The following is a 54,750-nucleotide window of genomic DNA, read 5'->3' as shown; positions in this document are numbered from 1 at the left end:
TATGACGCGCGAGCGAGCCTCAGCGATCTGACTGCCACGGCGGACCGCGTACGCCGGTCGGTGGAGAACGTGATCGAGGGCAAGCCCGAGGTCGTACGGACTGCGCTGACGGTGTTGCTGGCCGAGGGGCATCTGCTGATCGAGGATGTGCCCGGCGTCGGCAAGACCATGCTTTCCAAAGCGCTCGCACGGTCGATCGACTGCTCGGTGCGGCGCATCCAGTTCACGCCGGACCTGCTGCCGTCGGACATCACCGGGGTCAGCGTCTTCGACCAGCAGCGGCGGGACTTCGAGTTCAAGCCGGGCGCGATCTTCGCGCAGATCGTCGTGGGCGACGAGATCAACCGCGCGTCGCCCAAGACGCAGTCGGCGCTGCTGGAGTCGATGGAGGAGCGGCAGGTCACCATCGACGGCAGCACGTATCCGCTGCCGAGCCCCTTCATGGTCATCGCCACCCAGAACCCGGTGGAGATGGAGGGGACGTACCCGCTGCCCGAGGCGCAGCGGGACCGCTTCATGGCCAGGGTCTCCATCGGCTACCCCAGCATGGAGGCCGAGCTGGAGATGCTGGACGTGCACGCGGGCGTCAGCCCGTTGGACGACCTGCAGCCGGTCGCCCACGCGCACGAGATCGTCAAACTGGTCGACGCGGTACGGACGGTGCATGTGTCCGCGGCCGTACGGCACTACGCGGTGAGCCTGGTCTCGGCCACCCGGGACCACGCGGACCTGAGGCTCGGCGCCTCCCCGCGCGCCACGCTGCACCTGGTGCGCGCGGCCCGTGCGGCGGCGGCCCTGGACGGACGGGACTACGTCCTGCCCGACGACGTCCAGTCGCTGGCCTCGGCCGTACTGGCGCACCGTCTGCTGCCCACCGCGCAGGCCCAGTTGAACCGGCGCACACCGGAGCAGGTCGTCGCGGAGATCGTGCAGCGCACGCCGGTCCCCGACCCGTACGGCAGCCGGTGACCCGGACGACGGGCGGGGGCGCTGGAGGTGCCGCGTGACCGAGCGTGAAAGCGGCTTCCGGGCCGCCCTGGGGGGCCTCACCACGCGGGGCCGCTCCTTCCTGGCCGCGGGGATCGCGGCGGCCGTCTGCGCCTACGTCCTGGGGCAGCCGGACCTGCTGCGGGTCGGCCTGCTGCTGGCCGTGCTGCCGCTGGCCTGCGTGGCGGTCCTGTACCGCACGCGGTACCGCGTCGCCGGCAGCCGCCGGCTGTCGCCCTCACGGGTGCCGGCGATGTCCGAGGCGCGGGTGCACCTGAGGGTGGACAACGTGTCGCGGCTGCCCACCGGGCTGCTGATGCTCCAGGACCGCGTGCCCTACGTGCTGGGTCCCCGGCCCCGCTTCATCCTGGACCGGGTGGAGCCCGGCGGGCACCGCGAGGTGTCCTACCGGGTCCGCTCCGACCTGCGCGGGCGCTATCCGCTGGGGCCGCTGCAGCTGCGGCTGACCGACCCCTTCGGCATGTGCGAGCTCACCCGCTCCTTCAGCGCGTACGACACCCTGACCGTGGTGCCCCGCGTGGAGCCGCTGCCGCCGGTCAAGCTCAAGGGCGACTCCTCCGGCTACGGGGAGAGCCGCACCAGGGCGCTGGCGCTGGCGGGCGAGGACGACGTGATCCCGCGCGGCTACCGCCACGGCGACGACCTGCGCCGGGTGCACTGGCGCTCGACCGCCAAGTACGGCGAGCTCATGGTGCGGCGCGAGGAGCAGCCGCACCGCGCGCGCTGCACGGTGCTGCTGGACACCCGGGCCGTGGCGTACTTCGGCGCCGGGCCCGACTCGGCCTTCGAGTGGGCGGTGTCCGGGGCGGCGTCGGTGGCGATGCACATGCTGGAGCGCGGCTACTCCGTACGGCTGCTCACCGACACCGGCAGCACCGTGCCCGGGTCCGAGGGCTTCGGCAGCACCGAGTCCTCGGACGCGGCGGGCGCCATGCTGGACACCCTGGCGGTGGTCGACCACTCGGACGGCGCCGGGCTCTCCCGTGCGCTCGACGTGCTGCGTACGGGCAGTGAGGGCCTGCTGGTGGCCTTCTTCGGGGACCTCGACGAGGAGCAGGCCGCGATGGCGGGGCGGATGCGGCAGCGGGCGGGGGCGGCCGTCGCCTTCGTCCTGGACAGCGCGGCCTGGGGGGCCCTCGACGAGGACGGGACGCCCCGGCCCCAGGCCGAGCGGCCGAGCGCCGGCGCGGACGCGGACGCGTCCGAGGGGGCCTCGGCACGGACCGTGCGGATGCTGCGCGAGACGGGCTGGACGGTGCTCCCGGCCGCCGCCGGCGACGGGCTGCCCGACCTGTGGCAGCGCGCCGACCGGCACCGGTCGCGCGAGGAGGCGGGGACGCGATGATGAGCGGACGGGGACGGCTCGCGGTCTGCGCGGCGGCGGCGACACTGATGACCGCCTGCTCGCTGCTGCCGCTGGCGACGCCGAACTCGTGGATCCTGCAGGCCGCCTTCCTGGTGGCGCTGCAGACCGGGGTGGGCGCGGCGACCCGGCGGGTGCCGCTGGCACGGCCGCTGACCGTGCTGGCGCAGGCGGTGGTCTCGCTGCTGGTGCTGACCCTGATGTTCGCGAGCGACCAGGCCCTGCTCGGGGTCCTGCCCGGGCCCGCGGCGTACACCCAGTTCGGGAACCTGCTGACGGCCGCGATGCAGGACGTGACCCAGTTCGCCATCCCGGCGCCGGTCACCCCGGGCATCCGGCTGCTGCTGCTCGGCGGGGTGCTGCTGATCGGGCTGGCCGTGGACGCGCTGGCGGTGACGTACGGCAGCGCGGCCCCCGCCGGGCTGCCCCTGCTGGCCCTGTACTCGATCGCGGCGGGGCTGGCCGGGGGCGACGGCACCCGCTGGCCGTACTTCCTGCTGGCCGCCGTCGGCTACCTGCTGCTCCTGCTGGCCGAGGGCCGGGACCGGATCTCCCGCTGGGGCCGGGTCTTCGGCGGCGTCGGATCCGGCGCGCGGGCCGGGTACGGGGGGCCGACCGGGGCGGTGGCCCCGGTGCGCACCGGGCGCCGCATCGGGGTGATGTCGCTCGGCGTCGCCCTGGTGGCGTCGTGGGCGCTGCCCTCGACGGGCGTGGGGCTGCTGCCGACCGGGGGCTCCGGTACGGGCAACGGGCGCGGCGGCGGCACGATCTCCGCGGTCAATCCCGTGGTCGCACTCCAGGACAACCTGAACCAGTCCGACGACCGGGTGGTGCTCCGCTACCGGACGAACGCCGTCTCCAACGCGGACATGTACCTGCGGATCGTGGCGCTCGACCGCTTCACCGGCGACAAGTGGGAGCCCGCCCAGCGCTCCCTCACCGGCGTGCCCAAGGTGCTGCCCGGCCCTCAGGGGCTGGGATCCGGCGTGAAGGCCACGGAGGTCGCCACGTCGATCGCGGCGGACAAGAGCTACGTCCAGATGTGGCTGCCGCTGCCGTACCCGGCCACCCAGGTCCAGGTCGGCGGGCGCTGGCGCTTCGAGCAGACCGGCCGCACCATCATCGGCGACCGGGGCCAGACCACCTCCGGCACCCAGTACCAGGTCAGCAGCCTGGAGCTGGAGCCGACCGCCGAGCAGCTGGCGAGCGCGCCGCCGGCGGACGCCCGGCTGCGGGCCGAGTACACGAAGGTGCCGGGCTCGCTGCCCGAGGTGGTGGCGCAGACGGCCCGGGACGTCACCAAGGACGCCGGGAACGACTACGAGCGGGCGCTGGCCCTGCAGCGCTGGTTCACCTCGGGCGCCTTCTCGTACGACACGTCGGTGCGCTCCGGCACCGGCGTCCAGGCGATCACCCGCTTCCTGAGCAACAAGGAAGGGTTCTGCATCCACTTCGCCTTCACCATGGCGGCGATGGCGCGGACCCTGGGCATCCCGGCCCGGGTGGCGGTCGGTTTCACGCCCGGCACCGCGGAGTCGGACGGCGCGTACGCGGTGGGGCTGAAGGACGCGCACGCCTGGCCCGAGCTGTACTTCGAGGGTGTCGGCTGGACGCGCTTCGAGCCCACGCCCACCCGGGGCACCCTGCCGGGCTACACCCAGGAGACGGCCACCTCCGACACCGGCCCGTCGGCGCCGGACACCCCGGAGGAGTCCGCGGGCGCCGGGGCGAGCACCGGCCCGACCGTCGCGCCGGCCTGCGTGGGCAAGGAAGCCCAGCTCGGCAACTGCGACCCCCTGGGGCAGGCTTCCGGCTCCGGCGCCGAGGACGAGCGGCTGTGGCCGAAGATCCTCGCCTGGGCCGTGCTCGTCCTCCTCTGGGCCGCGGTGCCGCTGCTGGTGCTCGTCCTGCTGCTGCCGTTGCTCTGGCGGCGCAGGCAGCGTTCCCTGCGCCTGGGCGGCGGCCAGGACCCCGCCGCCCTGGCGGCCTGGCTGGAGCTGACCGGGCGCGCCCGGGGCGCGTCGGCCGAGGACGGCGACGGGCGCGGCGCCGCGGCGAATCCGACGCCCGGCGAGCTGGACGCCATGGGCGCCCGGGACGGCGCCCGCACCCTGGCGGCGTGGCTGGAGCTGATCGACACCGCCTGGGACTTCGGGCTGCGGCCCGACGAGTCCGAGACCCCGCGCCGGGTGGCGGGCCGCCTGATCAGTGACGGCGGACTCGAGGGGCATGCGGCGGAGGCCGCACGGCGTCTGGCGACCGCCGTCGAGCAGGCCCTGTTCTCGCCGCGGCCGCCGATCGCCTCGGGCTCGGCGAAGGACGTCCGGCTGGTACGGGAGGGGCTGCGCGAGAACGCGGACACCGTGACGCGGATCCGCGCGCTGCTGCTGCCCCGTTCGACGGTCCGGGTCGTGTGGCGGTCCGCGGAGCGCTGGTCGACGGGGTCGGCCCGCGTGTCGGCCCGGCTGCGCGGTGCGGGCGACGCCGTGATGCGGCCGCTGCGGCAGCGCCGGACCTCCTGAGGGCCTCGGGAGGGAGGACGGCCGGGTGGCCGCCCTCCCTCCCCCGGCGCGACGACGACATGGCGAAGGGGCGGGGTTCCCACCGGAACCCCGCCCCTTCGTTCTCAAGCCTGTGTCATTGGCCCTGTTCGTCGCGGCGCCGCTGCCAGCGCTCCTCGATGCGGTCCATCATCTTGCGCCGCGGCTGGTTGCGACGGCCACGGCCCGCGGCGCCCTGCTGGGGCTGCCCCGCGGGAGCGGCGGCCGCACCCGGTTTGGCGGCACGACGCCAGCCGGTGACGGCGAGAACGGCACAACCGAGCATCACGAGGAAGCCGACGACGCTGATCCAGGGCTGCTGGGCGATCATGCCGCCCATCAGCAGCCCGATGCCCACCAGGAAGCCCGCCACAGCCAGGTAGACGCGCCGCCTGGTGTAGGTGCGCAGCCCGCTTCCCTCAAGCGCCGACGCGAACTTGGGATCTTCGGCGTACAGCGCTCGCTCCATTTGCTCGAGCATGCGCTGCTCGTGCTCCGAGAGCGGCACGGAGTCCTCCTCCTCGTCGGTCGCGGGGGAGCGACCAGTACGACCCTTCCAGGATAGGCAGGGAATCGCCCCCGTGAAACCCGCCCCACTACGCCAATCCGACGGGGGGTGTTTTCCCCGTCGAACGCCACGTCATGCCAGCATACGGCCCTGAACCGGGAATCGGGGGTCGTGTGACGGACTCCTCCCGCTGGGTGACCGGAAGAGGCAACGGGAACGACCCCCGCGCGGGCTCAGCCGCGCTCGGCCAGCACGTGCAACTGGGTCGCCACGGCGTGGAAGGCCGGCTGCTCGGCGGCGGCCAGTTCCAGCCTCAGCAGGGCGTCCATCGCGCCGGGTTCGGTGTCCACCAGGACACCGGGGACCAGGTCGGCGAAGATGCGGACGCCGTGCACCGAACCGATCCGCAGCCCGGCGTCGGTGACCAGGGCGGTCAGCTCGTCGGCGGTGAAGCGGCGGGGCGTCGGATCGCCCTCGCCCCAACGGCCGTCGGGGTCGTCCAGGGTGTGCCGGGCCTCGCCGAAGTGGCCGGCGAGCGCCCGGGCGAGCACCGCTCCGTGGCGGCTGGCGGCGAGCAGGCTGAGGGCGCCGGAGGCACGCAGGGTGCCCGCGGCGTTGCGCACGCCCTCGGCCGGGTCGTCCACGTACTCCAGGACGCCGTGGCAGAGGACCACGTCGTGGCTGCCGGGCGGCACGACGTCGAGCAGCCCGTGGGCGTCGCCCTGCACCCCGCGGACACGGTCGGTGACTCCCGCTTCCGCCGCGCGGCGTTCGAGGGCGAAGAGCGCGTCGGGGCTGGGGTCGACCACGGTCACCCGGTGGCCCAGACTGGCCACGGGCACCGCGAAGTTGCCGGTGCCGCCACCGGTGTCGAGCACGTCGAGGACGTCCCGGCCGGCGGCCTTGGCCTGCCGGTCCAGCGCGTCGCGCAGGACCTCCCAGACCACGGCGGTACGCAGGGCTGCGCGGGGCCGCAGCGGTTCGGCCCCTCCAGGACGGGACATGCGGACGGCTCCTCGCGGACGGACGGGGCTGGGGACCGGTCGGCCCAGCCTGGAACCCACTCTAGTGGGCCGCCGCCCGGCGGCCGATCAAGCGGGACGTCCGGTCTGCGGGCGTTCCAGCACGGGTTGCAGCGCCAGCATGCGCTCGACGAGCCGCAGGAACATCTCCGTGGCGCGGATCAGGTCGTCGGCCTCGCGGGCGCCGACCGCGTTCTGGATGCCGGCCTCGGCGCGGGCCCGCTGAGCGGCGCCCGCCTCGAACAGGGCGCTCCACTCGGCCAGTTCGGGCGCGACCTCGGGCAGCACCTCCCAGGCGCTGCGTATCCGCTGCCGGCGCCGCTTGGTGGGTTCGGGACGGCCGCGCACGGCGAGGACGGCGGCCGCGGTGCGCAGGGCGGCCAAGTGGGCGGTGGCGAAGCGGTCGTTGGGGATCTCCAGGGCGGCGGCCTCGTCGAGCCCCCGCCGGGCCTGGACGAGCAGGTCGAGGGCGGCCGCGGGGGCGTTGGCCCGGCGCAGCACGGGGTGGACGTCGGCGGCGCCGCCGCCACCGACGGCACCGCTGCGGACTGACGCGGTCATCACATACCTCCTGTCTTCGCATGACGTGTCCGACACTTCCCTGCCTTCACCACTCATCGTGAAGCACACCTCTGACAATCACGTTGACCTGCACAGATGACTGCCGCGGCCGGACAACGCCGCCGAGTTCGCGGGCCGATGACCCCATGGGGTAGAGTTTTTGTACTGACTGGTCAGTGCAAAGAAAGGGGCGGCCGCGTGATCACCGCGGAGGGGTTCGGGCTCAAGGGCCCCCGGGGCTGGGTGTTCCGGGACGTCGCCTTCACCGCGCCGGCGGGCGGTCTGATCGCCGTCGAGGGGGCCTCGGGCTCGGGCCGCACCTGCCTGCTGCTGTCGCTGACCGGGCGGATGCGCGCCACCGAGGGACGGGCCGAGGTGGCCGGGTTCCGGCTGCCCCAGCAGCTCGCCGCGGTCCGCCGCGTGACCGCGCTCGGCCCCGTCGCCGGGGTGTCGGAACTCGACCCCGCCCTCACCGCGGGCGAGCACCTGCGGGAACGCGTGCTGCTGCGGCGGCGGTTCGGCGGCTCGCTGCGCGAACTGCTGCAGCGGCCCGGCACAAGCGACGGGGCACGGATCGACGAGGCGCTGGCGGCGGCCGGGCTGGACCTGTCGACGCTGCCCAAGGGCGAACGCACCGCCGCCCGGGACCTGGAGCGGCTCGAGGCGCTGCGCCTGGGCACCGCCCTCGCGCTGCTGGCCCGTCCGAAGGTGCTGGCGGTGGACGACGCCGACCACAAGCTGGCCCCGGCCGAACGCGAACAGGCCTGGCGGATGCTGCGCGGCATCGCCGCGAACGGCATGACCGTCCTGGCGGTCTGCACCGAGGCGCCGCCGGACGCCGTGGTGGTCCGCACCCGGGCGTGCGCCGCAGACGGCGGCGCGACCGAGGACGCCGTCGCGGAGACCGCCGCCGGACACGACGCCGGACACGAGGACACCATCGACGAGGAGGGGGCGGCCGATGCGCACGCCGCGACTGGCAGCGCTTGAGCTGAGGAAGTTCGGCAGGGGGCGGCTGCCCCGCGCGGCCATGGTGTCGCTGCTGCTCCTGCCGCTGCTCTACGGCGCCCTGTACCTGTGGTCGTTCTGGGACCCCTACGGGCGGCTGGACAAGATCCCCGTCGCCCTGGTGAACGCCGACGAGGGCACCACCGTGGGCGGGCGGCGGCTCGCGGCGGGCGACTCCATCGTGGACGGACTGCGCGAGAGCGATACCTTCGACTGGCACGAGACGGGCGCCGCCGAGGCCGCCGAGGGGGTCGAGGACGGCACCTACTACCTGTCGCTCACCATCCCGCGCGACTTCAGCGCACGCGTGGCGTCGAGCTCCGGCGACCACCCGCGCACCGGTGCGCTCCAGGTGCGCACCAACGACGCCAACAACTACATCGTGGGACAGATCTCCCGCACGGTCTTCTCCGAGGTGCGCTCCGCCGCCTCCACCAAGGCGTCGCGGGACTTCTACGACCGGATCTTCGTCGCCTTCTCGGGCCTCCACGACAAGACCGTCGAGGCCGCGGACGGCGCCGATGACGTCACCAAGGGCGCGGGCACGGCCCGTAGCGGCTCCCGGGAACTCGGCGACGGCATCTCCACCGCCGAGGACGGCGCACGGAGACTGGCCGCCGGCCTGCGCACGGCGAAGAAGGGCAGCGGTTCGCTGGCCGGGGGGCTGGGTGCCCTCGACACCGGCGCGGTGCAGGTCGCCGCGGGGACCCAGACCCTGGCCGACGAGGTCAACGGCGCGTCGGACGAACTGACCTTCGTCAAGCGGCACGTCAAGGAGATCAACGCGGTCGCGCGGGTCGTCGCCCGCTCCTCGCGGACGGCCCGCGACGGCATCGGTGACCTGCCACGGCAGTCGGCACAGGCGGCCGCCGACGCCCGGACGGCCGCCGCGCAGATCCACGGCTCCTATGACGAGCAGTGCCCCTTGGGCGCGGTCACCCCGCAGTGCGGGACGCTGAAGAAGGGCGTCGACGCCGCCGACGACGTCGCGGACGTCGCCCGCCGTCTCGACACCTATGTCCACGCGCACTCCGCGGCCCTCGACGGGCTCCGGGACGACCTGGACACCCTGCACACGGTGGCCGTGGAACTGTCGGACCCCGCGCTCGCCACGAAGCTGCAGAACGCCGTCGACGGCGTCAACCGTCTCAACGACGGCGCGCACAAGGTGTCCAAGGGCCTGCGGACCGCCTCGGCCGGCGCGGGCGCCCTGGACGCCGGGCTCCGGGAGCTGTCCTCGGGGGCCGACACCCTGGCGGGCGGGATGTACCGGCTGTCGGACGGCAGCAGCCGCCTGACGACCGGCCTGACCCGGCTCACCGACGGCAGCGGGCAGCTCGCCGACGGCCTGCACGACGGAGCGTCCCGGATCCCCGACTACGACGGTTCGGAGCGCGCCGGCCGCACCAAGGTGATGGCCGACCCGGTGCGGCTCGCCGCGCGGTCGCTGCACAAGGCGCCCAACTACGGGACGGGCTTCGCCCCCTACTTCATCCCGCTGTCCCTGTGGGTCGGCGCGATGGTGGCCTACATGCTGCTGCAGCCGCTCAGCAGGCGCGCCATGGCCGCCGGCGCCGCAGCCTGGCGGATCGCGGTGGCCGGCTGGCTGCCGGTGCTCGCCATAGGCGTGCTGCAGACCCTGGCCCTGATGGCGGTGCTGCACTGGGCGATCGGCCTGCAGATGGTGCGGGCCGCCGGGACGATCGGCTTCCTCGTGCTGGTGACCGCCTGCTTCGCCGCGATCGTGCAGTGGCTCAACGCCCGCTTCGGGCCGGCCGGACGCGTCCTGGTGCTGGCGCTGCTCATGCTGCAGCTGACCTCGGCGGGCGGCACCTACCCGGTGCAGACCAGCCCGGACTTCTTCAACGCGATCCACCCCTTCCTGCCGATGACCTACGTCGTCGAGGGGCTGCGCCACCTCATCACGGGCGGCGGGCTCGGGCCGGTGTGGCGGGCGGTCCTGGTGCTGCTCGCCTTCACCGCGGGCGCGCTGGCGCTCACCGCGGTGTCGGCCCGTCGCAAGCAGGTGTGGACGGTGGACCGGCTGCATCCGGAGCTGTCCCTGTGAGGCCGCGCCGAAAGCGCCTGCCGGACCGTAGAGAATCGTCGTCATGAACAGTGCACGACGGCAGGCCACGCGGCAGAGGCTCTTCCAGGCCGCGGTCACGCTCATCGCCGAGCAGGGTTTCTCCGCCACCACGGTCGACGAGATCGCCGAGCGCGCCGGCGTGGCCAAGGGCACCGTCTACTACAACTTCGCCAGCAAGAACGAGCTCTTCGAGGAGCTGCTGCGGCACGGGGTCGGCCTGCTGACGGCCTCCCTGCGGGACGCGGGCGCCGGCGTCACCGCGCGCGGCGGCAGCCACGTGGACGCCATCGACGCGATGATCCGGGCGGGGCTCGCCTTCATCGCCGAGTACCCGTCCTTCACGCAGCTGTACGTGGCCGAGCTGTGGCGGACCAACCGCGCCTGGCAGGACACGCTCATGGTGCTGCGCAAGGAGGCGGTCGCGGTCGTGGAGCAGACGCTGCGCGACGCGGTCGCGGCGGGCGAGCTCTCCGAGGAGATCGACGTGCCGCTCACGGCGGCCGCGCTCTTCGGGATGGTGCTCGTCGCGGCGCTGGACTGGCTGTCCTTCCAGCCCGAGCGGTCGATCGACGACGTGCACGCGGCCCTTTCACGGCTCCTGCAGGGACGGGTCGCCGGGCACGCCCGCGCCTGACCCCTTACGACGGCGCGCCGCCCCGGCGCGGCCCGATCCCCCGTCGGGCCGTTCCGGGACGGCGCTCCCCGTGCACCCCCGTGCACCCCCGTACGGCCGGGCATGGCGCCGTTCCGCCGCCCCGTGTCGGCGGTTCCGGTGCCGTGCCCTTCCGTCACCTCCACCTTGGCGTCCGGGCCGGGCCGCGCTCATCCGTGCGGATACTCAAGTGGGGATCTGAGTACGGGTACTCACCACCGGGTCGTACCGCTCAGAGGCGGCGGGCGCCTTCCCGGGGGTTCGGTAGCATCACGGCCCATGTCGGTACTTCCGCTCGTGTTCACCAGCGGCTGGGCGAGCGGGATCAACGCCTACGCCGTGGTCTTCCTGCTGGGCCTGATGGGCGTCACCGGCGTCAGCGACGAGGTGCCGCCGGCGCTGGAGCGCACCGACGTGCTGGTCGCCGCCGGGATCCTGTTCCTCTGCGAGGCGGTCGCGGACAAGATCCCGTACGTGGACACCACGTGGGACGCCGTGCACACGGCGATCCGGCCGGTCGCCGGAGCCGTGGTGGCGGCCCTGCTGGCCGGTCAGGACGGCTCGCTGCCGCAACTGGCGGCGGGCGCTGTCGGCGGGACGACGGCGCTGGTGAGCCATCTGGTGAAGGCCGGGCTGCGGTTGGGCGTCAACACCTCGCCGGAACCCGCGAGCAACATCGTGATCAGCCTGGCGGAGGACGTCGGCGTCGCCTCGATCATCGTCTTCGCGCTCTTCCACCCGGTGGCCGCGGCCTGCGTCGCGGCGGTGCTGCTGGTGCTGGGCATCGTCCTGGTGTTCTTCATACTGTCCCGGATCCGCCGTGCCTGGCAGCGCTGGAAGGCCCGCAGGGAGCGCCGCAAGGCCGGTCGCGGCGTTGTCGGTGGCTGGGGTTAGAGTCCCCTCCATGGCACGGATTGCGGTGATCGGCGCGGGGATGGGCGCCATGGCTGCCGCCGCCCGGCTCGCGACCGGCGGGCACCGGGTGGCGGTGTACGAGCGCGCCGCCACCCACGGGGGCGCGGTGCGGCGCCTGGAGCGCGCGGGCTTCGGTTTCGACACCGGCCCCGGCCTCCTGCACCTGCCGGCGGTCTACCGCGACCTGTTCCTCAAGACCGGCAGGGAGAGCCTGGAGGAGAGCGTCGCCCTCAGCCAGGTCGACCCGGCGAGCCGCCACGTCTTCCCCGACGGCACCGTGCTGTCGCTGCCCAACGCGTCTCGCGGCGGGGTCCTCGCCGCCCTCGACGCGGCGCTCGGCAACGGCGCGGGCGAGCGCTGGAGCGAACTGCTGGTGCGGGCCCGGGAGGTCTGGGACGCCACGCGCCGCCCCCTGCTGGAGGACGCGCTCGCCGCCGACCTGTCCGCGCTCGACCGCGATCCGTATCCGGCGCCCCCCGTGCGCCGGGGGCTGTTCCGGCGCGGCGCGCCGACCCTGGCCGACGTCGCCCGGCGCGAACTGGACGATCCGCGGCTCGCCGCGCTGCTCGGCTCCTACGCCCTGGCGTACGGCTTCGACCCGCGCACCGCGCCCGCCAGCGCCGCCGTCCTGCCGTACATGGAACAGACCTTCGGCAGTTGGTACGTACGCGGTGGCATGCGGGCACTGGCCGACGCCGTGCACGCGCGGTGCGTGGCACGGAGGGTGGAGTTCCACTTCGGTACGGGGGTGGCGGGGATCGTGGAGAAGGACGGCCGCGCGGCCGGCCTCGAACTCGCCGACGGCACAAGGGTGGAGGCCGACACCGTGGTCGCCGGTGTCGCCCCGTGGCTGCTGCCCCCGCTGCTCTCGCACGGCGCCGGGGACGTCCGGCCCGCGGACCGGGTGCGGGAGGGCGCCGGACCCGGTCCCCGCTGCGAGGGCCCCGGGCGCCTGACGGTCTGCCTGGCGCTGCGCGGCGCCCGGCCCTCGGACGCGACGCACCGCACGGTCGTCCACACCCCGGACCCGGAGGCCGAGGCGGCAGCCCTGGCGCGCGGCGAGTTGTACGACCGCCCGACGGTCACGGTGCTGCGCCCCGACGACGACACCCTGCGGCCCGACGACACCTCGGAGTCGGTCACGCTCGGCGTCACGGTGCCGCCCCACGGACCATCGGGGGTGGACTGGCGGGCGCCGGGCCTGGCCGAGCGCGTCGCGGACGCCGTGCAGACGGCCGCCGCGGCGGCCCTGCCCGACCTGGCCGAACGCCTGCTGTGGCGCGCCGTGCACACCCCCGCCGACACCGAGGTGGAGACCGGCTCCCCAGGCGGCCGGCTCCCCCGCCCCGCCCTCGCCGGCGCGGAAGGGGCGCACCTGCACCCGGGCAACCGGCTGCCCGTCCCCGGTCTGTACCTGGTGGGCGGCTGGTCCCACCCCGGTGGCGGCCTCGCCCACACCGGGATGTCCGGTGCCATCACCGCCGACCTCATAGCGGGCGGTCCGGGCGGCAGCCGCTGAGCGGTGCGTCCGGATCCGCGGACGGCTGACGCGGACCGAGCGCACCCGTGCCGAAGATGCGGTGCGCGGCCGGGCCCGGGCCCCCTGCCCGATGGGGAGTTCCGCGACCTTCACCACTCACCGAGGGTGCCGTCCGCGACGCCGGTCCCGGACACCACGGCGGCCTTGTACGCGCGGCCGGTTCGCGTACGAGACGGTGCTCCACCGCCGTGACGCCTTCCAGGCGCCCTCTACCCCGCTGCGCGGCCCGCCGCCGCGGACGCGGAGGTCTCCGGCAACGGGCCTCGCGCCGGGCGCTAGTTGTAGCGGTAGGGGTCGTACTGGTCGTACTGGCCCTGCTGCTGGCCCTGCTGGTCGTAGCCGTTCTGCTGCTGCGGGACGTACGGCTGCTGCTCCCCGCCCTGCTGCGGCACCCAGACGCCGCCGGCCGGGGTGTCGTAGCCGTACTGCTGCTGCGGGGCGCCCTGGCCCTGTGCCTGACCCTGGTACGGATCCTGGTAGCCGCCCGCGTACGTGCCGTAGCCCGCCTGCTGCTGCTCCCAGCCACCGGTCTGCTGCTGCTGTCCGTACGCGTCGTACGAGGCGGCGGCGGGCTGCTGCTGCTGTTGCTGTTGCTGCTGGCCGCCGTTCCAGTCGCCGTAGCCGGTGGTGGCCTCGTAGTTCTGGTAACCGGTGCCCGCACCGGCGCCGGCGTAGGGGTCCTGGGCGTAGTTCGGCTGCCCGTTGTACATCGGGTACTCGCCGCTGTCCTCGTGCAGGGGCATCGGCTGGTAGACCTGCGTGGAGTCCATCCCGGGGGGCGCCGCGGCGGCCGGGCCGGCGGCGGCGTAGCTGTCGTAGGACTGCCCCACGCCCGCGGCCGCGGGGGCCTCTTCGGGAACGGGCTCCTCGTACGGCGACGACAGGCCTTCGGCCGGCGCCTCGTCGCGCTGCGCGCCCCGGCCGCGGCGGCCGCCGGCACGGCGCGGCAGCGGCGGCGCCTCCTCGTCGTCCTCGCCGTCGGCGCCCTCCTTGGGCGACCGCAGCGCCCATCCCTCCACGAAGCCGCGGCGGTAGGAGAGCGTGACGAAGGTCTGGCCGGCCCCGAAGGCGAGCGCGCCCACCACGATGACGAGGACCGAGGGCAGGTAGACGCCCAGGACGACCCCGAGGAACCCCGTGAAGGCCAGCAGCCGCCACCTCAGCCGCGCCTTGTACTGCAGGAGTACTTCACCGAGCAGCCACAGCGCGACCACCCCGAAGGCGATGTAGAGCACTGTGTAGGCCATGAGCGCACTTCCTCACCGTTCACCGTCGTCGGCCCACAGGGGCGGCTGGTCCGCCCTCACGACCTCTGGTGCAGTCCCAGATTCTCGTAGATTTCCAACGACGCCGTGGAGTGATTAAGGGTAATGAAGTGCAGCCCCGGGATGTCCTCGGCCATCAGCCGCCGGCACATCTCCGTCGCGTACTCGACCCCGATCGCCCGCACCGCGGCCGGATCGTCCTTGACCGCGAGGATACGGTCCGCGAGCTCCTGCGGGAAAGGCGCGTTGCCGAGCTGGGCGAAGCGCTCGATCTGCCGCACGTTCGTGACCGGCATGATCTCGGGGATGATCGGGGTCTCGCAGCCCGCCTTCCCGACCCGGTCACGCAGGCGCAGGTAGTCCTCGGCGTTGAAGAACATCTGGGTGATGGCGTAGTCGGCGCCCGCCCGGCACTTCTCGACGAAGTGACGCGTATCACTTTCCCAGTCGGTCGAGCGCGGGTGCATCTCCGTGAAGGCGGCGACACCCACGCAGAAGTCGCCCGACTCCTTGATGAGCCGCACCAGTTCGTAGGCGTGGTCGACGCCCTCCGGGTGCCGGAGCCACTCCCCCATGGGGTCGCCGGGCGGGTCGCCGCGCAGCGCGAGCATGTTGCGGATGCCCGCGTCCGCGTACTGGCCGATGACGTTGCGCAGCTCGGCGATGGAGTGGTTGACCGCGGTCAGGTGGGCCACCGGCGTCAGCGTGGTGTCGGACGCGATGCGCTCGGTCGCCCGGACCGTGCCCTCGCGGGACTGACCGCCCGCCCCGTAGGTGACGGAGACGAACGTCGGCCCCACCGCCTCGATGCGGCGGATGGCGTTCCACAGGGTCCGCTCGCCCTTCTCGGTCCTCGGCGCCATGAACTCGAAGGAGTACGAGCGCTCGCCGGAGGCCAGCAGCTCACGAATGGTGACCGCGTGATCGGTCCTGGTGGAGGCGGTTCCGAGGGCCATGCGCCTCAGGCTAACGGCGCGGGCAGGACCGTCCCAACAGGCGACGCCCAAATGTTCACCCCTTGGACATCGGGCGCTCGGGGCACGAGACGGCCCCGTGGCCCCCGGTCCCGGCCGAACGGCCTGAGCCGCAGGTCAGTCCTGGTACGAGCGCACCCGCTTGGCCAGCTCGGCCGCCGCGGCGCCCGGGTCGGCCGCCTCGGTCACGGCCCGTACGACCACGATCCGGCGGGCCCCGGCGTCGAGCACCTGCTCCACGTTGGACAGGTCGATCCCGCCGATCGCGAACCACGGCCGGTCCGTGCCCAGGCCCGCCGCGTAGCGGACCAGGCCGAGGCCGGGGGCGGGCCGGCCGGGCTTGGTCGGGGTGGGCCACACCGGCCCGGTGCAGAAGTAGTCCGCACCGGGCTCCACGGCGGCCGCGGCCGCCTCGGCCTCGGAGTGGCAGGACCGCCCCACGACCACGTCGTCGCCGAGGATCGCGCGGGCGGCCGGCACGGGCAGGTCGCCCTGGCCCAGGTGCAGGACGTCCGCCCCGGCGGCGTGCGCCACGTCGGCCCGGTCGTTCACCGCGAGCAGCCTGCCGTGCCGTCCGCACTCCTCCGAGAGGACCGCGAGGTACTCCAGCTCCTCGCGGGCCTCCAGGCCCTTGTCGCGCAGCTGGATGACGTCCACGCCGGAGGCCAGCACGGCGTCCGCGAACTCCGCGAACTCCGCCAGGCCTCCGTGGCGCTTGCGCGCGTCGGTGCAGAGGTAGACCCGGGCGTCGGCGAGCTGCGCCCTGGCGCCGGCGCCCGTGCTGGTGCTCGTGCTCCTGCTCGTACGCGTGCTCATGCGGACGGGTCCCCCTCGGATGGCTGCGGCAGTGGCTGTGGGTGTGGCGGTGGCGGTGGCGGGTCGTGCGGTCAGACGGCGAGCGCCTGGGCGCGGCGCTTCACTTCGGTGCCGCGGTTCTCGCGCAGCGCCTGGACGGGAGTGCCGGGCAGGCTATCGTCCGGGGTGAACAGCCACTCCAGGGCCTCCGCGTCGCTGAACCCGTCGTCCTTGAGGACGGTGAGGGTGCCTGCGAGGCCCTTGACGATCTTCTCGTCGCCGATGAAGTCGGCGGGGATCATCAGCACCCGGTTGTCCCCGCGGCGCACGGCGATGAGCTGGCCTTCCTTGATGAACTGGCGGACCCGGGTCACCTCGACGCCGAGGCGTTCGGCGACGTCGGGGACGTACAGCCAGGAGGGGACGAGGGAGTCAATCTTTGCGTCGATCTCGGTCACAGGACAAGCGTGCCATCCCGGACCGACACCATGGAACCGCTCACGCCACTCGTTGCTCCGTCCTGACGGGTCCGCTACGCCCCGCCGACGCCGTCGGCCGCAGCCGGCGGCCCCCCGGGGTCAGACCACCGCGGCCCGGAGCTGGACCGCCGGGTCGGCCGCCAGGGCCTCGTCGAGGTGCGCGCCGCGGGCGATGAGCTTGCGGGCCTGCGCCAGGTCGCGGGGCCGCCCGACGGCGAACAGCGCGACCAGCTGTCCCTCGCGCAGCCACAGCACCGACCAGGCGGGGCCGTCCGGGTCGCCGCGCAGCAGTACGGGGTCGGAGTCGACGTGGTGCCCGGCGTACTGCACGAAGCGCCCGAACTGCTCCGACCAGAAATAGGGGACGGGGTCGTACGGCTCGTCACCGCCCAGGATGTTCGCGGCGGCCGTGCGGGGCCCCTGCACCGCGTTGTCCCAGTGGTGGATCAGCAGCCGCTCCCCGTACCGCGCCGACGGGAAGGAGGCGCAGTCACCGACGGCGTACACGTCCGGCACCGAGGTGCGCAGCCGGTCGTCGGCGAGGACCGAGCGGTCCGGCCCCAGGTCGACGCCGGAGCCGGCCAGCCAGCCGGTCGCGGGCCGGGCGCCGATCCCGACGACGACGGCCTCGGCGGCGAGCACGCTGCCGTCGGCGAGCCGTACGCTTCCGGGCTCGACGGCCGAGACGACCGCGCCGGTGCGCAGCTCGACGCCCTCCTCCGCGTACCAGCCGCGCATCCGCTCGGCGATGTCGGCGGGCAGCACCCCGGCGAGCGGCCGGTCGGCGGCCTCGACGACGGTCACCTCGCACCCGGCGTGGCGTGCGGCGGTGGCGAACTCGGCGCCGATCCAGCCCGCACCGACCACCACGACCCGGTGCCGGTTCTCCAGCACCGGGCGCAGCGCAGTGGCGTCGTCCAGGGTGCGCAGCATGTACACGCCCGGCGTGCCCTCGCTGCCGGGGAGCATGACGGGCTCGGCGCCGCTGGCGAGGACGAGCTTGTCGTACGCGACCGGGCCCGCGTCGGTGAGGACCTGCCGCTCGTCGGGACGCAGGCCGCTCGCGTGCCGCCCGAGCAGCAGTTCGACGCCGATGCCGGCGAAGTCGACGTCCAGGGCCGGGCCCTCCTCGGCGCCGAAGAGCACGCCCTTGGACAGCGGCGGCCGGTCGTAGGGGGCGTGCGGCTCCGCGCCGATCAGCGTGATGGTCCCGCCCCACCCCTGTTCGCGCAGGGACACGGCGGTCTGCACTCCGGCCATCCCGGCCCCGACGACGACGGCGCGCTGCTCGCTGCTGCTGGTCACGCGATCACCGTAACGCCGCGAGGGCGCCGCCCGCCGGTACCGGCGCCCTACTCGCCGCCGACGGCGCGTACTAAGGTGGGCCGGGAGAACTCGCGGGAGCCCGGCGCACCGGGCTGAGAGGGCGGCTGGAGCGGCCGCCGACCGTAAGAACCTGATCCGGGTCATGCCGGCGAAGGGAGGAGCGGGACATCATGCACCGTCATGACGTCGTCGTGGTCGGCGGCGGGATCATCGGACTGGTCACCGCGTGGCGGGCCCGTCAGCGCGGCCTGCGCACGGCGGTCGCGGACCCCGAACCGGGCGGCGGGGCCGCCCAGGTGGCCGCGGGGATGCTGGCCCCGGTCACCGAGGTGCAGTACGGGGAGCAGACGCTGCTGGAGCTCAACCTCGCCGCGGCGCGCCGCTATCCGTCCTTCGTGGCCGAGCTGGAGGAGACCACGGGGCTCGACCTCGGGTACCGCACGTGCGGCACCCTCGCCGTCGCCCTCGACGCCGACGACCGCGCGCAGCTGCGCGAACTCCACGCCTTCCAGCAGTCCTTGGGCCTCACCTCGGAGTGGCTGGGCGGTCGTGAGTGCCGCCGCCTGGAGCCCATGCTCGCCCCCGCCGTGCACGGCGGGCTGCGGGTCGACGGCGACCACCAGGTCGACCCGCGGCGGCTGGCCGCGGCGCTGGTGCGCGCCTGCGAGCTGTCCGGGGTGGAGTTCCACCGGTCGCGGGTGGCGCGGGTGGAGGTCACCGGCGACCGTGCGCACGGGGTCGTCCTGGAGGACGGCACACGGGTCGCCGCGGGGCAGGTGGTGCTGGCCGCCGGGAGCCTCAGCGGCCGCGTCGAGGGGCTGCCCGCGCGGGTGCTGCCGCCCGTACGGCCGGTGAAGGGGCAGGTCCTGCGGCTGCGCGTACCGCCGGCGTACGCGCCGTTCCTGTCGCGGACGGTACGGGCCGTGGTGCGCGGCGGCCACGTCTACCTGGTGCCGCGCGAGAACGGCGAGCTGGTCGTCGGCGCCACCAGCGAGGAGATGGGCTGGGACACCACGGTCACCGCCGGCGGGGTGTACGAACTGCTCCGCGACGCGCACGAGTTGCTGCCCGGCATCACCGAACTCCCGCTGACCGGGACGCAGGCGGGGCTGCGCCCCGGCACGCCCGACAACGCCCCGCTGCTCGGCCGCGGCGCGCTGGACGGGCTGGTGCTCGCCACCGGCCACCACCGCAACGGCGTGCTGCTGACCCCGCTGACCGGCGACGTGATGGCCGAGGTCCTCACCGGCTCGGAGGTCCCCGCGCAGGCCCGGCCCTTCTCCCCCGACCGTTTCGCCCTCCAGGAGCAGCACGCATGACCGCGCCCGTCCTTCTGTCCGTCTCCGTCAACGGCGAGGCGCGCGAGGTCGCCGAGGGCGTCACCCTCGGCGGCCTCGTCGCGACCCTGACCGCGGCCCCGTCCGGGGTGGCGGCCGCGCTCAACGAGACCGTCGTCCCCCGCGCGCAGTGGCCGGCGACCCCGCTCCGCGACGGTGACCGCGTCGAGGTCCTCACCGCAGTCCAGGGAGGCTGAACCCATGGCCGACGACCCGCTGACCATCGGCGGCACCACCTTCGACTCCCGGCTGATCATGGGCACGGGCGGTGCGCCCAGCCTGGAGGTCATGGAGCAGGCGCTGCTCGCCTCCGGCACCGAGCTGACCACCGTCGCCATGCGGCGGCTCGACCCCACGGTCAAGGGCTCCGTGCTGTCCGTGCTCGCCCGGCACGGCATCCGCGTGCTGCCGAACACCGCCGGGTGCTACACGGCGGGCGAGGCGGTGCTCACCGCCCGCCTGGCACGGGAGGCACTGGGCACGGACTGGGTGAAGCTGGAGGTGATCGCCGACGAGCGCACCCTGCTGCCGGACCCGGTGGAGCTGCTGGACGCGGCGGAGACCCTCGTGGACGACGGCTTCACCGTGCTGCCCTACACCAACGACGACCCGGTGCTCGCCCGGAGGCTGGAGGACGTGGGCTGCGCGGCGATCATGCCGCTGGGCTCGCCCATCGGGTCGGGTCTCGGCATCCGCAACCCGCACAACTTCGAGTTGATCGTCGAGCGGGCGACCGTGCCGGTCGTCCTGGACGCGGGGGCCGGGACGGCCTCGGACGCGGCCCTGGCGATGGAGCTCGGGTGCGCGGCCGTCATGCTGGCCTCCGCCGTCACCCGGGCGAGGGAACCGGTGCTCATGGCGGAGGCCATGCGGCACGCCGTCGAGGCGGGACGGCTGGCGTACCGGGCGGGGCGCATCCCCCGCCGTCACCACGCGACCGCGTCCTCCCCGGGTGTGGGACTCGCCACGTTCGACCCGGAACGTCCCGCCTTCGGCGCCTCCTGACCGGCGGCCCCGCACACGGCCGCGACCTGCGCGGAACCCGCGCCGGGCCCCGCGGAAGGGGCGCCGCGGCCGGCTTCGGCCCCGGCGCCGACCCGGGTCACGGGGCGGTTGCGGTACCGCACGGGTGGGGTACAACCTGGGCGCGTTAGCCCAGAAGGGTCATGTCGGCACCGTAAACTCCACCTTCGTGGACAGGACGCTTCATGACCCGCTGATCGGGCAGACGCTCGACGGCCGCTACCGGGTGGAGTCCCGGATCGCGGTCGGCGGCATGGCGACGGTGTACCGGGCGCTGGACACGCGCCTGGACCGGCTGCTGGCCCTGAAGGTCATGCACCCCGCCCTCTCCGCCGAGCCCGGCTTCGTGGAGCGCTTCATCCGCGAGGCCAAGACCGTCGCCCGCCTCGACCACCCCAACGTGGTGCAGGTCTACGACCAGGGTGCCGACGGCACCTACGTCTACCTGGCGATGGAGTACATCGCCGGCTGCACCCTGCGCGACGTGCTGCGCGACCGCGGCGCGCTGCCGCCGCGGGCCGCCCTCGACATCCTGGAGCCCGTACTGGCCGCGCTCGGCGCTGCGCACCGGGCGGGGCTGGTGCACCGCGACATGAAGCCGGAGAACGTCCTCATCGGGGACGACGGACGCGTCAAGGTGGCGGACTTCGGCCTGGTCAGGATCGCGGGCACGCACACCAACACCTCCACCAGCGGTGTCCTGGGCACGGTCTCCTACATGGCGCCGGAGCAGGTCGAGAGCTTCACGACCGACGAGCGCACCGATGTGTACGCCTGCGGGGTGCTGCTCTACGAGATGCTCACCGGCGGCAAGCCGCACCGCGGCGAGACACCGGTGCAGGTGATCTACCAGCTCGTCAACGAGGACGTGCCCGCCCCGTCGGCCCTCTCCCCGGGGCTGCCCCCGCAGCTGGACGCGCTGGTGGCCGAGGCGACCGCGCGCGTCGCCGCCCGCCGCCCGGCCGACGCCGCGGAGCTGCTGCGGCGGCTGCACGCGGTACGCCAGGCCATGACGCCCGAGCAACTGGACCTGGTGCCGCCCGCCGCACGCACCCCCGCGCCGGTGCCCGGCGCCGTGCCCGCAGGTTCCGAGGAGCCGACGGCGATGGTGCACCGCACCGCGCGCCTGGAGCTGTCCCCCGAGCCGACCCGGCGGCAGCCCCGGGCGGCCGTACGGTCCCGTAGGCGTCCCGGGGTGATCGCGGTCGTGGCGACCCTGCTGCTGATCCTGGGGGTCGGGGCGGGCGTCTGGTACATCAACGACGGCCAGTTCACCAGGACCCCGGCCGTCCTCGGGCTGCCGCAGGCGCAGGCGGAGCGCCAGTTGCGCGACGCCGGGCTGCGGGTCGAGGTCGTCGAGGCGTTCGACCCGACGATGACCAAGGGCAAGGTGGCGGCCACCGACCCGGGCACCGGCGAGCGCATCCGTGACAACGGCACGGTGACGATCACCGTGTCCAAGGGTCCGGAGCGGGTGAAGGTGCCCGGCGTCGTCGGCGAGGAACTGGCCGAGGCCAAGCGGCGGCTGAAGGCGGCGGGCCTGAGCCCGGGGACCGTGTCCCGGGAGTTCAGCGACGAGGTGCCGCAGGGCCGGGTGATCTCGACCGACCCCGGCTCGGGCGCCAGCCGGCGGCCGGACTCGGCCGTGTCGCTGGTGGTGAGCAAGGGTGCGCCGGTCGACGCCCCCGACCTGGTCGGACAGCCGCTGGAGGACGCCCGCCGGCAGCTGGAGGACGCCGGGCTGCGGGTGAAGGTGGACCCCCGGCAGGTCTTCTCCGACCAGGCGGACGAGGGCGCGGTCGCCGGGCAGTCGCCCGGCGCGAACACCCGCCTGGCGGCCGGGGACACGGTCACCCTCACGGTCTCCAAGGGCCAGGAGATGGTCGAGGTGCCGGACGTGGAAGGCTTGGCCGTCGACGAGGCGAAGGAGAAACTGGAGGCCGCGGGCTTCGACGTCCGCGTGATCCAGTTCTTCTTCACCGGTCAGGTCAACAACCAGTCGCCGGCCGGCGGCACCGACGCTCCGAAGGGCAGCACGATCACACTGTGGGTGCGATAGCCACGTCCGAGGGCGCCGCCGCGCGCCGCAACCCCGTCGGCGGTCATGTGGCGGTGGCCGGCGGCCTGGCCCGCACCGGGCTGGCGGAGGCCGCACGGATGGGCGCCGAGACCGTGCAGGTCTTCGTCGCCAACCCCCGTGGGTGGGCGACCCCGCCCGGCAGTCCGCGGCAGGACGAGGAGTTCCGCGAGCGCTGCGCGGCGCAGGGCGTCCCCGCCTACGTCCACGCGCCGTACCTGATCAACTTCGGCTCCCACACCGGGGCGACGGTCGACCACTCGGTCGACTCCCTGCGCCACTCGCTGCGCCGCGGGCGGGAGATCGGCGCGCTGGGCACGGTCGTCCACACCGGGTCGGCGACCGGTGGACGCTCCCGCGCCGTGGCGCTGGCGCAGGTACGGGAACGGATGCTGCCCCTGCTGGAGGAGCTGACGCACGAGGACGACCCGTGGCTGCTGCTGGAGCCGACCGCGGGGCAGGGCTCCTCGCTCTGCTCGCTGGTGGAGGACCTCGGTCCGTACTTCGACGCGCTGGACCGCCACCCGCGGCTGGGCGTCTGCCTGGACACCTGCCACGTGTTCGCGGCCGGGCACGACCTCGCGGCCGCCGGCGGGGTCAAGGCCACGCTGGACGAACTCGTGGCGACGGTCGGCGAGGGGCGGCTGCGGCTGATCCACGCCAACGACTCCAAGGACGTCACCGGCGCCCACAAGGACCGCCACGAGAACATCGGCGCGGGTCACATCGGCGCGGCGGCCTTCGGGGAGCTGTTCCGGCACCCCGCCACGGAGGGCGTGCCGCTGATCGTGGAGACGCCGAACGGCGGCCCCGGGGGCACCGGGATGGCCACGGACGTGGCCGTCCTGAAGTCACTGCGCCCGGCCTGAGCGCACGCCCGGGAATACCCCGGGGGGGTATAGCGTTGGAAGGCGACGCACCGCACGACGACACCGCACTCACCCCTGGGGGACGCAGGATGCAGCACGTCGAGCACTCGCACCACGAACACCATGAACACCACGAACAAACCGGCGCCGCCCACCCCACCGGCGCCCACCCCACCGGCGCCCACCCCACCGGCCCGGCCTCCTGGGGCACCGCCGTCCAGGCCACACTGCACTGCCTCACCGGCTGTGCGATCGGCGAGGTCCTCGGCATGGCGATCGGCACGGCCCTCGGCTGGCACAACGTCCCGACGATGGTCCTGGCGATCGTGCTGGCCTTCGTCTTCGGCTACGCGCTCACCATGCGCGGCGTGCTGCGCGCCGGCCTGGACCTGCGCGGCGCGGTACGGGTGGCGCTCGCCGCCGACACCGTCTCGATCGTCTTCATGGAGATCGCGGACAACGGCACGATCCTTCTGTTCCCGGGCGCCATGGACGCCACGCTGTCGGACGCGCTGTTCTGGCTCAGCCTCGCGCCGGCCTTCGTGGTCGCCTTCCTGGTGACCACGCCCGTCAACAAGTGGATGATCGGCCGCGGCAAGGGCCACGCGGTCGTCCACGGGTACCACTGATCCGGCGGCGGGGGCCCGGCGGCTACAACTCCGGCCCGTCGCCGGGCTCCTCCTGGTACGAGTAGCGCTGCTCGCTCCAGGGGTCGCCGAGATTGTGGTAGCCGCGCTCCTCCCAGAACCCGCGGCGGTCCGACGTCATGTACTCCACGCCGCGGACCCACTTGGGTCCCTTCCAGGCGTAGAGGTGGGGCACGACCAGCCGGACCGGGAAGCCGTGCTCCGCGGTCAGCGGCTCACCGCCGCGGTGGGTCGCGAACATCGTCTTGGGGTCGGCGAAGTCCGCCAGCCGCAGGTTGGAGCTGAAGCCGTACTCGGCCCACACCATGACGTGTGTGACGTCCGGTGCGGGCGGCGCGAGCCGCAGGATCTCGGCGGCGGAGACGCCGCCCCACTCGACCCCGAGCATGCTGAACTTGGTCACGCAGTGAAAGTCGCCGACGACCGTCGAGTACGGCAGCGCGGCGAACTCCTCGTGGCCCCAGGCGCGCTTGCCGCCGTCCGCGGTGGCGCCGAAGACCTGGAACTCCCACCGGTCGGGCTTGAACCTGGGCACCGGACCGTAGTGGGTGACCGGCCAGCCCCGCTGGAGCCGCTGCCCGGGAGGGAGCTCCCCTTCGCGGCGTTCGGACTGACCCATGCGTCCATGGTGACAGACCGGATGTAGTGCTACCGACCAGCACCCGGGCAAAGTATGACAAGCCGGGTCAGTGGAGTAAGTGTGAACTTACTGGATCGCTTCCACCCTCGGTGCGAAGATGCGCCCATCGTGTGGATTCCTCCGGAAAGGACGGGCTTGCCATGCAGGGCGACCCCGAGGTCATCGAGTTCCTGAACGAGCAGCTGACGGGCGAGCTGACGGCGATCAACCAGTACTTCCTGCACGCCAAGATGCAGGAGAACCTCGGCTGGACGAAGCTCGCCAAGTACACGCGGCACGAGTCCTTCGACGAGATGAAGCACGCCGAGGTGCTGACCGACCGCATCCTCTTCCTCGAGGGACTGCCGAACTACCAGCGGCTCTTCCACGTCCGGGTGGGGCAGACCCTCACCGAGATGTTCCAGGCCGACCGCCAGGTCGAGGTCGAGGCGATCGACCGCCTCCGGCGCGGCATCGAGGTCATGCGGGCGAAGGGCGACATCACCTCGGCCAACATCTTCGAGGACATCCTCGCCGACGAGGAGCACCACATCGACTACCTCGACACCCAGCTCGAGCTCGTCGAGAAGCTCGGGGAACCGCTGTACATCGCGCAGCTCATCGAGCAGCCCGACAGCTGAGGGGCCCGGGAGCGACGACCGAGGGCCCGCGTCCGGGCAGGGGTCCGTCAGGCGGCGCTGGCGGCCGCGGGCAGCGGAGCCGTGACCGGCACCGGCAGCGCGGGCGGGACCGGCAGCGAGGCCGGGGGCGCGGGGTCGGCGGGGGGCACGGCGGGCGTCCCGGACGTCGCCGTGTCGAGCTTCGTACGGGTGGTACAGCCCTCGCCGCGGCCGAGAAGCGCCTGTATCCGGCGCACGCAGGAACCACAGTCGGTGCCCGCCTTGCAGGCGGAGGCGATCTGGCGAGGGGTGCAGCGACCTGCGTCCGCATGCTGCTTGACCTGCTCTTCGGTGATGCCGAAGCATGAGCAGACGTACACGCGGTTCACCCCTCTCTCGCATCCCGGCCTGAGGTTAACCTAACCTTACCCGCCGGGCGAGTGGCTGGAAACCGACGAGGGGCGCGGATCGATGTGATCCGCGCCCCTCTCAGGGTCCGCGCCGGGGCGGCCGCCCCGCCGTCGCCGGCTACTGGCCGCGGTACATCTCGGCCACCAGGAAGGCCAGGTCCAGGGACTGGCTGCGGTTGAGCCGGGGGTCGCAGGCCGTCTCGTAGCGCTGGTGCAGGTCGTCGACGAAGATCTCGTCGCCGCCGCCCACGCACTCGGTGACGTCGTCACCGGTGAGCTCCACGTGGATGCCGCCGGGGTGGGTGCCGAGGCCGTGGTGCACCTCGAAGAAGCCCTTGACCTCGTCGAGCACGTCGTCGAAGCGGCGGGTCTTGTGGCCCGAGGCCGCCTCGAAGGTGTTGCCGTGCATCGGGTCGCAGACCCAGGCGACCTGCGCGCCCGAGGCCGTGACCTTCTCCACCAGGTTCGGCAGCAGCTCGCGCACCTTGCCCGCGCCCATGCGCGTGATGAAGGTCAGCCGGCCGGGCTCGCGGTCCGGGTCCAGCCGGTCGATCAGCGCCAGCGCCTCCTCGGGCGTGGTCGTCGGGCCGAGCTTGACGCCGAGCGGGTTGCGGATCTTCGAGGCGAACTCGATGTGCGCGTGGTCGAGCTGACGGGTGCGCTCACCGATCCAGACCATGTGGCCGGACACGTCGTAGAGCCGGCCGGTGCGCGAGTCCACGCGGGTCAGCGCCGACTCGTAGTCGAGCAGCAGCGCCTCGTGGGAGGCGTAGAACTCGACGGTCTTGAACTCCTCCGGGTCCGCGCCGCAGGCGTGCATGAAGTTCAGCGCGCCGTCGATCTCCCGGGCGAGGGCCTCGTAGCGCTGCCCGGACGGCGAGGAACGCACGAAGTCCTGGTTCCAGGCGTGCACCTGCCGCAGGTCGGCGTAGCCGCCGGTGGTGAAGGCCCGTACGAGGTTCAGCGTCGCGGCGGACGCGTGGTACATCCGCTTCAGCCGCTCCGGGTCCGGCACGCGGGCCGTCTCGGTGAAGTCGAAGCCGTTCACCGAGTCGCCGCGGTAGGTGGGGAGGGTGACCCCGCCCCGGGTCTCGGTCGGCTTCGAACGCGGCTTGCTGTACTGGCCGGCGATCCGGCCCACCTTCACGACCGGCACGGACGCGGCGTAGGTGAGGACGGCGCCCATCTGCAGCAGCGTCTTCAGCTTGCTGCGGATCTGGTCGGCGCCGATCTGGTCGAAGGCCTCGGCGCAGTCCCCGCCCTGCAGCAGGAACGCCTCACCACGGGCCACGGCCCCCAGGCGGTCGCGCAGCTGGTCGCACTCGCCTGCGAAGACGAGCGGCGGATACGACTCGAGGTCCGCGATCACTTCGCGCAGAGCCTCGGGGTCGGGGTACTCAGGCTGCTGCGCCGCGGGCAGTGAGCGCCAGGTCTGGCGCCCGGCGTGGGTTTCAGCGTTCACGGTCACGCAGCCCACATTACGTGGTCGTGTCCCTTCCTTTGCGCACCGGACCAGAGGATGAGACGACCGGGTGACCCCCTGGAAGCCCCCTCCGGGCGGCCGCGAGCGGGCTTCCGGAGGGCGGACGGCGCGCCCTTCCGTCGCCCCGCCAGGACCCGCGCGCCCGGCGCCTCACGGCGCGCGGCGGCGGCGCGTCCGGCTCGTCCGCCCGCCGTGGGGTCCACCCAGTGAGACGGCGCCCGGTCGGGGACGCGTACGCTCGGCCCCGACTCCGCAGCCGGTGCCGAAGGAGGCCGCCGCCGCCATGCCGACACCGCCCGAGGCGTTCACCTACGTGGGACCGGACGACATCCGCGCCGCCGTGGTCCGGCCGGGCGCGGCGGGCCGGGCGGTGCGGTCGCCGCAGGACGTCCGGAAGTGGCTGGAGGGCGCCGGCCCGGCCGAGCGCGAGGAGCCCTTCACCTACGTCGTCGACCCCGGTGGCACGCTCCTGCTGGCACCGCGCCGCAGCGAGCACGTGGCGTGTGCCGGGGGCGGGCCCGTGCTGGCCGCCGGGGAGATCGCGTTCGCCGCACGGCGGGAGGGCGGCTGGGAGGTGACCGAGGTCAGCAACCAGTCGACCGGCTACTGCCCGGACCCCGACGCCTCCTGGCCGGCCCTGGCGGCCGCCCTCGACCGCGCCGGCCTCGCCCGTCCGGCGTGGTTCACGCAGGCCGTCGTCTTCCGGCACTGCCCCCGGTGCGGCGAACGCAACCTCGTCAAGGACGGCGACTTCACCTGTGCCCTGTGCGAGGCGCCGCTCACGCGCCGGCCCGGCCGCTGAGGACGAGCGCCGGGCCCAGGCAGCCCAGCGCGCCCGTGCACAGCAGGGTGCGCACCAGGTTCCAGCGGACCCAGGCCGCCTCGAACCGCTCGCGCACGGCGGCGACGTCGGCGAGGTGCGCAGGGTCGCCCGCCGCGTCCAGCCGGTCGTTCAGCGGGATGCTGACCCCGAAGGTGACGACGAGTACCGCCAGGTAGAGCACGGTCGCGGCGATCACCCACGGGAGCGGGCCGCGCTCGCCGTCGCGCAGACAGAGCGCCACCGCGGCGGCGCACAGCACCAGCGAACCGGCGAACACCAGCAGGAACCAGCCGTTCTGGATGGCGACGTTGATGCGCTGCATCGCGTCGACCAGCGTGCGGTCAGCCGACCTGGCCAGACCCGGCATGACGGCGACGGAGAAGGCGAAGAACAGCCCGGCCACGAGGCCGACGGCGACGGTGGCCGCGACGAGGACGGCGTCTCGGGAAGTCATGCGCCCAGTGAAGCCGCGCCCGGCTGAGACGGAACATGGCCCGGACGCTCCGCCCCATGCGCGAGCGTCCACGCGGTCCCCCCGGAAAACCAGGTGCGGCGCCGCAGGGGGGCGGGATAGCGTGCCGCACATGGGTTGCACCTACTGCATCAGGCTGCGCCGGGCATAGCCGCGGCGCTCTTCGCCGCGGCATCGGGTCCATCGTCGGAACCTCTTATGTCGCGGAGTGCACACCCATGCCTCACCACCGGTCCATGGTGGGTGGCCGACACGAGCTCGGCCAGAACTTCCTCACCGACCGCACCGTCATCGCCTCCATCGAGGCCCTCGTCGCCGCCACCAGCGGGCCCATCGTCGAGATCGGCCCCGGTGACGGGGCGCTGACCCTCCCCCTCAGCCGCACCGGCCGTCCCCTCACGGCCGTCGAGATCGACCCCCGGCGCGCACAGCGCCTGCAGCGGCGGCTCCCGCGCGGCGCGCACGTCGTCAACACCGACGTCCTGCGCTACCGCTTCCCGCAGGAGCCGCACGTCATCGTCGGCAACCTGCCCTTCCACCTGACGACCACCATCATGCGGCGCGTCCTGGCCGCCGACCGGTGGGAGTCCGCGGTGCTGCTCGTCCAGTGGGAGGTCGCCCGCCGCCGGGCGGGCGTCGGCGGCGCCACCATGCTCACCGCCTCCTGGTGGCCCTGGTACGACTTCGCCCTCCACTCCCGCGTCCCCGCGCGCGCCTTCCGCCCGGCGCCCTCGGTCGACGGCGGCTTGCTCACCATGGGCCGGCGGCCGGAGCCCCTCGTCCCGGGCGACCGGCGGGCCTACCAGGCCTTCGTCCAGCGGGTGTTCACCGGCCCTGGCCGCGGCCTGCGCGAAGTCCTCACCCGTACCGGGCACTTCGACCGCACGGCACTGCGCGACTGGCTCCGTGCCGAGGGCGTGCCCCCGTACGCCCTCCCCAAGGACCTCACTGCCGAGCAGTGGGCGTCCTTGTGGCGGCTGGTCCGGTGAGGTGAGCCGGCCGGGGTGCGGCCATGCTGTGCCCATGCTGCTTCCCGTCGCCGCCGCGCCGATCGAGTTCGTCGAGGCCGTGCGCGTCACCGCCGATCTGTTCCCCCGGCCGCGCACCGTGCCGGGGGACACGATCGACGTCTGGGTCGAGGACGAGGCGCGGCACGTCCTCGGCCTGCTCGGCGAAGTGCCGGAGGGCGAGCGTGCCCGGTGCTTCGTGCCGGGCTACGCGGTCCGCGCCCACAGCGCCCACGAGGTCCTCTTCGAGGTCGCCCTCTGCTTCAGCTGCGACGGCGCGCTGCTGCTCGGCCCGCTCGTGCCCGCGCAGTTGCGCGGCATCCAGGGCTTCGACGCCGGCAGCGCACCCGGCCGGGAACTCCTGCGGCGCTTCCAGGAAGCGGCGGCTACAGCCGGTCGATCCCGCTGAGGTCGATGTCCACGGCGAACGGCACGGACACCTTGAGGCGTTCGTGGTGGATGCCGGTGGCGACGTAGGTGCCGGTGGCCGGCTCCAGTTCGAAGACGTAGACGACGGGGAGCCGGCCCTCGCCCTTCTCGACGCGCCAGAAGTGCGGGATGCCCGCCTCGGCGTACAACTGCGGCTTGCGCTTGCGGTCCCGCTCCTCGGAGTCGGGCGAGACGACCTCGACGACGAGCACGGCGTCCGCCGCCTGGTACCCGGTCTCGTCGGCCGCGTCGCTCGCGGCCTCCGCGCGCACCAGGACGAGGTCCGGCTCGGGCCGGTTGCGCGTGTTCAGCTCGACGCTCATCTCCCGCCGCACCCGCAGGGTCTCCGGGGCTGTCGCTCGCAGAGCCAGTACCAGCAGATCGATTACCAGCGAATGAAAGCTCTTCTGCGGGCTCACGAACACCAGGCTCCCGTCGATCAACTCCGTGTGCGGCGGGAGGTCGGGAATGCGGTCCAGGTCGTCCGAGGTGAAGCCGCCACGCGGCGGAATCGCCCAGGCCGGCAGCGGCTCTGCGGTCATGGTTCCTCCCATGGACGGGATTCTGGACGCATCCCCGAGCGTACCGGGGACGTATGCCCCTGCGGTGCCCCGAAAGCGTGAGACGCGACCGCCGCGTCGTGAGCGCATGCGTTAAGGTGCGGAACATGTACGCGCAGCAGACGCACCTGCAGTGGTGGTGGACCGCGGATCCGGCGGCCCACTAGCAGCGCGTACGCACAGGCAGACGCTCAGGCCGCCCGAAGGGCGGCCTTCGGTGTTCCTGCGGCCGTCCCTTCCCTCGCCGAAGACCGGAAGGAACCGCCGTGGAGAACCACGACCCCAGCACCACGCCCTCCGCCGCCGCGCTCGTCGAACGGCTGCTGGACCCCGCGTGCCCACCGTTCGCGCTGCTGCGGCGCAGAGCGCCGGGATGCGCCGCGGACAGCGTCGAGGTGCTGCTCGGCCCGGTCGGGACGGCCGAGCGGCTGACCGACATCGCGCTGCCCACCGGCGCCCCCGAGGGGGCCCGGCCCGCGGTGGACGCGCTGGCGCTGGTGCCGTACCGGCAGATCAGGGAGCGCGGCTTCGACGTGCGCGACGACGGGACGCCGCTGGTCGTGCTCCGCCCCCTGGAGACGTACGAGCTGCCGCTGTCCGAGCTCACGGCGGCCCTGCCCGCGCACGCGGTGCGCGTCGAGGGCGGGGCCTTCGACGTCGACGACGACACCTACGCCGGGATCGTGGAGCGCGTCATCGAGGACGAGATCGGCCGCGGCGAGGGCGCGAACTTCGTCATCCGGCGCACCTTCCGCGGCGAGATCCCGGGGTTCGCGGCAGCGGACGCGCTCGCGCTGTTCCGCAGGCTGCTCGACGGCGAGCGCGGCGCCTACTGGACGTTCGTGGTGCGCACGCCCGAGCGCACCCTGGTCGGCGCGAGCCCCGAGGTGCACGTCCGGATGACCGGCGGCACGGTCGTCATGAACCCCATCAGCGGCACCTACCGCTACCCCGCGCAGGGGCCGGACGCGGAGGGGCTGCTCGCCTTCCTCGGCGACGCCAAGGAGGTGGAGGAGCTGACGATGGTGGTCGACGAGGAGCTGAAGATGATGTGCACCGTCGGCGACCTCGGCGGGGTGGTCGTCGGCCCGCGCCTGAAGGAGATGGCGCACCTGGCGCACACCGAGTACGAGTTGCGCGGCCGCAGTTCGATGGACGTGCGGGACGTCCTGCGCGAGACGATGTTCGCCGCGACGGTCACCGGCTCGCCGGTGCAGAACGCGTGCCGGGTGATCGAGCGCCACGAACCGGGCGGCCGCGGCTACTACGCGGGCGCCCTCGCGCTGATCGGGCGGGACGCGGGCGGCGCGCAGACCCTGGACTCCCCCATCCTGATCCGCACGGCGGACGTCGACGCCGCGGGCGGGCTGAAGGTGCCGGTGGGCGCGACGCTGGTGCGGCGCTCCGACCCGTACGGGGAGGTCGCCGAGACGCACGCCAAGGCGGCGGCCGTGCTGGCCGCGCTGGGGGTGCGGCCCGGACCGTCCCGGGGCCCGGCGGCGGACCGGCCGCGGCTCGGCGACGACATCCGGGTCCGGGCCGCGCTGGACGGACGCCGCAGGAACCTGGCGCCGTTCTGGCTGCGGATGCAGACCGCCGAGCAGCCCCGCACATCGTCCGGGCACGCCCTCGTGGTGGACGGCGAGGACACCTTCACCGCGATGCTCGCGCACGTACTGCGGTCGTCCGGGCTGGAGGTCACCGTGCGCCGCTTCGACGAGCCGGGACTGCGCGGGGCCGCCCTCGCCCACCGCGGCCCGGTCGTCCTCGGCCCGGGCCCGGGCGACCCGTCCGACACCGGCGATCCCAAGATGGCGCTGCTGCGCGGCCTCGCCGCCGAACTCGTCCGCGGCCACCGGCACGGCCTGCTCGGGGTCTGCCTCGGCCACGAGCTGATCGCCGCCGAGCTCGGTCTCGACATCGTCCGCAAGGACGTCCCCTACCAGGGCGCGCAGACACCGATCGACCTGTTCGGGCGGGCGGAGACCGTGGGGTTCTACAACTCCTTCACCGCCCGCTGCGACGACGCGACGGCGGAGGAGCTGGCCATGCACCGCGTCGACCTGAGCCGCGACCGGACCACCGGCGACGTCCACGCCCTGCGCGGCCCGGGCTTCGCGGGCGTCCAGTTCCACCCGGAGTCCGTGCTCAGCCTGAACGGCACGGCGATCGTGGCGGAGCTCTTGGCGGGGGTGACGGTGGCGGGGTAGCGGAGGACGCGCGGGGCCGGCGGCAGCGGCCGGCCCCGCGACCCCGCTGCCGCTGCTCGTGCGCGGCCTGCTGCACGTCCGCTCAGGGGGCGGGCCTTCTTCGCCCACCAGACGGGAGCGGCGGGGGCGGAGTGGTGGTTCGGCTGTTCCGTCGTCTCGCGCCCTTCGGGCGCGACACGGGGGGAAAGCCGACGTCACCCCACCGCCCCCGCCACCGCTCGCGGAAGCCGTCGGCCGTCAGACCGCCGCCGCGGGGAAGGGGTGCGTACGGGGGGTGACCGCGCGGGCACGACGGGGGCGGGCGGCGGGGAGCTGATCGGGCAGGGGCTCGGGGACGGCCGACAGGAGCGGGCCGACGAGGCCCAGCACCGCGGCCAGCATCTCGGGGCCCTCGTGCGTGCCGTCCACCACCAGGTCGGCCGCCGCCCGGGAGGGCGCGACGTGGGCGACGTGCCGGTCCCGGCCGCTCTGCAGGTAGTTCAGCAGGGACAGCCGCGGGTCCTGCCGCTGGACCTCGATCTTGCGCAGGATCTTGCGGGCCAGCCGGACGTCGTCGGGGGCGTCCACGTACACCCGCCAGTCGGCGCGTTCCCGCACCGACGGCAGGGTCAGGGCGAAGAGTCCCTCGACCACCACCAGGCGGACGCCGGGCCGGGTCAGCGCCATGTCGATCGCGGCGCTGACGGCGGCCTCGTCGATGGAGCCGGGATGGTTCCAGTCGAGGATGGCGTGCCCGCCGGCGCTGACCGTCCACACGCCCCGCAGGGGGTCGTGCGCGGGCACGTAGTAGTCGTCCAGATGGACCAGTGCGATGCTCTCGGGACACTGCAGCGACAGGGCCTCGGCAAGGGTGGACTTGCCGGATGCGGTGCCGCCTGCGACCGCCAGTACACCCGTCATGCCGGGCGCTCCTCATGTGCTCAAGGGGGATAGACGAAGCGGCCGGACAAGCCGGGTGGAGGGAATGTACGGCCGCGTGATCGCCCATGGCAAGCGGGAGAAGCGCAGAGGTCGCCGAGGTGGCGCAGGGGCTACCCGAAGAAGACGCCGGCCTCGGTGTAGAGCCGCGGATCGACCGTCTTGAGCTGGGTCGTCGCGTCGCGGAGCGGGACGCGGACGATGTCCGTGCCGCGCAGGGCGACCATCTTGCCCCAGTCCTGGTCGCGGACCGCGTCGATGGCGTGCAGGCCGAAGCGGGTGGCGAGCCAGCGGTCGAAGGCACTGGGGGTGCCGCCGCGCTGGACGTGGCCGAGCACGGTGGTGCGGGCCTCCTTGCCCGTGCGCCGTTCGATCTCCTTGGCGAGCCATTCGCCGACGCCGGAGAGCCGCACGTGGCCGAAGGAGTCGAGCGTCTGGTCCTTGAGCACCACGTCGCCGTCCTTCGGCATGGCGCCCTCGGCGACCACGACGATGGGTGCGTAGCGGATCTTGAAGCGGCTCTCCACCCAGGCGCAGACCTGGTCGAGGTCGAAGCGCTGTTCCGGGATGAGGATGACGTTGGCGCCGCCGGCGAGGCCGGAGTGGAGGGCGATCCAGCCGGCGTGGCGGCCCATCACCTCGACGACGAGGACGCGCATGTGCGACTCGGCGGTGGTGTGGAGGCGGTCGATGGCCTCGGTGGCGATGTTGACGGCGGTGTCGAAGCCGAAGGTGTAGTCGGTGGCCGCCAGGTCGTTGTCGATGGTCTTGGGGACGCCGACGCAGGGGACGCCGTACTCGTCCGACAGGGCGGTGGCGACGCCGAGCGTGTCCTCGCCGCCGATCGCGACGAGCGCGTCGACCTCGTACTTGGCGAGGTTGTCCTTGACGCGGCGCACGCCGTTCTCCGCCTTGAGCGGGTTCGTGCGCGACGAGCCGAGGATCGTGCCGCCGCGCGGGAGGATGCCGCGCACGGCGGTGATGTCGAGGGGCACGGTGTCGCCCTCGAGGGGGCCGTGCCAGCCGTCCCTGAAACCGGTGAACTCGTATCCGTACTCCTGGACACCCTTGCGCACGATGGCACGGATGACCGCGTTGAGCCCGGGGCAGTCTCCGCCGCCGGTCAGCACGCCAACTCGCATGATCCATCCCTTCCCGTTCGCACCTTTTGCCTGCGCCCACGACGCTAGCGTGACCGGCGTCACAGGTGGGATGGGCCGTTCGGTGAAATCCCGTGATCCGCGGGGATGTTGGCCCGCCGATTTCACCCTTCCGGACGGCGCGCGGCACGACCACGGGCGCGCCCCCGGCGGTACGGGCGGGGGCTACTCCTCGTCCAGTCCGCGTTCGATGGCGTAGCGGACGAGTTCGACGCGGTTGTGGAGCTGGAGCTTGCCGAGGGTGTTCTGGACGTGGTTCTGGACGGTGCGGTGGGAGATGACCAGCCGCTCGGCGATCTGCTTGTAGCTGAGTCCCTTGGCGACGAGCCGCAGGACCTCGGTCTCGCGGTCGGTGAGGCGGGGTGCCTCGGGGGTGTCGGCCGCGGCGGGGGCGGGGTCGGAGGCGAGGCGGCGGTACTCGCCGAGGACGAGGCCGGCGAGGCCGGGGGTGAAGACGGGGTCGCCGACGGCGGTGCGGCGGACGGCGTCGAGGAGTTCCTCGCGGCCGGCGGACTTCAGCAGGTAGCCGGTGGCGCCGGACTTCACGGCCTCCAGGACGTCCGCGTGCTCGCCGCTCGCGGAGAGCACCAGCACCCGCAGGGCGGGGTTGTCGGCGATCACGTCCTTGCAGACCTGGACGCCGGACAGTCCGGGCAGGTTGAGGTCGAGGACGAGCACCTCGGGCATGGCCGCCTTGGCGCGCCGCACCGCCTCCGGACCGTCGCCGGCGGTGGCGACCACCACGTACCCGGCCTCGGTGAGGTCGCGGGCGACCGCGTCCCGCCACATGGGGTGGTCGTCGACCACCATCACCTTCACGGCCATGACCCCAATCTCCTCCCTCACTTCGCGAGCCTCAACTCGACTTCTGTCCCCTGCCCGGGCACCGACACCAGTTCCGCCGTGCCGCCGAGGTCCCGGAGCCTGCCGCGGATGGACTGGGCGACCCCGAGCCTGCCCTCGGACTCGGCGGCGGCGAGCCGGCCCTCGGGGATGCCGGGGCCGTCGTCGCGGACGCTGACCAGCACGGCCCCGGGTTCGTCCTCGACCAGGATCCAGGCGTGGGCGTCCTCCCCCGCGTGCCGGCGGACGTTCTCCAGGGCGGCCCCCACGGCGGCGGCGAGTTCGCGGGCGGCGCGCGCCGGGACGAGGACGGGGGTGCCGGGGGCGGAGACGGTGACCCGGGCGCTGCCGTACGGGGCGAGCAGCACGCGCAGGTCGCGGGGCGCGTCCGGGTCCTGTCCCGCGTCGCCCCCGGGGCCGGCGCCGGTGCCGTCGCGGGGGGACGGCAGCGCGGCGGCGCCGTCGGTGACCAGGGTGCGCAGGGCGGCCTCCTGCTCTCCCGCCATCCGTCCCAGGGCCTCGGCCTCGCCGCCGATCTCGGCGCCTCGGCGCTGCACCATGGCGAGCACCTGCAGCACGTTGTCGTGGATGTCCCGGGCCAGCCGCTCCCGCTCGCGGGTGGCGGCCTCGATCTGCAGGGCGCGGGCGAGGGTGCGCTCGCTGGCGCGGGCGACCTCGACGACGTAGCCGATGGCGATGCTGGCGATGGCGACCAGCAGCACGTTGTGGAGGGTGTCGCGGGCCGGGGCGCCGCGCTCGACGATGTTGGCGCCGCCGACGAGGCAGGAGGCGGCGGCGGCCCAGCGCCAGCCGCCCTTGATGGCGAAGGCGAGCACGGAGCCCGCGGTCCAGATCGACGGCAGGGTGGGGCCGCCGTCGAGGATGCGCTGGTGCGACTCGACGAGCGGGGTGACGAGGATGCCGGTGAGCGCGACGCCGAGGTCGGCGACGAGGAAGGGCCGGGTGCAGCGCTGGGGCGAGCTCACCTTGCCGACGGTGGCCAGCGTCCACACGGCGAGTACCGCCATGTAGGCGGCGCCCGCCAGGGGGTGCTCGTGCTCGTCGTACGCGGCGGCGTAGAGCCCGACGGCGTACGCGGCGGTCAGCAGCCGGTAGCCGGTGAGGGCGCGCCACAGCGGCTGCTCGACGGACATGCGGGTGACGCGTGCGGGGCGTGCGGCGGCCGGCCCGCCGGTTCTCCGCCCGCTCGCGCCGGTCCTGTCCCCGGCCATCGGCCGTCCCCCCGTTCCCCCGGGCGCGTCCGGCTAGGACCCGCCGTGCTGTTGCTGCTTCTTCGCCGCCTCGGCGATCTGCCGCTTGGCGGCGGTGGCGTAGATGTCCACGTACTCCTGGCCGGAGAGCTTCATGATCTCGTACATCACCTCGTCGGTGACCGAGCGCAGGATGAAGCGGTCGTGCTCCATGCCCGTGTAGCGGCTGAAGTCCAGCGGCTTGCCGATCCGGATGCCGGGGCGCATCAGCTTGGGCATGACCTGACCGGGCGGCTGGATCTTCTCCGTGTCGATCATGGCGACCGGGATCACGGGCGCGCCGGTGGCGAGCGCGATGCGGGCCAGACCGCCGGGCTTGCCGCGGTAGAGGCGGCCGTCCGGCGAGCGGGTGCCCTCGGGGTAGATGCCGAAGAGCTCGCCCGCCTCGATGACCTTTATCCCGCTGTTGATCGCGGCCTCGCCGGCGCCGCGCCCGCCGGAGCGGTCCACGGGGAGCTGGCCGACGCCCTTGAAGAAGGCGGCCGTCAGCTTGCCCTTGATGCCGGGCGTGGTGAAGTACTCGGCCTTGGCGATGAAGGTGACCTTGCGGTCGAGCACGGCGGGCAGGAAGAAGGAGTCCGAGAAGGACAGGTGGTTGCTCGCCAGGATCGCCGGTCCCTGCTTGGGGATGTGCTCGAGGCCCTCCACCCACGGCCGGAACGCGGCTCGCAGGGGATGGCCGATGGCGATCTTCATCACGCCGTACAACAACCGATGACCTCCTGTGTCTGACGGGAAGACCTTAACGCCAGATCCGCCGGTGCTCTCCCCCGGTGTCGGCCGTCCGCGTACTGTGAGGTATCGCTTTTCGCGCATTCCACCGAACAGGAGACGTACGGTGCCGCTGATGCCCGGAGCCGAGCCCTACCGCCACGACGGCGGTGAGGTCGGTGTCCTGTTGTGCCACGGTTTCACCGGCACGCCGCAGTCCATGCGGCCGTGGGCCGAGTACCTCGCGGAGCGGGGCCTGGCCGTGTCCGTACCGCTGCTGCCGGGACACGGCACGCGCTGGCAGGACATGCAGCTGACCGGCTGGGAGGACTGGTACGCGGAGGTGGACCGGGAATTCCGCGCGCTGTCCGAGCGCTGTGACCGCGTGTTTGTCTTCGGAATGTCGATGGGCGGGGCCCTGACCCTGCGGCTGGCCGCGCAGCACGGCGCTGCGGTCAGCGGTATCGCCCTGGTCAACCCCTCGGTCAAGGCCGACAGCCACCAGCTGAAGGTCGTCCCCCTGCTGCGCCACTTCGTCCCTTCCGTGCCGGGCATCGCGAGCGACATCGCCAAGGAGGGCTCGAAGGAGGTCGGCTACGACCGCACCCCGCTGCGGGCGGTGCACTCGCTGAGCCGCTTCTGGACGCTGGTGCGGCACGAACTGCCGCAGGTGACGCAGCCGCTCCTGCTGCTGCACAGCCGCGTCGACCACGTGGTCCACCCGTCGAACTCGGCGGTCGTACTGGGCCGGGTGTCGTCGACGGACGTCACGGAGACGGTCCTGGAGCGCAGTTACCACGTCGCGACGCTGGACCACGACGCGGAGACGGTCTTCGAGCAGTCGTACGCCTTCGTGGAGCGGCTCTCGGGGGCGGGAGAGCAGGCGCAGAAGGAGGACGCGGCCAGTGGCTGAGCCCGAGGAGGAGCGTCGGCACGTGCCGGAGGGCGAGGAGCCGGAGCGCGCGCCGCTGGAAGGGGAGTCGGAGCGGGCGCCGCTGGACGAGGAGTCGGCGTGGGCCGAACTCGTCGCGGCGTACGGCAAGGACCCCGAGCCCGGGACGGGTTCCTGGCCCGCGGCCGAGGACGTCCCGGCGACCGAGCGGGACGGCGACGGCGAGCGGGACGCGAGCGAGGGCGCGACGGACCCGTCCGCGCTGCCCCCGAAGCCGGAGGCGACGCGGATCGTCCTGCACCCCGTGCTGTCCGGCCCCCGTGACTACGAACTCGACGAGGAACCGGACGAGGGCCACTACGAGCCGCCGGAGCCCCCGCCGCTCCCCGAGGCGGACGTGACGACGAAGTTCGCGTGGCTGGCCGCGGTCGGCGGGCCGCTGCTGATCTTCGGCTTCGTCCTCTTCCAGGAGCCGATGCCGTGGTGGGCGCTCACCGTCGGCGTCGGCGGCTTCCTCGGCGGCTTCGCCACCCTGGTGACGCGCATGCGCCCGGGCGGCGACGAGGACGACGACCTGCCGGGAGGCGGCGCCGTCGTCTGACGGAGGGCTCACCGGGTTGTGGAACCCGGATCCGCGATACGGCGAAGTACGGGTGAAAGCCCAAGTCTTCGGAGTGTCGTATGGACGAGAGGAGCCCCGGTGACCGTGGAGCCAGGCGTCAGGGTGGGGCAGGACAGTGACGCCTCGGTGATCGAACGGTCCTGGGACGAGCCCGAGACCTTCGCCGTACTGTTCGACCGCCATGCCGGGTCGGTGCACCGCTACGCGGCGCGCCGGCTCGGCACGGAGGTAGCGGACGACCTGATGGCGGACACCTTCGTCATCGCCTTCCAGCAGCGGTTCCGCTACGACACGGAACGGTACGACGCGCGTCCGTGGCTGTTCGGCATCGCGACCAACCTCGTCGGCCGGCACCGCCGCGCCGAGGCGCGGCGTTTCCGGGCGCTGGCCAAGCTGCCGCCCGCGGACGACGGGGGCGGCCGGGACGAGGCGCTCGCGGAACGGGTGACCGCGCGGGTCAGCGCCCAGGGCGTACGCCATGAGCTGGCCGGCGCGCTGGCCGGGCTGCCGGCCCGCAACCGGGACGTCCTGCTGCTGGTGGCCTGGGCCGACCTCAGCTACGAGGAGACGGCGCAGGCCCTCGGGGTACCCGTGGGGACGGTCAGGTCACGGCTCAGCCGGGCTCGCAGCAAGGTGCGCGAGGCGTTGGGCGGTTCCGATCCGACAGCCTTCCGAGAGGAATCCCGGTCATGAACGAGCTGCACGAGCCCGGCGGGGCGTACGAGATGGCCGCCCTACGGGCCTGGGACGCCGACGCCGCCCCGCTCGGCGACGAGGCTCGGCGCCGTGCCCGCGCCCGTCTCCTCGACGCCGTCCACCCCGCGCCGCGGTCGTACGCCGCCGCCCCCGTACTGGGCCGCCGCCCGCTGCTGCGGCTGGCGGTGACGGGCGCGGCCGCAGCGGCGGCGGGCACGGTGACGCTGGTCGCGGTCCGCGAGGCGGGGCCGGGGCGCAAGGATGCGCCGCGGATGCGTGCCGTCAGCGCGGCGACCGTCCTCAACGGCGCGGCCGCGCGCGAGCGGCGGAAAGAGAAGGGGCGGGTCGTGGCGCCCCGCGACGACCAGTTCATCTACACCAGGGAGACCATCGAGGAGACCGAGCAGGGCACCGGCCGGGTCAGGACGTACGTCGACGAGAACTGGCGGTCCGTCGACGGCTCCCGGCCTTCGTGGATCATGGAACTCGGCAAGGGCTGGTGGAGCGACCCGGACGAGGACGCCGCCGTCCTGGACGACCCGCACGTCGAATCGGTGTCCACCTGGCCGCCCCAGGACTGGACGGTGCTCAAGAAGCTGCCGACCGATCCCGAGAAGCTGATCATGGCGGTGCAGAGTCGGTTGGGGCACCGCAGGAGCCCGATGGACCGGCTGACCCCGGAGGAGTGGTCGCACATCGAGTTCGGCCTCGCGGGCCTGCTGAAGCTCGTGCCGGTCATGCCGGTCGGCCTGCGGCCGGCGGCGTTCGAGGCACTGTCGCGGATCCCGGGGGTCAAGGCCGTCCCGGGTCAGAAGGACGCCAAGGGCAGGCCGGGCGTGGCGATCGTCTTCGACGATCCGGCGGGGGCCCGAGGCGGCTTCGGCAGCAACTTCGTCTTCGACGCCGAGACGTACGAGTTCCTCGGTTTCAAGGACGACCGCACCTCCGGAAGCCGGACCTTCGCCCAGTTCTCCTCGCTCGACCGCTGGGCGATCACCGACCGGGCGAAGCAGCGCCCCTGACCGCCGTCAGGCGGACGCCGGCACCCTGAGGGCGGCCAGGACCGGGAAGTGGTCCGTGGCCGTCCTCAGGTCGTGCGGGGTGACGCCGGGCAGGCCGTGCGGGACGCCGCAGCCGAGGACCTCGATGCCCGGGGTCGTGAGGATCGCGTCGATCCGCTGGTGCGGGTCCTCGGGCGTGGAGGTGTACTCGCCGCCCCAGGGCCGGACCGCCCAGGCGTCCTGCAGGTCGTCGGCGAGCCGGCGGAAGGTCCGGCCGTGGGGGCGGTCGTTGAGGTCGCCGCCGACGACCGCGTGGGGCTCGCCCATCGCGGCGAGCCGGTCCAGCAGCATGCCGCCCTGGTCGTAGCGTTCGCGGGCCTGGAGCGAGAGGTGGCAGCTGACGACGGACAGCCGGGCGCCCCCGACGCGCACGACGGCGGTGGCGAAGCCGCGCCGGTGCAGGCCGGGGGTGCGGGGCAGCAGCACGTCCTCGGCGCGTTCCACGTGCACCCGCAGCGAGGACAGCACGAGGGGGCCGGTGGCGGTGGCCCCGCCGGTGACGGGGACCAGGCCCGAGGCGCGGGCGAGGCGGGCGACGGCCTTGCGCCAGCGGAAGAAGCGCGGGGCCTCCTGGATCAGTGCCAGGTCGGGGTCGCAGGCGCGGATCACCCGGGCGAGCGCGGCGGGGTCGTCCCGCATCGAGCGGATGTTGTAGCTCAGCACGCGGACGACGGCGGAGCCGTCCGGCTCCGTACGGGACGCCGGCAACTCCGGCAGCGGGCCCTCGCTCACGGGCTCACTGTAGCGGCGCCCCGGTCGCCCGCGACGGCGGGACGGCCGGACGGGCAGGGCCTGCGCGGGCGCCCGGTCCCGGCGACGGGAACCGGCGTGCGTGTGGTGGGCGCTGACGTCGTGCGCCGCTGTCACGACGGCCTCGACGGCTCCGTCGGAGGTCCGCGGGATCGCCACCTCGGCCTCGGCGCAGGAGGAGTTCGGCGGAGACCGCCGCAGAGCGAGGCCGCCGCGGAGCACGGCGCGGCCCGGGCCGGGCACGCGCGGCGGCGCACCCCGCGTCGCCCGGAAAGGCGGGTGCCCCCGTCGCTCCCGGGTGGGAGCGACGGGGGCACCGGATGCCGTGCGGTGACCGCCGGGGCTAGCCCTGGCGGGCGAGGTCGGCCGCGCCGACGAGGCCGGCCTTGCCGCCGAGCTGCGCGGCGAGGACCTGGGCGTGCGGCCGGTACTGACCGCCCACCAGCCAGCGGCGGAAGGACTTCCGGATGGGCTCCAGGACCAGTTCGCCCTCGTCCGAGACGCCGCCGCCGACGATGAAGGCGGAGGGGTCGAAGAGCGAGGCCAGGTCGGCCAGACCGGCACCGGCCCAGCGGGCCAGCTCACGGAAGGAGTCGACGGCGACCTTGTCCCCGTCGCGCGCGGCCCGGCTGATGTGCTGGCCCTGGATGCCCTCGGGCGTCCCGTCGCCGAGCGACAGCAGCAGCGCGGCGTTCTCCGGCTGGGCGACGGCCCGCTGCTTGGCGTAGCGCACCAGCGCCCGGCCGGAGGCGTACTGCTCCCAGCAGCCCTGGCTGCCGCAGCCGCACAGCAGACCGTCCGGCACCATGCGGATGTGGCCGAACTCGCCGGCCACGCCGAAGCGGCCGCGGCGCAGCTTGTTGCCGATGATGATGCCGCCGCCGAGCCCGGTGCCCAGGGTGATGCAGATGACGTCGTCGTGGCCCTGGCCCGCGCCGAAGCGGTACTCGCCCCAGGCAGCGGCGTTGGCGTCGTTCTCGACGACGACGGGCAGGCCGACGCGTTGCTCGACCTTGTCCTTCAGCGGCTCGTGGCGCCACCGGATGTTGGGCGCGAAGAGCACGGTGGCGCGCTTGTCGTCGACGTAGCCGGCGGCACCGATGCCGACGGCCTCGACCGTGTGGTTGGCGCTGACGTCGTGCACCGCTGTCGCGATGGCGTCGACGACGCCCTCGGAGGTCTGCGGGGTCGGCACCTTGACGATCTCGAGAATCGCGCCTTCCTCGTCGACCACGCCGGCCGCGATCTTCGTGCCGCCGATGTCGACGCCGATGGTGAGTCCCATGTATCCCTCAGTATTCGGTCGAGCCCCGCTGCGTCCAACCGTACCGGAGGGCGACCTGCGCCCTGTTCGGGCCCGATGTTCCGTGCCGGGTCCGTGTCGCGCCGTTCAGTCGAGGTCGATGCGTTCGCTCGGCGGGGTGTCCCCGCCGGAGGTCCAGCGGCGTTCCTGCCCGCTCACCGCGGCACGGTAGGCGGCCAGGAGTTCGGCGCCCGCGGCGGCGAGGTGGTCGAAGACCTCCGGGTTGCGCTCGACGATGGGTTCGACGGCCTGTTTGACCTGGGAGATCAGTCCCTGGGCGGCCATCTCCGCGGCGGGGCCGCGGAGCATGGACAACCGGTCGGTGACGGCTTCCGCGAGACGCCGCAGCTCCTCGCCGGCGCTGCCGGGGGTCTGGCCGCTCTGCTGCCGCCGCCGGGCGTTCTCGGCGGCGATGTCTTCCGCGCTCGCCTTGGCCCAGGCGTCGGAATCGGTCTCGGGGCGGCCCGCGCGGTCCGTGGATTCGCTCATGGTGGCTCCGTAAGGCTCCGGCTTCGTACCCACGACGTTACCCGAACGGAGGCGGCGCTTTCAGCGCTCAGCGGGGCCAAAGACCGGGATCCGGTGCGAACCGGACCTGCAGCGCGCCGTCGCGGAGCGCCGCACCGGCCACGCTGCAGCGGCGCAGCGCGGAGGGCAGCGGGAGGATGCGGCGGTATCCCTCGGCGTCGACGACGAGTTCGTCGCCGCGCCGTACCAGGTCGACGGTGTCGCGTGTCGCGCCGGGCAGCGGCAGCCGCCAGAGGAAGTGGCCCTCGGAGGCGAGCCGGTCCTCGGTGGTCCACGGCGGCGCGGCGGGCCCCTCGGGCGCGTCGGCGGGCGGCTCGGCGGCGAGCCGGGCGAGGTCCTCGGGGCCGCGGGGTTCGCGTCCGAGGTGGGGCAGTTCGTGCAGCGCGGTGGGGGTGCCGGCGAGTTCCGCGCGCAGGGCCCGCACTTCCTTGCGGCGGTGGCCCGCCAGTTCGGCCAGCCAGGGGTCGGGGGAACCGTCGGGCAGCAGCCGGTTGGCGACCACGGCCTCGAGGCGGTGACCGTACAGGGCCAGTCCGGCGCGGGCCCGGCGCACGGCGTCGGCGGCGTACGTGCCGGGGGCCACGACCAGCCGGACGGTCGTGGCGGCGTCCTCGATCACGGCCTGGGCGGTGGCCAGTTCCCGGTCGGCTCGGGCGGCGGCCTCGTAGGCCCAGGCACCGGGCGCGGGCACGCCGGCGAGCTGGGCGAGGACGGGGCGCAGGGCGCGGGCGGCCTGCCGTTCCCGGGGGATCAGCCGGGCGATGTAGCGGCGCAGTTGCTCGGGCAGCGCGAGCGCGGCGAGGGCGTCGTGGACCGGCGGCAGGTCGACGACCACGAGGTCCCAGCCGCCGGCGGTGTCCCGCAGGGCGCGCAGCAGCGCGAAGGCGTCGGCGCCGGGGAGTTCGGTGAGTTCCTCGGGGTCCAGCGGGGCCGCGCCGAGCAGGTCGAGCAGGGAGCCCAGGCGTTGCTGTACGGCGCCGGCGTCGGCCCGGAAGGCGGCGGCCGCGTCGACGCGGGCGGCCCACAGGCCCGGTACGGACGGGACCGGGGCGATGGACGGGGAGGCCGCACCGTCCGGCCGCGCACCGCCGTCCCGGGCCGGCGCGGGCGCCGGGCCCAGCACCCTGTCCAGGGAGGCGTCGCGGTCGGCGGAGAGCAGCAGCACGCGCCGCCCGGGCGAGCTCGCGGCCACGGCCGTGGCGGCGGCGACCGTCGTGCGCCCGGCGCCGCCCATGCCGGTGACCAGCAGCGTCCGCACGTCAGCCCCGTCAGCCCTGGGACTCGACGCGCTTCTTCAGGCCGGCGAGGGCGCGGTCGATGATGACCTTCTCGGCCTTGCGCTTGATCATGCCGAGCATGGGGATCTTGACGTCGACGGTCAGCTGGTAGGTGACCTCGGTGCGCTTGCCGTCCTCCAGCGGGACCAGGACGTAGGCACCGTCGAGGGTGCGCAGCATCTGGGACTTGACCAGGGTCCAGCGGACCTCGCTGTCGCCGGCCCAGGTGTAGGCGAGGGTGTGGTCGTCCTTGATCGCGCCCGCGTCCAGGAGGAGCCTGACCTGCTCGGCACGGCCGTCGCCGCCGGCGGAGAGGATCTCGGCCTCCTTCACCTCGCCGGTCCACTCCGGGTACCGGGCGAAGTCCGCGATGACGCCCATGACATCGGCCGGGGCCGCGTCGATCGTGATGCTCGACCTGGTGTGTTCCGCCATCGCCGTGGCCCCTCCGGGACGTCGCGTCGTACTGCTGTCGTATGTCTGCTGGTGAAGGCTACCGCTTGGTCGCGCGCCCGGAGACCGCCGGGGCGCTCACCACCGCAGCGCCCACGGCGTTCGGGTGGAGTTGAAGTGGCCGACGTTGACGCATTCGGTCGTCCCCAGGCGCATCCGCCGCACGAGCGGCTGGTGGACGTGGCCGAAGAGCGCGTACTTCGGCCGCGTCCGGCGGATCGCGTCGAGCAGCGCCTCGCTGCCGCGTTCGAGGCGGCGGGCGACGGTGTCGTAGCAGAGCTCGGGGACGGCGGGCGGGATGTGCGAGCACAGCACGTCGACCTCGCCGAGGGCCTCCACCTTGGCGGCGTACGTCTCGTCGTCGATCTCGTACGGGGTGCGGTAGGGGGTGCGCAGCCCGCCGCCGACGAAGCCGAAGACCAGGCCGCCGATCTCGGTGGTGGTGCCGTCGAGCACCGTGGTGCCGGGCCCGGCGTACTCCGGCCAGAGCGCGGGGATGTCGACGTTGCCGTAGGTGGCGTACGTGGGGGTGGGGAAGGCGGCGAACAGTTCGGCGTACTGCCGGCGTACGGCGGACTCGATGGCGGTGCGCCGGTCGGTGCCGAGCCCGGCCCACAGTTCGCGGTCGAGGGCGCGGGCCTCGTCCCAGCGCAGCGCGGTGCGCAGCCCGACCATCCGGGAGGCGTTCTCGGCGCCGAAGAGGTCGGGGAAGATGCCGCGGGAGTGGTCGGCGTAGTCGAGGAAGAGGATCAGGTCGCCCAGGCAGATCAGCGCGTCGGCGCCGTCGCCGGCCTTGGCGAGGGCCTCGGAGGCACCGTGGACGTCACTGACGACATGGACCCGCATGACGATCACTCTAGGACGCCCCGGGCGGGCGTGGGGAGGGCGCACCGGGGCCTCGGTTACCTGCGGGTCACAGGGGGGCTCGACTAGGCTTCCGACCAGTGGATCCGCACTGTGCCGCGGTGGGAATCCGGCGTGTGACGACGATGTGACACACAAAACATCTACACGGCACCCCCTACCGCAGAAGCTTTACCGGTGGGTAACGTCCAGGCCGTCCGTTCCACGCTCAACCATGCAGTGGACGCAGCCAGCACCGCCGCCGGCGCCGATGAGGAGCAGCAGTTTGCGCGAGTTCAGCCTTCCGGCTCTCTACGAGGTCCCGGCCGACGGGAACCTGACGGATCTCATCCGCCGCAACGCCGCTCAGCACCCCGAGGTCGCCGTCATCGCCCGGAAGACCGCGGCGGGCGACTGGGCGGACGTCACCGCCACCGCCTTCCTCGCCGAGGTCCGTGCCGCCGCCAAGGGCCTGATCGCCTCGGGCGTCCAGCCCGGCGACCGGGTGGCCCTGATCTCCCGCACCCGGTACGAGTGGACGCTCTTCGACTTCGCCGTCTGGAGCGCGGGCGCGGTCACCGTCCCGGTATACGAGACCTCCTCCGCCGAGCAGATCGAGTGGATCCTCGGTGACTCCGGCGCCGTCGCGGCCGTCGTGGAGACCGAGGGCCACGAGAAGGCCGTGGAGTCGGTGCGCGACCGGCTGCCGCAGCTGAAGCACGTGTGGCGGATCGAGGCGGGCGCGGTCGAGACCCTCGGCGCGGCGGGCACGGACGTCGCGGACGCGACGGCGGACGAGCGCGGCGCCTGGGCCAAGGCGGACTCCCCGGCCACCATCGTCTACACCTCGGGCACCACCGGGCGCCCCAAGGGCTGTGTGCTCACGCACCGCGCGTTCTTCGCCGAGTGCGGCAACGTCGTGGAGCGCCTGAAGCCGCTCTTCCGCACCGGTGACTCCTCGATCCTGCTCTTCCTGCCGCTCGCGCACGTCTTCGGCCGGCTGGTCGAGGTCGCCGCCGTCATGGCGCCGATCAAGCTCGGGCACGTCGGCGACGTCAAGAACCTCACCGGCGAACTGGCCGCCTTCCGGCCGACGCTGCTGCTGGGCGTGCCGCGGGTCTTCGAGAAGGTCTACAACGCCGCCCGCGCCCAGGCGCAGGCCGGCGGCAAGGGGAAGATCTTCGACAGGGCCACCGACGTGGCGATCGCGTACAGCCGCGCGGTGGACTCGGCGAGCGGTCCCTCGCTGGGCCTGAAGTTCCAGCACAAGGTCTTCGACCGGCTGGTCTACAGCAAGCTGCGCGCCGTGCTCGGCGGCCGCGCCGAGTACTCGATCTCCGGCGGGGCGCCGCTGGGCGAGCGGCTGGGCCACTTCTACCGCGGCATCGGCTTCACGGTGCTGGAGGGCTACGGCCTGACCGAGTCCTGCGCGGCCACCGCCTTCAACCCCTGGGACCGCACCAAGATCGGCACGGTCGGCCAGCCGCTGCCGGGCTCCACGGTCCGCATCGCCGACGACGGCGAGGTCCTGCTCCACGGCGAGCACCTGTTCTCCGGCTACTGGAACAACGAGGCGGCCACCGCCGAGGCCGTCACCGACGGCTGGTTCCACACCGGCGACATCGGGACGCTCGACGAGGACGGCTACATCTCCATCACCGGCCGCAAGAAGGAGATCATCGTCACCGCGGGCGGCAAGAACGTCGCCCCGGCGGTGATCGAGGACCGGATCCGCGCCCACGCGCTGGTCGCCGAGTGCATGGTGGTCGGCGACGGCAAGCCCTTCATCGGCGCGCTCGTAACCCTGGACGAGGAGTTCCTGCCCCGCTGGGCCGAGCAGCACGGCAAGTCCGGCCGCGGCGTCGAGGAGTTGCGCGAGGACCCGGAGCTGCTGGCCGAGGTGCAGTCGGCGATCGACGACGGCAACGCCGCGGTGTCCAAGGCGGAGGCGGTGAAGAAGTTCCGCGTCCTGGCCGCGCAGTTCACGGAGGAGTCCGGCCACGTGACGCCCTCGCTGAAGCTCAAGCGCAACGTGGTGCTGCGCGACTTCGCGGACGAGATCGCCGCGATCTACGGCGGGTGAGCCCCCGCCGGCGACCCCGCTGCTGCTGACGGTGGCCGTCGTACGCCTCGCGCGTACGGCGGCCACCGGCGTTCCCGGGCCCTAGGTGATGCCGTCCTGGGCCAGGACCCGGGCCATGGTGCGTTCGGCCAGGGCGGTGATGGTGACGAACGGGTTGACCCCGATGGAGCCGGGGACGAGCGAGCCGTCGACGACGTACAGGCGGTCGTAGCCGTTCGCGCGGCCGTAGGCGTCGGTGGCGCTGCCGAGGACGCAGCCGCCGAGCGGGTGGTAGCAGAAGTCGTCGGCGAAGACGCGGTTGCCGCCGAACAGGTCGTACCGGTAGATGGTGGCGTTGGCCCGGTTGACGCGATCGAAGAGGTTCTTCGCGGCGGCGACCGAGGGCTGGTTCTGGGAGCGCGTCCAGTCGAGCACGGCGGCGTCGGTGGCCGGGTCGTAGACGAAGCTGCCGCGCTCGGGGTTCCTGGTGATCGCGAGGTAGAGGCTGATCCACGTCTCCAGGCCGATGGGGAGCGGGGCGATCTCGGCGAACACCGGGTTGGCGGCGTTGTTCCGGTCGTCGATGCCCATCACGGGGATGGTCGACTGGTGGGCGCCGGTGGGGTTCCACACGTGGTTGGCGCGGCCGAGCATGATGTTGCCGTTGCCCGCCCAGCCCTTGCCGACGGCGGGGCTGAGGTCGGGCAGGGCGCCCGTGTCCCGGGCGCGCAGCAGCAGTTCGGTGGTGCCGAGGCTGCCGGCCGCGAGGAAGAGGGCCCCGCAGCCGATCTCGCAGGTGGCGACGACGGCGCCGGTGAGGTCGCTCTGCTCGACCGTGAGCACGTAACCGCCGTCGGGGTCGCGGCGGATCGCCCTGACGCGGCTGAGCGTCTCGATGGTGACCCTGCCGGTGCCGAGGGCGGCGGCCAGGTACGTCCGGTCGAGGCTGCGCTTGCCGAAGTTGTTGCCGTAGATGACCTCCTGGGCCAGGGCGGACTTCGTGGCGGTGCCCGCGGCCTCGCGCCGCATGTACGCGAAGTCGTAGACGTTGGGCACGAAGGTGGTGGCGAGCCCGGCCCTGGCGGCCTGGGCGCGCGCGACGCGGGTGAACCGGTACCACTCGGTGCCCTCGAACCAGTCGGGCGCGACGGTGTTGACGCCGAGCATGCGGTTGGCCAGCGGGAACCAGGTGCCGTACATGGCGTCGGCGTCGACCTGCGGGAACACCTCGCGGAAGTAGCCGCGGTCCGGCGTGACGGCCATGCCGCCGTTGACGAGGGAACCGCCGCCGACCCCGCGGCCGACGTAGACGGACATGCCGGGGTGGTCGACGCGGTCCAGGACGCCGGGGTACGGGGTGATGTCCTTGTTGACCACGTCGAGCCAGAGGAAGGTGGCGAGGGGGGCCGCGGTGCGGGTGCGGAACCACATGGAGCGCCGGTCCGGCGAAGCGGTGTCGCAGAAGACCTTGCCGTCGGTGGGGGACGGCGTGTCCCACGCCCGCCCCATCTCCAGTACGAAGGTGTCCACGCCCGCCTCGGCCAGGCGTAACGCCGCGACCGCGCCTCCGTAGCCGGAGCCGACGACGACGGCCGGTACGTGTCCGGCCGGTTCCCGGTCCGCCGCGGCGGCCGAGGAGAGCCCGATGCGGGTGAGTCCCATCACGGATGCCGTCTGCAGGGCTGCCATGCCCAGCATCTGACGGCGCGTCAGGTTTGCTGTCATGGGCGCATCATGGGCGGAACAGCTGGTTCCGCCCATACCGCGCGCTCATGGTCTTCTACGGCTCGCGGTCCTCTACAAGAGGGCCTTGAGCCGGTCGGCGAGCAGATCCCACCGCCAGGCGTCCTCGACCCACTTGCGCCCGCGCTCGCCCATCCGGCGCCGCAGCTCCGCGTCGCCCAGCAGCGCCAGGATCCGCTCGGCGGCCTCCGCCGGCTCCCCGCCGCGCACCACCCAGCCGGTCTCGCCGTCCAGCACCGCGTCCGGCGCCCCGCCGGAGTCGCCCGCGACGACCGGCAGCCCGGTGGCCGAGGCCTCCAGGTAGACGATGCCGAGCCCCTCGACGTCCAGCCCGCCGCGGCGCGTGCGGCACGGCATGGCGAAGACGTCGCCGGCGCCGAAGTGCGCGGGCAGCTCCGCCCACGGCACGGCTCCGGTGAAACGCACCGAATCCGCCACCCCGGTCCGCCCGGCGAGCCGCTTCAGGTCGTCCGCGTACGGGCCGCCGCCCACGACCAGCAGGACGGCGTCCGGCTGCGCGGCCAGGATCAGCGGCATCGCCTCGATCAGGGTGTCCTGGCCCTTGCGCGGCACCAGGCGGGAGACGCAGACGACGACCGGCCGGTCGGTGAGCCCCAGCCGGGCCCGTACGGCCGCGCCGCCGGACGCCGGGTGGAAGGTCTTCTCGTCCACGCCCGGCGGCAGCTGCACCATGCGCCCGGCGGCCTCGGGTGTCAGCGCCCGGGCGATCCGCGACCGGGTGTACTCGCCCAGGTAGGTGATGGTGTCGGTGCCCTCGCCGATCCGCCGCAGCAGCGTGCGGCTGGCCGGCAACTGCGCCCACCCCGCCTCGTGCCCGTGGGTGGTCGCCACCAGCCGCCGCGCCCCCGCCTTGCGCAGCGCGGGCGCCATCAGCCCGAGCGGGGCCGCCGCCCCGAACCACACCGACGTGCACCCGTGCTCGCGAAGGAGCCCGGCGGCCCGCCGGGTCACCCTCGGGGTCGGCAGCAACATCGTCGTACGATCACGTACGACCGGGAAGGGCTGCTCGGCGTCGAACGCGGCGACCTCGGAGCCGTCCCGCCAGGTCGACGCGTACACCACCACCCGGCCGGGATCGAGGCGCAGCGCCATGCTGTGCACGAACGCCTGGATGCCACCGGGGCGTGGCGGGAAGTCGTTGGTGACGATCAGGGTCTTGTCCATACGTCGCCGAGGGTATCCGGTGGGGTCCGCGGCAACCGATCGCGGTCCCCCGCGCGTCTAAGCTCCACACGCCTGTCCACGGGTGCGACCGGCATCGTGCATCATCACAGCAGAACCGATTCGACGAGGTGGACATGGCAGGCGACAGCGGCAAGCGGCTCCCGGTCGGGCCGGTCCTCGCCTGGGTGGCCACCAGGGTCTTCCTGCTGCTCTACGTCTTCAAGGTGCTGAGCCTGTCCCCGCTGGACGTGACGACCGACGTCTCGGTGATCTACCACGGCTGGTACGAGGTCCTGCGGACCGGGTCCTTCCCCCAGCACGACGTCACCTGGCAGTACCCGCCGGCCGCCGCGCTCGCGGTGCTCTCCCCCGCGGTGCTGCCCTTCCTCGACTACGCGACCGCCTTCTTCTGGCTCGCCTGCGCCGCCGACCTGGTCGCCTTCGCGCTGCTGCTGCGCGGTTCGCGCGGCGAGGGGCGGCGGGTGGCCGGGGCGTACGTGTGGGTGCTGGGCGTGCCGCTGCTGGGGCCCACCGCGTACGCGCGCTACGACGTCATGGTCACCGCCGTCGCCGTGGCCGCGCTGCTGGCGACGGTGCGCCGGCCCCGGGTCGCGGGCGCGCTGATCGCGTTCGGCGCGATGCTCAAGGTCTGGCCGGTGCTGCTGCTGGCCGGGGTCCGCGACCGCCGGATCTGGGCGGCCGCGGTGGCCGGGGCGGGCGTCCTCGCCCTGGGCTTCTGGCTGTGGACGCCCGGGGCCTTCGCCTTCCTGCGCTTCCAGGGCGAGCGGGGCACCGAGGTGGAGTCCCTGGGCTCCCTCGTCTTCCACATCGCCCGGCACCACGGCTGGCAGGGGCAGGTGCTGCTCAACTACGGCTCCATGGAGTTCCTCGGGCCCCACGTGGGCCTGGTGAGCGACATCGCGCTGGGGCTGACCGTGACCGCCTTCGCCTGGCTGCTGCTGTGGCGGCTGCGGGCGCGTACGTTCGACGCGCACACGCCCTTCGACGCGGCGTTCACCGCGGTGCTGCTCTTCACCACGACCAGCCGGGTGATCAGCCCCCAGTACATGATCTGGCTGATCGGGCTGGCGGCCGTCTGCCTCACGCTGCGGGCCAGCGTGATGGCGGTGCCCGCGGCCCTGGTGCTGGTGGCGACGGTGTTCACCCTGTACGAGTTCCCGGTGCGCTTCGGCGACGTCGTCGGCAGCACCGACCTCGGCATCACGCTGCTGCTGCTCCGCAACGGGCTGCTGGTCGCCGCCTCGGTCATCGCCTGCCGCCGGCTGTGGGTGGACTCGGCGCGTCTGCCGGAGAGGCCGCGCACGGCGCCCGGGACGCGTCTGCCGGAGCCCGGCCAGGACGCCGAGAAGCTGCTGACCTGGTGAAGGCCGCCGTCACGGCCAGGCACTGCAGCCCGGCGGCGACGGCCAGCGCAACGCCGACGCCCGTCAGCCCCAGCCCGGCCGGGCCGGCCAGCAGGTAGGCCAGCGGCAGCTGCACCGCGGTGCCGGCCAGGGTCACCCGGACGAGCAGCGCGGCCCCGCCGCCGCCCTGGAAGACGCCGCCCAGGGCGATGAAGCAGGCCAGCAGCACCAGGTACGGGCCCAGGGTGCGCAGGAACACCGTCCCGGCCGCGGCCACCTCGGGTTCGGCGCCGAAGGCGGCCATGACCCAGGGCGCGGCGGGCAGCAGCAAGGCCGCGGCGGCGAGTCCGAGACCGGCCCCGAGCAGCAGTGCCTGGCGGCCGATCGCGCGCCGTTCGTCGCGTCCCGCGCCGAGGTGGTACGCCGTGTGGATGGAGGCGGCCTGGCGCACGGCGTAGAAGCCCATCGTCGCGACGTACACCGCCTTCGTCGCGATCCCGTACGCCGCCACCTGGGCGACGCCCAGCCGGGCCACGATCGCCACCAGGGTCAGCGTGCCGGCCATCCGCACGAGGAAGTCCGCCGCCATCGGTGCCCCCGTCGCGGCGGTACGGCGCAGCGCGGCCGCCACGGGCTCGGCGGGCGGTACGGTCGCGGCCCGCCGCAGCAGGGGGTCGCGGCGCAGCAGCGCCAGCCCGGCGGCCAGGGCCACGCTCCGGCCCGCGACGGTCGCCACGGCCGCGCCCCGCACCCCGAGGGCGTGGATCAGGAACGGGTCGAGGACGAGGATCAGCCCGTTCGCCAGCAGGGCGAGCCGCATCGGGGTGCGGGTGTCGCCGGCGCCCTTGAAGACGCCGTCCAGGGTGTTCTGGGCGTAGAACACCGCCGTGCCCGGGAGCGAGACCGCGAAGTACGCCGCCGCCAGGCGGACCGACGCCGGGTCGCCGTGCCCGCCGAGCAGCAGGGCCGCCAGCGGCTCCCGGCACAGGAATCCGCCGACGGCCACGGGCGGGATCAGCAGCGCGCACAGCGCCCAGCCGCCGCGCACCGCCGCCCGGACGGCCGCCGGGTCCCGCGCCCCGGCGGCCCGGGAGACCAGCACCGTCGTCCCCTGCGCGGCCGTCAGCACGATCCCGAGCAGCACGTTCTCGGTGTTCGTGGCCACCGCCACGGCCGCGACGGCCGCTCCCCCGCCGCCGAGCCGGGCCACCCACAGCACGTCGATGATCCCGGCGACGACGCTGGCGAGCAGTTCCAGGTAGACCGGGCCGGCCAGCGCGGCCAGCCGGGTGCGGTGCGTCATGGGTCCCCTCCCCAAGGTCGTACCTCGTTTCGAGGTACCGCGCTTAGAGGTATCATCATGGGCCCGGACGGACAAGTCAGACCGCATGACCGGGAAAGGTGGCGAACGGTGCTGGAGCTCACGATCCTGGGCTTCCTGTACGAGGAATCCCTGCACGGCTACGAGCTCAAGGAGCGCATCGCCGCACTCAACGGCCACGTCCGGCCGGTCAGCGACGGCGCCCTCTACCCGGCCATCAGCCGCCTCACCGCGGCCGGTCTGGTCAGCCAGCACACCGAGCCCGGCGTCGGCGCCGCGCCCCGCCGCGTGCTCTCGCTGACCGACGTGGGGCGCACACGGCTGCTCGCCCGGCTCCGCGACCCCAAGCCGATCGAGATCACCGACGCCACCCGCTTCTTCGCCGTACTGGCCTTCCTGAGGCACCTCCCCGACGCCGCGGCCCAGGCCGCGGTGCTGCGGCGCCGCCTGGAGTTCCTGGAGACCCCGGCCAGCTTCTTCTACGACCGCGGCAGACCCGTGCGCGCCGAGGAGACCGCCGACCCCTTCCGCCAGGGCATGCTCCGCATCGCCCGCGCGACGGGTCGCGCCGAGCGCGAATGGCTCGCGGAGGCCCTGGCGGACCTCGCCGCCTGAGCGCGGGGCCGCGCGTGTCCGGGCGCGCCCGGGCGGGCCGCACGGCCTGCGCTCGGGCCCACAACAGCCGGACACGCGAGCGCGGCGGGTCGGGCCACCGGGCCTGCGGCTCCGGCCCGCGCGCCGAACCGCGGCGTGCACGGCTCACGACGGGCCCGCACCGGCCTCGTGCGCGCAGGAGGAAGCCCCGCGGCCCCGCGGGAGCCGGGCGCGCGGGCGCGAACGCCGGTCGCGGACGGGCCGCGAGCGCCCGCGTGGTCGTCATACCCCGTACGCGGACCGCCGCGACCCCGGGGACGGACGGGAAGTGTGCCCCCGGGTCCGGCCCGCGCTCCGTGCCACGGAGGCGGCACGCACCGCCGTCCGCACCCCCGCCCGAGGCCGAACGGCCGGAAGGGCGCGCGGGCTAGGTGTATTGACCCGCAGCGTTGTTGACGCGGCTGATCGGGGGCTTGCCTCCGAGTGCGGTGTGGCAGCGGTGGTGGTTGTAGGTGTGGAGGA

53 protein-coding genes and 1 riboswitch (1 of these 54 only partly in view) are annotated in these 54,750 nt (G+C 73.7%); of the genes, 26 read left to right on the top strand and 27 right to left on the bottom strand.

The window, feature by feature from the left end; translation table 11 throughout:
* The 3 genes in view from ACZ7MY_RS34175 to ACZ7MY_RS34165 are tightly spaced (at most 34 nt apart) and all read left to right on the top strand, a layout consistent with a single transcriptional unit that may run on beyond the window.
* A protein-coding gene (locus ACZ7MY_RS34175) for an AAA family ATPase (RefSeq protein ID WP_499607768.1) crosses the window boundary here: on the top strand, positions 1-969 show its 3' portion. The gene continues 9 nt to the left of window position 1, outside the view; 969 of the gene's 978 nt are visible here — the last part of the coding sequence; its start codon lies off the left edge, out of view; it ends in the stop codon at positions 967-969.
* 34 nt (positions 970-1,003) lie between these two features.
* Positions 1,004-2,353 (top strand): DUF58 domain-containing protein, encoded by a 1,350-nt coding sequence (locus ACZ7MY_RS34170; protein ID WP_499607765.1) that lies wholly within the window; start codon positions 1,004-1,006, stop codon positions 2,351-2,353.
* Positions 2,353-4,893, top strand: coding sequence for a transglutaminase TgpA family protein (locus tag ACZ7MY_RS34165; RefSeq protein ID WP_499607982.1), 2,541 nt, complete (start codon positions 2,353-2,355; stop codon positions 4,891-4,893). The genes ACZ7MY_RS34170 and ACZ7MY_RS34165 overlap by 1 nt, the downstream gene beginning before the upstream one ends.
* Before the next feature lie 115 nt (positions 4,894-5,008).
* Here the strand turns inward: ACZ7MY_RS34165 and ACZ7MY_RS34160 are convergent, their stop codons facing one another.
* The 3 genes from ACZ7MY_RS34160 to ACZ7MY_RS34150 all read right to left on the bottom strand — a co-directional run bounded on the left by ACZ7MY_RS34160 (position 5,009) and on the right by ACZ7MY_RS34150 (position 7,002).
* Positions 5,009-5,419, bottom strand: coding sequence for an SCO2097 family morphological protein (locus ACZ7MY_RS34160; protein ID WP_499607762.1), 411 nt, complete (start codon positions 5,417-5,419; stop codon positions 5,009-5,011).
* Between the two features lie 233 nt (positions 5,420-5,652).
* Positions 5,653-6,423: a methyltransferase gene (locus ACZ7MY_RS34155; protein WP_499607759.1), complete on the bottom strand. Its 771-nt coding sequence runs from the start codon at positions 6,421-6,423 to the stop codon at positions 5,653-5,655.
* Between the two features lie 87 nt (positions 6,424-6,510).
* A complete protein-coding gene (locus tag ACZ7MY_RS34150; protein WP_499607757.1) occupies positions 6,511-7,002 on the bottom strand; it encodes an SAV_6107 family HEPN domain-containing protein in 492 nt (163 codons plus the stop codon).
* 138 nt (positions 7,003-7,140) lie between these two features.
* On the opposite strand from ACZ7MY_RS34150, the gene ACZ7MY_RS34145 reads away from it, so the two are divergent.
* The 5 genes from ACZ7MY_RS34145 to ACZ7MY_RS34125 all read left to right on the top strand — a co-directional run bounded on the left by ACZ7MY_RS34145 (position 7,141) and on the right by ACZ7MY_RS34125 (position 13,185).
* The gene (locus tag ACZ7MY_RS34145; RefSeq protein ID WP_499607754.1) at positions 7,141-7,992 is read left to right on the top strand and encodes an ATP-binding cassette domain-containing protein; all 852 of its coding nucleotides are present in this window, start codon (positions 7,141-7,143) and stop codon (positions 7,990-7,992) included.
* Positions 7,964-10,078, top strand: coding sequence for a YhgE/Pip family protein (locus ACZ7MY_RS34140; protein ID WP_499607751.1), 2,115 nt, complete (start codon positions 7,964-7,966; stop codon positions 10,076-10,078). The genes ACZ7MY_RS34145 and ACZ7MY_RS34140 overlap by 29 nt, the downstream gene beginning before the upstream one ends.
* Positions 10,079-10,121: 43 nt before the next feature.
* On the top strand, positions 10,122-10,733 hold the full coding sequence (locus tag ACZ7MY_RS34135; RefSeq protein ID WP_499607749.1) for a TetR/AcrR family transcriptional regulator: 612 nt from the start codon (positions 10,122-10,124) through the stop codon (positions 10,731-10,733).
* 297 nt (positions 10,734-11,030) lie between these two features.
* A complete protein-coding gene (locus tag ACZ7MY_RS34130; protein ID WP_499607747.1) occupies positions 11,031-11,645 on the top strand; it encodes a DUF4126 domain-containing protein in 615 nt (204 codons plus the stop codon).
* Positions 11,646-11,655: 10 nt separating this feature from the next.
* Positions 11,656-13,185: a phytoene desaturase family protein gene (locus tag ACZ7MY_RS34125; protein ID WP_499607745.1), complete on the top strand. Its 1,530-nt coding sequence runs from the start codon at positions 11,656-11,658 to the stop codon at positions 13,183-13,185.
* A 296-nt stretch (positions 13,186-13,481) separates the two neighbouring features.
* Here ACZ7MY_RS34125 and ACZ7MY_RS34120 read toward each other — a convergent pair whose 3' ends face one another.
* The 5 genes from ACZ7MY_RS34120 to ACZ7MY_RS34100 all read right to left on the bottom strand — a co-directional run bounded on the left by ACZ7MY_RS34120 (position 13,482) and on the right by ACZ7MY_RS34100 (position 17,979).
* Positions 13,482-14,453 (bottom strand): hypothetical protein, encoded by a 972-nt coding sequence (locus ACZ7MY_RS34120; RefSeq protein ID WP_499607742.1) that lies wholly within the window; start codon positions 14,451-14,453, stop codon positions 13,482-13,484.
* Positions 14,454-14,509: 56 nt separating this feature from the next.
* Positions 14,510-15,427, bottom strand: coding sequence for a methylenetetrahydrofolate reductase [NAD(P)H] (metF, locus tag ACZ7MY_RS34115; protein WP_499607739.1), 918 nt, complete (start codon positions 15,425-15,427; stop codon positions 14,510-14,512).
* Positions 15,428-15,562: 135 nt separating this feature from the next.
* Positions 15,563-16,261: a thiamine phosphate synthase gene (gene thiE / locus ACZ7MY_RS34110; RefSeq protein ID WP_499607736.1), complete on the bottom strand. Its 699-nt coding sequence runs from the start codon at positions 16,259-16,261 to the stop codon at positions 15,563-15,565.
* Between the two features lie 71 nt (positions 16,262-16,332).
* Positions 16,333-16,698 carry an Rv2175c family DNA-binding protein gene (locus ACZ7MY_RS34105; RefSeq protein ID WP_499607733.1) on the bottom strand — a complete coding sequence of 122 codons (366 nt, stop codon included), beginning with the start codon at positions 16,696-16,698 and terminating at the stop codon, positions 16,333-16,335.
* A 120-nt stretch (positions 16,699-16,818) separates the two neighbouring features.
* Positions 16,819-17,979, bottom strand: a complete 1,161-nt coding sequence (locus ACZ7MY_RS34100) for an NAD(P)/FAD-dependent oxidoreductase (RefSeq protein WP_499607980.1) — start codon at positions 17,977-17,979, stop codon at positions 16,819-16,821.
* 127 nt (positions 17,980-18,106) lie between these two features.
* Positions 18,107-18,220, top strand: a riboswitch (TPP riboswitch).
* Here ACZ7MY_RS34100 and thiO point away from each other — a divergent pair.
* From thiO to ACZ7MY_RS34070, 6 genes are all read left to right on the top strand, one after another.
* Positions 18,216-19,364: a glycine oxidase ThiO gene (gene thiO, locus ACZ7MY_RS34095; protein ID WP_499607730.1), complete on the top strand. Its 1,149-nt coding sequence runs from the start codon at positions 18,216-18,218 to the stop codon at positions 19,362-19,364. (Overlaps the previous riboswitch by 5 nt.)
* On the top strand, positions 19,361-19,579 hold the full coding sequence (gene thiS, locus ACZ7MY_RS34090) for a sulfur carrier protein ThiS (RefSeq protein WP_018557085.1): 219 nt from the start codon (positions 19,361-19,363) through the stop codon (positions 19,577-19,579). The genes thiO and thiS overlap by 4 nt, the downstream gene beginning before the upstream one ends.
* A 4-nt stretch (positions 19,580-19,583) precedes the next feature.
* Positions 19,584-20,387 (top strand): thiazole synthase, encoded by an 804-nt coding sequence (locus tag ACZ7MY_RS34085; protein WP_499607727.1) that lies wholly within the window; start codon positions 19,584-19,586, stop codon positions 20,385-20,387.
* Between the two features lie 187 nt (positions 20,388-20,574).
* Entirely contained in the window at positions 20,575-22,464 is a 1,890-nt protein-coding gene (gene pknB / locus ACZ7MY_RS34080; RefSeq protein WP_499607725.1) for a Stk1 family PASTA domain-containing Ser/Thr kinase, read from the top strand.
* Complete coding sequence (locus ACZ7MY_RS34075; RefSeq protein ID WP_499607722.1) at positions 22,452-23,351, top strand: deoxyribonuclease IV; 900 nt, start codon at positions 22,452-22,454, stop codon at positions 23,349-23,351. Before pknB ends, ACZ7MY_RS34075 begins: the two co-directional genes overlap by 13 nt.
* Positions 23,352-23,440: 89 nt before the next feature.
* Positions 23,441-23,980 (top strand): DUF4396 domain-containing protein, encoded by a 540-nt coding sequence (locus ACZ7MY_RS34070; protein WP_499607718.1) that lies wholly within the window; start codon positions 23,441-23,443, stop codon positions 23,978-23,980.
* Positions 23,981-24,002: 22 nt separating this feature from the next.
* Here the strand turns inward: ACZ7MY_RS34070 and ACZ7MY_RS34065 are convergent, their stop codons facing one another.
* Positions 24,003-24,617: a sulfite oxidase-like oxidoreductase gene (locus ACZ7MY_RS34065; protein WP_499607715.1), complete on the bottom strand. Its 615-nt coding sequence runs from the start codon at positions 24,615-24,617 to the stop codon at positions 24,003-24,005.
* Positions 24,618-24,778: 161 nt separating this feature from the next.
* Between ACZ7MY_RS34065 and bfr the strand changes: the two genes are divergently transcribed.
* A complete protein-coding gene (gene bfr, locus ACZ7MY_RS34060; RefSeq protein ID WP_499607712.1) occupies positions 24,779-25,258 on the top strand; it encodes a bacterioferritin in 480 nt (159 codons plus the stop codon).
* Positions 25,259-25,305: 47 nt separating this feature from the next.
* Here the strand turns inward: bfr and ACZ7MY_RS34055 are convergent, their stop codons facing one another.
* Together ACZ7MY_RS34055 and ACZ7MY_RS34050 are read right to left on the bottom strand one after the other, a co-directional pair.
* Positions 25,306-25,617, bottom strand: a complete 312-nt coding sequence (locus tag ACZ7MY_RS34055) for a (2Fe-2S)-binding protein (protein ID WP_499607709.1) — start codon at positions 25,615-25,617, stop codon at positions 25,306-25,308.
* 148 nt (positions 25,618-25,765) lie between these two features.
* Entirely contained in the window at positions 25,766-27,115 is a 1,350-nt protein-coding gene (locus ACZ7MY_RS34050; protein ID WP_499607706.1) for a class II 3-deoxy-7-phosphoheptulonate synthase, read from the bottom strand.
* 298 nt (positions 27,116-27,413) lie between these two features.
* Here ACZ7MY_RS34050 and ACZ7MY_RS34045 point away from each other — a divergent pair, with 298 nt between their 5' ends.
* The gene (locus ACZ7MY_RS34045; RefSeq protein WP_499607704.1) at positions 27,414-27,932 is read left to right on the top strand and encodes a hypothetical protein; all 519 of its coding nucleotides are present in this window, start codon (positions 27,414-27,416) and stop codon (positions 27,930-27,932) included.
* On the opposite strand, the gene ACZ7MY_RS34040 is transcribed toward ACZ7MY_RS34045, so the two are convergent.
* A complete protein-coding gene (locus ACZ7MY_RS34040; RefSeq protein WP_499607702.1) occupies positions 27,910-28,407 on the bottom strand; it encodes an anthrone oxygenase family protein in 498 nt (165 codons plus the stop codon). The genes ACZ7MY_RS34045 and ACZ7MY_RS34040 overlap by 23 nt on opposite strands.
* 254 nt (positions 28,408-28,661) lie before the next feature.
* On the opposite strand from ACZ7MY_RS34040, the gene erm reads away from it, so the two are divergent.
* Positions 28,662-29,414, top strand: coding sequence for a 23S ribosomal RNA methyltransferase Erm (erm, locus tag ACZ7MY_RS34035; RefSeq protein ID WP_499607700.1), 753 nt, complete (start codon positions 28,662-28,664; stop codon positions 29,412-29,414).
* 34 nt (positions 29,415-29,448) lie between these two features.
* Entirely contained in the window at positions 29,449-29,841 is a 393-nt protein-coding gene (locus ACZ7MY_RS34030; protein ID WP_499607699.1) for a hypothetical protein, read from the top strand.
* On the opposite strand, the gene ACZ7MY_RS34025 is transcribed toward ACZ7MY_RS34030, so the two are convergent.
* Complete coding sequence (locus tag ACZ7MY_RS34025; RefSeq protein ID WP_499607697.1) at positions 29,819-30,403, bottom strand: Uma2 family endonuclease; 585 nt, start codon at positions 30,401-30,403, stop codon at positions 29,819-29,821. The two genes, ACZ7MY_RS34030 and ACZ7MY_RS34025, sit on opposite strands and share 23 nt — an antisense overlap.
* Positions 30,404-30,687: 284 nt before the next feature.
* Here ACZ7MY_RS34025 and ACZ7MY_RS34020 point away from each other — a divergent pair, with 284 nt between their 5' ends.
* Positions 30,688-32,631 carry an anthranilate synthase family protein gene (locus ACZ7MY_RS34020; protein ID WP_499607695.1) on the top strand — a complete coding sequence of 648 codons (1,944 nt, stop codon included), beginning with the start codon at positions 30,688-30,690 and terminating at the stop codon, positions 32,629-32,631.
* A gap of 237 nt (positions 32,632-32,868) precedes the next feature.
* Here the strand turns inward: ACZ7MY_RS34020 and ACZ7MY_RS34015 are convergent, their stop codons facing one another.
* The 5 genes from ACZ7MY_RS34015 to ACZ7MY_RS33995 all read right to left on the bottom strand — a co-directional run bounded on the left by ACZ7MY_RS34015 (position 32,869) and on the right by ACZ7MY_RS33995 (position 37,531).
* Positions 32,869-33,531 (bottom strand): uridine kinase family protein, encoded by a 663-nt coding sequence (locus tag ACZ7MY_RS34015; protein WP_499607694.1) that lies wholly within the window; start codon positions 33,529-33,531, stop codon positions 32,869-32,871.
* Between the two features lie 131 nt (positions 33,532-33,662).
* Positions 33,663-34,691 (bottom strand): 6-phosphofructokinase, encoded by a 1,029-nt coding sequence (locus ACZ7MY_RS34010; RefSeq protein ID WP_499607692.1) that lies wholly within the window; start codon positions 34,689-34,691, stop codon positions 33,663-33,665.
* A 183-nt stretch (positions 34,692-34,874) separates the two neighbouring features.
* Positions 34,875-35,534 (bottom strand): response regulator, encoded by a 660-nt coding sequence (locus ACZ7MY_RS34005; protein WP_431959998.1) that lies wholly within the window; start codon positions 35,532-35,534, stop codon positions 34,875-34,877.
* A 17-nt stretch (positions 35,535-35,551) separates the two neighbouring features.
* Entirely contained in the window at positions 35,552-36,706 is a 1,155-nt protein-coding gene (gene macS / locus ACZ7MY_RS34000) for a MacS family sensor histidine kinase (protein WP_499607690.1), read from the bottom strand.
* A gap of 111 nt (positions 36,707-36,817) precedes the next feature.
* Positions 36,818-37,531 (bottom strand): lysophospholipid acyltransferase family protein, encoded by a 714-nt coding sequence (locus ACZ7MY_RS33995; protein WP_499607979.1) that lies wholly within the window; start codon positions 37,529-37,531, stop codon positions 36,818-36,820.
* 130 nt (positions 37,532-37,661) lie between these two features.
* Here ACZ7MY_RS33995 and ACZ7MY_RS33990 point away from each other — a divergent pair, with 130 nt between their 5' ends.
* From ACZ7MY_RS33990 to ACZ7MY_RS33975, 4 genes are all read left to right on the top strand, one after another.
* On the top strand, positions 37,662-38,447 hold the full coding sequence (locus tag ACZ7MY_RS33990) for an alpha/beta hydrolase (RefSeq protein ID WP_499607687.1): 786 nt from the start codon (positions 37,662-37,664) through the stop codon (positions 38,445-38,447).
* Positions 38,440-39,027 carry a hypothetical protein gene (locus ACZ7MY_RS33985; RefSeq protein ID WP_499607685.1) on the top strand — a complete coding sequence of 196 codons (588 nt, stop codon included), beginning with the start codon at positions 38,440-38,442 and terminating at the stop codon, positions 39,025-39,027. Before ACZ7MY_RS33990 ends, ACZ7MY_RS33985 begins: the two co-directional genes overlap by 8 nt.
* Before the next feature lie 99 nt (positions 39,028-39,126).
* Complete coding sequence (locus ACZ7MY_RS33980; RefSeq protein WP_499607682.1) at positions 39,127-39,741, top strand: RNA polymerase sigma factor; 615 nt, start codon at positions 39,127-39,129, stop codon at positions 39,739-39,741.
* Positions 39,738-40,766: a CU044_5270 family protein gene (locus ACZ7MY_RS33975; protein ID WP_499607679.1), complete on the top strand. Its 1,029-nt coding sequence runs from the start codon at positions 39,738-39,740 to the stop codon at positions 40,764-40,766. Before ACZ7MY_RS33980 ends, ACZ7MY_RS33975 begins: the two co-directional genes overlap by 4 nt.
* 6 nt (positions 40,767-40,772) lie before the next feature.
* Here ACZ7MY_RS33975 and ACZ7MY_RS33970 read toward each other — a convergent pair whose 3' ends face one another.
* The 6 genes from ACZ7MY_RS33970 to ACZ7MY_RS33945 all read right to left on the bottom strand — a co-directional run bounded on the left by ACZ7MY_RS33970 (position 40,773) and on the right by ACZ7MY_RS33945 (position 45,962).
* Positions 40,773-41,537, bottom strand: a complete 765-nt coding sequence (locus ACZ7MY_RS33970) for an endonuclease/exonuclease/phosphatase family protein (RefSeq protein ID WP_499607677.1) — start codon at positions 41,535-41,537, stop codon at positions 40,773-40,775.
* A 361-nt stretch (positions 41,538-41,898) separates the two neighbouring features.
* Positions 41,899-42,840, bottom strand: a complete 942-nt coding sequence (locus ACZ7MY_RS33965; RefSeq protein ID WP_499607674.1) for an ROK family glucokinase — start codon at positions 42,838-42,840, stop codon at positions 41,899-41,901.
* 105 nt (positions 42,841-42,945) lie between these two features.
* On the bottom strand, positions 42,946-43,347 hold the full coding sequence (locus ACZ7MY_RS33960) for a DUF5304 family protein (RefSeq protein ID WP_499607671.1): 402 nt from the start codon (positions 43,345-43,347) through the stop codon (positions 42,946-42,948).
* A gap of 67 nt (positions 43,348-43,414) precedes the next feature.
* Entirely contained in the window at positions 43,415-44,644 is a 1,230-nt protein-coding gene (locus ACZ7MY_RS33955; protein ID WP_499607668.1) for an ArsA family ATPase, read from the bottom strand.
* 10 nt (positions 44,645-44,654) lie between these two features.
* A complete protein-coding gene (locus ACZ7MY_RS33950; RefSeq protein WP_499607665.1) occupies positions 44,655-45,098 on the bottom strand; it encodes an SRPBCC family protein in 444 nt (147 codons plus the stop codon).
* Positions 45,099-45,194: 96 nt separating this feature from the next.
* Complete coding sequence (locus tag ACZ7MY_RS33945) at positions 45,195-45,962, bottom strand: metallophosphoesterase family protein (protein ID WP_499607663.1); 768 nt, start codon at positions 45,960-45,962, stop codon at positions 45,195-45,197.
* A gap of 283 nt (positions 45,963-46,245) precedes the next feature.
* On the opposite strand from ACZ7MY_RS33945, the gene ACZ7MY_RS33940 reads away from it, so the two are divergent.
* Positions 46,246-48,042 (top strand): AMP-dependent synthetase/ligase, encoded by a 1,797-nt coding sequence (locus ACZ7MY_RS33940; protein WP_499607661.1) that lies wholly within the window; start codon positions 46,246-46,248, stop codon positions 48,040-48,042.
* A gap of 81 nt (positions 48,043-48,123) precedes the next feature.
* Here the strand turns inward: ACZ7MY_RS33940 and ACZ7MY_RS33935 are convergent, their stop codons facing one another.
* Positions 48,124-49,746: a GMC oxidoreductase gene (locus ACZ7MY_RS33935; RefSeq protein WP_499607658.1), complete on the bottom strand. Its 1,623-nt coding sequence runs from the start codon at positions 49,744-49,746 to the stop codon at positions 48,124-48,126.
* Between the two features lie 72 nt (positions 49,747-49,818).
* A complete protein-coding gene (locus ACZ7MY_RS33930) occupies positions 49,819-50,949 on the bottom strand; it encodes a glycosyltransferase family 4 protein (protein WP_499607655.1) in 1,131 nt (376 codons plus the stop codon).
* 134 nt (positions 50,950-51,083) lie between these two features.
* Between ACZ7MY_RS33930 and ACZ7MY_RS33925 the strand changes: the two genes are divergently transcribed.
* Positions 51,084-52,334: a glycosyltransferase 87 family protein gene (locus tag ACZ7MY_RS33925; RefSeq protein WP_499607653.1), complete on the top strand. Its 1,251-nt coding sequence runs from the start codon at positions 51,084-51,086 to the stop codon at positions 52,332-52,334.
* Here the strand turns inward: ACZ7MY_RS33925 and ACZ7MY_RS33920 are convergent.
* Positions 52,216-53,616 (bottom strand): MATE family efflux transporter, encoded by a 1,401-nt coding sequence (locus ACZ7MY_RS33920; protein ID WP_499607649.1) that lies wholly within the window; start codon positions 53,614-53,616, stop codon positions 52,216-52,218. The genes ACZ7MY_RS33925 and ACZ7MY_RS33920 overlap by 119 nt on opposite strands.
* Positions 53,617-53,724: 108 nt before the next feature.
* Here ACZ7MY_RS33920 and ACZ7MY_RS33915 point away from each other — a divergent pair, with 108 nt between their 5' ends.
* Complete coding sequence (locus ACZ7MY_RS33915; RefSeq protein WP_499607647.1) at positions 53,725-54,249, top strand: PadR family transcriptional regulator; 525 nt, start codon at positions 53,725-53,727, stop codon at positions 54,247-54,249.
* Positions 54,250-54,750 lie beyond the last annotated feature (501 nt).

Source organism: Streptomyces sp. NPDC111520 (assembly GCF_055635295.1).
The sequence above is the reverse complement of the archived record's forward strand: the minus strand, read 5'-3'. Positions and strand labels throughout refer to the sequence as shown.

What these genes read in the sequence shown, in the direction of transcription:
- ACZ7MY_RS34120 (WP_499607742.1), bottom strand. Translation starts at nt 14,453, where the DNA reads ATGGCCTACACAGTGCTCTACATCGCCTTCGGGGTGGTCGCGCTGTGG.
- macS (WP_499607690.1), bottom strand. Translation starts at nt 36,706, where the DNA reads ATGTCCGTCGAGCAGCCGCTGTGGCGCGCCCTCACCGGCTACCGGCTG.
- ACZ7MY_RS34130 (WP_499607747.1), top strand. Translation starts at nt 11,031, where the DNA reads ATGTCGGTACTTCCGCTCGTGTTCACCAGCGGCTGGGCGAGCGGGATC.
- ACZ7MY_RS34005 (WP_431959998.1), bottom strand. Translation starts at nt 35,534, where the DNA reads ATGGCCGTGAAGGTGATGGTGGTCGACGACCACCCCATGTGGCGGGAC.
- ACZ7MY_RS34100 (WP_499607980.1), bottom strand. Translation starts at nt 17,979, where the DNA reads ATGGCCGGAGTGCAGACCGCCGTGTCCCTGCGCGAACAGGGGTGGGGC.
- ACZ7MY_RS34135 (WP_499607749.1), top strand. Translation starts at nt 10,122, where the DNA reads ATGAACAGTGCACGACGGCAGGCCACGCGGCAGAGGCTCTTCCAGGCC.
- ACZ7MY_RS34070 (WP_499607718.1), top strand. Translation starts at nt 23,441, where the DNA reads ATGCAGCACGTCGAGCACTCGCACCACGAACACCATGAACACCACGAA.
- ACZ7MY_RS34045 (WP_499607704.1), top strand. Translation starts at nt 27,414, where the DNA reads ATGCCGACACCGCCCGAGGCGTTCACCTACGTGGGACCGGACGACATC.
- ACZ7MY_RS34150 (WP_499607757.1), bottom strand. Translation starts at nt 7,002, where the DNA reads ATGACCGCGTCAGTCCGCAGCGGTGCCGTCGGTGGCGGCGGCGCCGCC.
- ACZ7MY_RS34085 (WP_499607727.1), top strand. Translation starts at nt 19,584, where the DNA reads ATGGCCGACGACCCGCTGACCATCGGCGGCACCACCTTCGACTCCCGG.
- ACZ7MY_RS34140 (WP_499607751.1), top strand. Translation starts at nt 7,964, where the DNA reads ATGCGCACGCCGCGACTGGCAGCGCTTGAGCTGAGGAAGTTCGGCAGG.
- ACZ7MY_RS34125 (WP_499607745.1), top strand. Translation starts at nt 11,656, where the DNA reads ATGGCACGGATTGCGGTGATCGGCGCGGGGATGGGCGCCATGGCTGCC.
- ACZ7MY_RS34155 (WP_499607759.1), bottom strand. Translation starts at nt 6,423, where the DNA reads ATGTCCCGTCCTGGAGGGGCCGAACCGCTGCGGCCCCGCGCAGCCCTG.
- ACZ7MY_RS34065 (WP_499607715.1), bottom strand. Translation starts at nt 24,617, where the DNA reads ATGGGTCAGTCCGAACGCCGCGAAGGGGAGCTCCCTCCCGGGCAGCGG.
- ACZ7MY_RS34040 (WP_499607702.1), bottom strand. Translation starts at nt 28,407, where the DNA reads ATGACTTCCCGAGACGCCGTCCTCGTCGCGGCCACCGTCGCCGTCGGC.
- ACZ7MY_RS33965 (WP_499607674.1), bottom strand. Translation starts at nt 42,840, where the DNA reads ATGGGACTCACCATCGGCGTCGACATCGGCGGCACGAAGATCGCGGCC.
- ACZ7MY_RS34030 (WP_499607699.1), top strand. Translation starts at nt 29,449, where the DNA reads ATGCTGCTTCCCGTCGCCGCCGCGCCGATCGAGTTCGTCGAGGCCGTG.
- ACZ7MY_RS34010 (WP_499607692.1), bottom strand. Translation starts at nt 34,691, where the DNA reads ATGCGAGTTGGCGTGCTGACCGGCGGCGGAGACTGCCCCGGGCTCAAC.
- thiE (WP_499607736.1), bottom strand. Translation starts at nt 16,261, where the DNA reads ATGAGCACGCGTACGAGCAGGAGCACGAGCACCAGCACGGGCGCCGGC.
- ACZ7MY_RS33935 (WP_499607658.1), bottom strand. Translation starts at nt 49,746, where the DNA reads ATGACAGCAAACCTGACGCGCCGTCAGATGCTGGGCATGGCAGCCCTG.
- ACZ7MY_RS34145 (WP_499607754.1), top strand. Translation starts at nt 7,141, where the DNA reads ATGACCCCATGGGGTAGAGTTTTTGTACTGACTGGTCAGTGCAAAGAA.
- erm (WP_499607700.1), top strand. Translation starts at nt 28,662, where the DNA reads ATGGTGGGTGGCCGACACGAGCTCGGCCAGAACTTCCTCACCGACCGC.
- ACZ7MY_RS33950 (WP_499607665.1), bottom strand. Translation starts at nt 45,098, where the DNA reads ATGGCGGAACACACCAGGTCGAGCATCACGATCGACGCGGCCCCGGCC.
- ACZ7MY_RS34025 (WP_499607697.1), bottom strand. Translation starts at nt 30,403, where the DNA reads ATGACCGCAGAGCCGCTGCCGGCCTGGGCGATTCCGCCGCGTGGCGGC.
- ACZ7MY_RS33945 (WP_499607663.1), bottom strand. Translation starts at nt 45,962, where the DNA reads ATGCGGGTCCATGTCGTCAGTGACGTCCACGGTGCCTCCGAGGCCCTC.
- ACZ7MY_RS33925 (WP_499607653.1), top strand. Translation starts at nt 51,084, where the DNA reads ATGGCAGGCGACAGCGGCAAGCGGCTCCCGGTCGGGCCGGTCCTCGCC.
- ACZ7MY_RS33960 (WP_499607671.1), bottom strand. Translation starts at nt 43,347, where the DNA reads ATGAGCGAATCCACGGACCGCGCGGGCCGCCCCGAGACCGATTCCGAC.
- thiO (WP_499607730.1), top strand. Translation starts at nt 18,216, where the DNA reads ATGCACCGTCATGACGTCGTCGTGGTCGGCGGCGGGATCATCGGACTG.
- thiS (WP_018557085.1), top strand. Translation starts at nt 19,361, where the DNA reads ATGACCGCGCCCGTCCTTCTGTCCGTCTCCGTCAACGGCGAGGCGCGC.
- ACZ7MY_RS34165 (WP_499607982.1), top strand. Translation starts at nt 2,353, where the DNA reads ATGAGCGGACGGGGACGGCTCGCGGTCTGCGCGGCGGCGGCGACACTG.
- ACZ7MY_RS33920 (WP_499607649.1), bottom strand. Translation starts at nt 53,616, where the DNA reads ATGACGCACCGCACCCGGCTGGCCGCGCTGGCCGGCCCGGTCTACCTG.
- bfr (WP_499607712.1), top strand. Translation starts at nt 24,779, where the DNA reads ATGCAGGGCGACCCCGAGGTCATCGAGTTCCTGAACGAGCAGCTGACG.
- ACZ7MY_RS33930 (WP_499607655.1), bottom strand. Translation starts at nt 50,949, where the DNA reads ATGGACAAGACCCTGATCGTCACCAACGACTTCCCGCCACGCCCCGGT.
- ACZ7MY_RS33975 (WP_499607679.1), top strand. Translation starts at nt 39,738, where the DNA reads ATGAACGAGCTGCACGAGCCCGGCGGGGCGTACGAGATGGCCGCCCTA.
- ACZ7MY_RS34015 (WP_499607694.1), bottom strand. Translation starts at nt 33,531, where the DNA reads ATGACGGGTGTACTGGCGGTCGCAGGCGGCACCGCATCCGGCAAGTCC.
- metF (WP_499607739.1), bottom strand. Translation starts at nt 15,427, where the DNA reads ATGGCCCTCGGAACCGCCTCCACCAGGACCGATCACGCGGTCACCATT.